The sequence below is a fragment of the Methylosinus sp. Sm6 genome (assembly GCF_019802345.1).
Lineage (GTDB): Bacteria > Pseudomonadota > Alphaproteobacteria > Rhizobiales > Beijerinckiaceae > Methylosinus.
Genome location: NZ_JAINDZ010000010.1, coordinates 1 through 56046 on the forward strand (window position 1 = coordinate 1; position 56046 = coordinate 56046).

Consider the following 56046-nt stretch of genomic DNA (forward strand, 5'->3'; position numbering starts at 1 on the left):
CTCGGCCATCGTCCCCGCCTCGACCATCGATTCGCCCGACGGACCGCTGCCCGGAAGCATCGAGCAGCCGCACAGGAGCAGAAATGAAGATAAGGCCGTAAACGTTAGAAAGCGCTGTGAGTTCACCTCTACCTCGACCTTGCCGGCCGAGGCCCCCAAAGGGCCAGCGGCCAAAACGGCGAGATCGGGGAGCGCCCGTAAGGGCCCGCCGACGCGTCGCCGCGTCGGCGGGTTATGCCCCAAATATGACCCACGTGCTACAGGCGAAGCTCGATTGTTTCGGGCGGCGGCCCGATCAGCCCTTGCCGCGGGGATGATCGACGCTCGCCGCCGAGGCGGCGAGCGACATCCGCACCAGCTCGGAGAGGCTGCCGGCGTTCATTTTCAACATCACATTGGCGCGATGGACCTCGACCGTGCGGACGCTGATGCCGAGTTCGCGGCCGATGGTCTTGTTCGGCAGGCCGTCGAGCAGGCGCGCCAGCACTTCGCTCTCGCGCGCGGTCAGCGTCTGCATCCGCGCCTGTATGGTCTGCGTCTCGGCGGCGCGGAACTGCTCCTCCCGCTCGAAGGCGAGAGCGAGCCGCACGCAGGCGATCAACGCCTCATTGTCGAAGGGCTTCTCGAGAAAATCGAACGCGCCCTGCTTCATCGCCTGCACCGCCAGATCGACATCGGCGTAAGCGGTGATGACGACCACCGGCAACACCAATTGCCGGCTCTTCATTTCCTCGAGCAGCTCGATGCCGGTCATCTCCGGCATGCGCGCGTCGGTGACGACGCAACCCGGCGCGCCCGGCTGAACATGCGCGAGAAAGGCGCTGGCGCTCTCATGCGCCTCGACGCGCAGCCCTTCGGTCGAAAGCAGCAGCGCCAGCGAATCCCGCACGGCGTCGTCGTCGTCGATGACATGGACGACGGCATGGTCGCTCGTCGTTCCGGGCGCGGGAGCGAAAGTCGGTCGAGCGGATACGTCGGCGAGCGCGTTCGCCTGCTGCGGAATGTGAGCCATGGAGCCGTTGTCTCTTCAGCAGAATGACGAGGCGCGGAGCGCGCCGGCGACGATCTCGCCGCTGCGCCGACGAGGCGTGGCGAGTCGAGCCGTTGTTCGCGGCGCGCGCGCATCCGGCGGCGTCATGGCCGCAAAGCTTGCGCGCACGTCGCCGATAACCGCGCACGCGTCGCCAAAAATTGCGCGCGCATCGCCTCGTGTCGAAATGATCATCGCAAAGAGCCTCAATTGTCCGACTGCCCCGAAGAACATCTGCGCATCGCCGCTGTCGGACCGCTCGTCGCGTCGCAGCGCTTGCGGCGAAACCCGCGCTATAGGCATTATTCTGGGGGCGACGGTGATTGACAAACTGGGGAATACACGTAGCTCGAAAGCGATACACGAATCACCCATGATGTGTTCGATGATTATTCGCTGTGTGATTGTGTCGACGCTCGCTGCGCTCGTCGCCGCCGCGACGAACGACGCCTTCGCGCAGCAGGACGAGCACGACGAATGGTTGCGGCGCGTCGTCGCCGCGCGCGAACGTTACGACGCTTTCGCCGCACAGGCCGCCGCCTCCTTTCGCGACGCGCTCGCCGCGCGTCGCAACGCGGTTCCGGCGGAGGCGCCGCATCTCGACGATCCGACTCTGCGGCCGGGAGACATCATCGTCACGACGACGAGCCTGCTGCTGTTCAAGGGCGCGCAGAGCAATGTCTGCCAAGCCGATTTTGAGCGGATCGACGAGCTGCATACGCGCGGCCTGCCGCATGCGGGCGCTTTGCGCGCCATTTTGCGCGCCGGCTTTGCTCCGGAGCCGATGAGACGTTTACTTCACGCCTTCGCGCGCTGCGAGGCCGGCGCCCGCGCCGAGAGCGACGGAGGGAACGGAAGCCGCGCCCGGGCCGGGCTGCCGGAGCGGCGCCGCGCGCGCCGGTAGAGAGAGCGTGACGCGCAACCCCGGCCGGTTGTCCTCGATGCGCAGCGCGCCCCCATGCAAGCGCGCGACCGCCGCCGCCAATGACAGGCCCAATCCGGAGCCGGGCCGGGAGCGCGAATTCTCGAGCCGAACAAAACGGCCGATCACTCGATCGCGATCCTTCTCCGCAATTCCGGGACCGCGATCGGCCACCGCGATCTCGATCCGCTCGCCCGCGCGCCGCGCCTGCACGCAAAGGGCCGAACCCGGCGCGGGCGCGCCATATTTCAGCGCATTATCGACGAGATTGACCAGCGCCTGGCCGAGCAGCTCGCGATTGCCGAGCAGAGTCAACCCCTCCTCCGCTTCGAGCAGGAGATGCGCGCCGCGCTCCTCGGCGACCGGCTCGTACATCTCGACAATGTCGGCGGTGACCCGGCTCGCATCGAATTCGTTGAGGAAGTCGCTGCAATAGCCGGCCTCGGCGCGCGCGATCATCAGCAGGGCGTCGAAGATGCGGATGAGGCCGTCCGACTCGTCGATGAGGCCGGCGAGCGCCTCGCGATATTGCTCCTTCGTCAGATCGGCGCGCATCGCCTCGTCGGCGCGGTTGCGCAGCCGTGTGAGCGGAGTTTTCAGGTCATGCGCGATATTGTCGGAAACCTCGCGCAAGCCGGTCATCAATTCGTCGATGCGCTCCAGCATCGCATTGAGATTGCCGGCGAGACGGTCGAGCTCGTCGTCGGCGCCCATCAGCGGCAGGCGCTGCTTGAGATCGCCGCCCATGATGCGCTGCGCGGAGGCCGAGAGCTTGTCGAGCCGCGCCAATATGCGCCGCGCGACGACGATGCCGCCGAGCGTGCCGATGGCGACGAGCCAGAACAAGGAGGTGACGAGCGCCTTGCCGAGAATGACGTGCAGCATCTTGCGGTCGTGCAGATCATATCCGACCAGCAGGCGGAAGCCGTCCGGCAGCACGAACAGGCGCATCAAGGCGCGATGGCGCGGCGCCGTCTCGCCGCGACGCTGATAAACCGATTCGACGAGTTCCGAACGTTCGGGCAGATCGGACGGCATGGCGGCGATATTGCCGACGACGTGCTCGCCGGCGAAGGTCGTCACCAGATAGAGAGAGGCGCCGGGCGCGCGCACGCGCCTCTCCACCACCTCGACCAATTGGCGGATGCCGCCTTCGGAATATTGCTCGGCGAGGCCGCGGATATCGGCGTCGATCGTCTGCGCGGTCTGTTCGTCGAACAAATCCTCGACATGGATCTTCACGCGCGTCAGCACGACGGCCGCGCCGAAGGCGAACAGCACGAGATAGGCGAGCGACAGCCGGAACGCCGTCGTGCGGAAGAGTCTAACGAGCGCCTTCACGGATCATATATCCGGCGCCGCGAATCGTGTGCAGGAGCGGCGTCTCGCGGCCCTTGTCGATCTTGGCGCGCAGCCTCGAGATGTGGACGTCGATCACATTGGTCTGCGGGTCGAAATGATAATCCCAGACATTTTCGAGCAGCATCGTGCGCGTCACCACCTGGCCCGCATGCTTCATCAGATATTCGAGCAGGCGGAACTCGCGCGGCTGCAGCACGATCTCCTGTCCCGCCGAGGTGACCTTGTGGGCGAGGCGATCGAGTTCGAGGTCGCCGACCCGATAGGCGGTCTCCTCCTGCTTGGCCCCGCCGCGCCGTCGCGCCAGCGCCTCGACGCGGGCGAGCAATTCGGAGAAGGCGTAGGGCTTGGCCACATAATCGTCGCCGCCGGCGCGCAAGCCCTTCACGCGGTCGTCCACCTGGCCGAGCGCCGAGAGGATCAGCGCCGGCGTCTCGATCTTCTGCTCGCGCAGTCCCGAGATGAGCGAGAGACCGTCGAGCCGCGGCAGCATGCGGTCGACGATGAGCACGTCGTAATGCCCTTCCGAGGCGGCGGCATAGCCGGCGAGGCCGTCGACCTCATGGTCGGCGACATGGCCCTGCTCCCGGAACGCCTTGACCAGATAGGCGCCGGCTTCCGAATCGTCCTCGACGACCAATATGCGCATTTGTCTCATATAGCGCGCCTTTGGCAAAAACGGCAGACCGGCGGGGGCGCGCCGGTCTGCCGGGAAACGCCGGGAGAGGAGACGGACATGTCTCCCGGCGCCCTTCATTGCGCGGGTCCGCTTCGCGCGGGGGGGGTGGGGGCTTCAGACGGACCCGCGCAAGAAGTCGTCAGGAAGCCGGATTGACGGAGAGCGCGACGAAGCGCGTGCCGCCCGCCGACTTCACCCGCAGCAGCACGGATTTGCGGCCCTCCTTCTTCACAGCGTCGATCGCATCGGCGAGATCGCCCGGCCGCTTCAACGCCTGGCCATTGGCCTCGAGGATCACATCGCCCTGTTGCAGTCCCTTCTGCGCGGCCGGACCGCTCGGGTCGACGCCGACGACGATCAGTCCGTCGCCGCCGCCGCGGCCGCGCAGCTCGGAGGCCGGCGCCACTTCGAGGCCATAGGCGGCGAGAGCGGAGCCTTGCTCCACGCCGTCATCCTCGGGCTCGGCGGCCGCCTCCTTTTCCGAGGGCAGCTTGCCGAGCTTCAACTTGGTGGCTTTCTCGGAGCCGTTGCGCAGATAGGAGATCTCGGCGGTCTTGCCGGGGCCGAGCGCCGCGATGCGGCGCGCGAGCTCGCGCGGATTGTCGATCTTCTGCCCGTCCACCGCGGTGATCACATCCCCGGACTTCAGCCCCGCCGCCTCCGCCGGCCCGCCGCGCTGCGGCTGCGCGACCAGCGCGCCCTTGGTCGACTTGAGCCCGAGACCTTCGGCGATCTCCTGCGTCACCGGCTGAATCTGCACGCCGATCCAGCCGCGCGCCACCGAGCCCTTCTCCTTGAGCGCGGCGATCACGTCCTTGGCGACCTCGGTCGGAATGGCGAAGCCGATGCCGACCGAGCCGCCGGAGGGCGAATAGATCGCCGTGTTGACGCCGACCACCTGCCCGCGCTCGTCGAAGGAAGGCCCGCCGGAATTGCCGCGGTTCACCGGCGCGTCGATCTGCAGAAAATCGTCATAGGGCCCGGCGCCGATGTCGCGTCCGCGCGCCGAGACAATGCCGGCCGTGACCGTGCCGCCGAGGCCGAAGGGATTGCCGACCGCGATCACCCAATCGCCGACCCGGGGGCTCGTGCTCGACCAGTCGACATGCGGCAGATTATTGCCGTCATTGATCTTCAGCAGAGCGAGATCGGTGCGCTTGTCGGTCCCGATGATCTTCGCCGGCAGCGTGCGGCCGTCGTCGAAGGTCACCTCCACCTGGGTCGCATGCTCGACGACGTGATTATTGGTCACTACATAGCCGTCCGCGGTGATGACGAAGCCCGAGCCCTGCGCCTGGGTGACGTGCTTTTGCCGGCGGCCGCCCGCGGGCGGGCCGAAATGACGAAAGAAGCGGTAGAGCGGATCGTCCGGCGACAGCTCGGGCGGCATTCCCGGAAAGCCCTCCTCCGGACCGCCGACTTCCAGCGCTTTGGTCTTGATCGCGACCACGGCCGGCTTCACGCGCTCGACCACATCGGCGAAGGATTGCGGCCCGACGGCGGCCGGAGCGTTCTGGCTCGGAACCGGCGGCGCCTCGGCCATGGCGAAGCCCGCGAGCGGCGTCGCCAGCGTGACGCCGAGCGCGAGAGCGGCGGCGCCGGAAAGAAGCGCCATGCGGAAGGGGCGATGCTCGGGCCGGCGCCAACGCGCGGTCCGGCCCATGGCGAGAGCTCGACGAAAAAGCACCGGCAAGGTCATCAAACCGTCTCCATCGATCGTGCGCGCCCGTCACGGGCGCGGGGCGGATCGTCCGCCGTTGGAGACGAAGATGGGGCCGGCCGGCTTACGCTGCAGTGGCGGCCGCATGAAACTTTCGTAAGGGGACCGCGGCCACGGCCGTCCTGCCGCGTCGTTAGGCAAATTCCACGGCCGCGCCCGGGCGCTCGTCGCAGGACGGCCGCTTCCCGTCTCGACACACTCTCCTCGGGCTCCGCAACGGGAAGGAGAGGACAATGCCCGACTTCGCCTTCGACGACCGCAACATCGAATGGAAGCGTCTCGCCGGCGCCGATCATCTCTGGCTCTCGGTGCTCGACATCGACGACGAGATCGGCGTCATTCACGTGCTCTATAAATTCGCCGCTCGCGAGAAGATCCTGCTGCACCGTCACAAGACGGTGAACAAGACCTTCGTGATCCAGGGCGAGCACAGGCTTTATCACCCGAACGGCGAGATCAAGGAGATCCGCCCGGTCGGCAGCCTCAAGGTGAGCCCGCCCTCGCCCGACCCGCATCGCGAAGGCGGCGGCGACGAGGATGTGATCGTGCACTTCACCATTTATGGAGGCAGGGAGACGCTCTACGAGATTCTCGACGACGATCTGAACGTGGTCGCGCCGCTGACGGTCGAGGATTTCCGCGCATTGATGTGAAGCGCGACCGGCCGAGGACGCCGGTGCGCCCGTCTTCGCCGGCGAACATTGCCGCAAGGCGAAGGCGGGCGAAGCCGCCGCGACGTTCAGCCGATGTCGAGGCGCACGCCGCACATTCCGAGCATGATGGCGAGCGCGAGGAGAAACGCCGCCGTCGCGACGCCGATCATCGCTCTATTCGCCCATCGCTCCGGCAGACCATGGCCGATCATCGCCATCCTCAGGCCGGCGCCCATATGCGCCACTACAAAGAAGACTCCGAACGCATAATGGGGAATGAGGCGGTTGCTCCAGCCGCTCCTGATCAGGCCGCCCCACGCCTCGCTGGTCGCGAACGACCAATCGGTGACGATCGGCGGATTGGACCAGCTGCGCGCGTAGACGAACACGGAATTCATGTGGCCGAGGATGAAGACGGCGAGATAGACGCCCGAAGCGATCTGGAAAAACCGGAACGGATCGGCGCTCGCCCGCAAATGACGCGAGGCGAGAAACGACCCGCTCGCGACTTGAAACAGCAGCACGGCGACGAGCAGCGGCTCGACGACGGCGGATCCATAGATGGCGTGAACGCTCTTCATCAGGCTGCGATGCGCGTCCGGCCCGATCAGGCCGGCAAGATGATTGACGAGATGAAAGCCCAGGAACACGGCGAGGATGGCGATCGCGGCGACGCCGTGAGCGACGCGCAGCGCCGCCGGCGCCACGGCGGCGGAGGCGATCGGACATGGCCTGTCAGGGCTCACGGCCACGGCGATGATGAGAACGGCCCAAAGCAGAGCAAAGGCCCATTCGTCGGGAAGCGGGCTGTTCGTCATATAGTCGACGACGCCGAGGAAAGTATAGATCGCCGGCGCGGCGACGACGATCAAGGCGACGAGCTCGGCGCGCCTTTCCGCCGCCGTCGGCCCCGCGATGCGCGCCAAGCGCAATGACGCGAGCAGGCCGACCAATGGGATGGCGAAGGCCAGAGCCAGGAAGAGCGCAGCGCCGAGCCAGAGAGCCAAATGCGCTGGTCGCGACGGCTCGAGACTCTCGACAGCGGCGACATTGAACGCCCGAAGCGTCCAGGGATAGGCGATCGCCGCCAAAGGCGCGGCGATCAAGCCGAACTTGCGCGAGACGCCGACACGCTCCCGCGTCAGGCCTTGCAAGTCTGTCGTCATGATTTTTCTGGCCTCCTAATGAATTCCGCCCCGCATCGGCGGCTCATAGAACTTCAATATTCGTGGCTTCGGCGAAGCTGCGTCGACATTCGTCTGCGCTCAGCCTATCCAGCCTCGGCGCGGCTGTCACCCTCCATCGCCGCGCAGCCCGCGCGTGGAGACGGGAAAGCGCCGCGGCGCCGCCTTATCTTTTCGTTCACTTGTTCGGCTTTTCGTCTGCTCGTCAGCGCAGCCCGCGCTCACGCCGGAACGAGAACATGAACGACACGTCGCAGAGGGCCGGGCGCGAGCCCGGCGTGGTGGCCGCCGCCGTCTATGCAGGCGGCAGGCGATTGCAGGACATCGAGATCGACGCCGCCGGCGCCTTCGCGGCGCGGCCCGGACATGTCGTGTGGATCGGGCTGCACGAGCCTTCGCTCGAGCTGCTCGCGCGGCTGCAGCGGCAGTTCGACCTGCATCCGCTCGCCATCGAGGACGCCGGCAAGGCGCATCAATATCCCAAGCTCGAGCAATATGGCGAAGGCCTGTTCATCGTCGCGCGCACGGCGCAGATGGAGAACGGCCGCATCGGCTTCGGCGAGACGCATCTCTTCGTCGGCAAGGGCTATGTGCTGTCGATCCGCCACGGCGCCTCACGCTCCTACGCGCAAGTGCGCGAGCGCTGCGAGGCCGCGCCGCACGGCCTCTCCGAAGGCGAGGATTATATCGTCTACGCCATTCTCGATTTCATCGTCGACGATTACTTCCCGGTGCTCGCGACGATCAATTCGGAGGTCGAGGCGATCGAGGACGATATTCTGGCGCGCGCGCCGGGCCGCGCGCAGATCGACCGCCTCTATACGCTGCGCCGCGACCTGCTGCGGCTCGGCAACGCCGTCTCGCCGCTGGTCGACGTCTGCCAGCGTCTCGAGCATACACAGGTGATGGCGATCGATCCGGCCATGCAGCCGCATTTCCGCGACGTCACCGACCATATCCGCCGCGCGCGCGAATCGATCGAGACCTTGCGCGAGGTGCTGGCCTTCGCCTTCGAGGCCAGCCTGATGAACGGCCAGATGCAGCAGACCGAAGTCGCCCGCCGCCTCGCCGCCTGGGCGGCGATTCTCGCCGTGCCGACGGCGATCGCCGGCATTTACGGGATGAATTTCGAGCATATGCCGGAGCTGAAATGGCGCTTCGGCTATTTTTTCGTGCTCGGCGCGATCGCGGCGATCTGCTCATTTCTCTATTGGCGGTTCCGCCGCAATGGCTGGCTGTGAAGCGCCGACGATAACGGCATCCAAATTCCGACCCCGTCATCCTGAAGCTTTTTTTACGGAACGCAAAAAGCCTCGAAGGACGCTCCCAGCTCGCGCGGCGGCGCACCCTTCGAGACGCCCGCTTACGCGGGCTCCTCAGGGTGAGGGAGCGAAAACGGGTTCAAACGCGCGATCACCCCTTCGGACCGCCGCGCGCGACGCCGACCTTGGCCGGGCGCAGCACGCGCTCGCCGATCAGATAGCCGGGTTCCACGACCTGGGCGACCGTGCCATTGGGCACGCTCTCGTCGGGGATCTCGAACAGAGCTTCATGCTGATTGGGATCGAAGCGCTGGCCTTGCGCCTCGATGCGCTTGACGCCGAAGCGGCCGAGACGGGACAGGAAATCGCGCTCGGTGAGCTCCACGCCCTCGATCAGCGTGACGACGCTCTGGTCCAGCGCCTCGCGCGCCGCCGGCGGCACGCTTTCGACGGCGCGGCGCAGATTATCGGCGAAGGTCAGCATCTCGCGCGCGAAATTGGCGACGCCATAGACCTTGGCGTCGGCGACCTCCTTCTCCGTGCGCCGCCGCATGTTCTCCATGTCGGCGAGGGTGCGCAGCAGCTTGTCCTTGAGACTGGCCGCCTCCGCTCGGAGCGCCTCCAGCTCGGACCCGGCTTCGGCCGCCGTCTCCGCCGGCGCCTCGGCCTCGTCCGCCTGCGGCGGAATCTGGTCTGGCGGCGTGGTCTCGGTCTTCTTATCGTCGCTCATGATCTCTTCCATTGGCGATGAAACGTCCCCGATATCAGGGCGCGGCCCGGCAAAATCAAGTCGGCGCCGGCCCGGCCTCGCGAGAGCGCGCGCGCTTCTCCCGCGCCGGGACGAACACCTCGTGCAATTGCCGCTTGATCGTCGCCTGACGCGAGGCGGACACGATCTTTCCGCCCGTCAGATCGGTGACATAAAAGGAATCGACCGCCCTTTCGCCGAAGGTGACGATATGGGCCGAGCCGATGTTGAGATTGAGGTTGGAGATGGCGTTGGTCAGATCGAACAGCAGGCCGACCCGATCGAGGCCCGACACTTCGATGACCGTCGCCATATTGGAGAAGCTGTTGTCGATGACGACGTCGGGCGCGATGTCGAAGGCGAAGGAGCGATCCTTGGCGCTGCGCGCGGCCACCGCCTCCGAGATGGCGATCTCGCCGCGCAGCGCCTTCTCGATGTAATCGGCGACGCGGCGCGCGCGCCTCAGCTCATCCTCGTCGAGCGGAAAGGCGCGCGAAAAAAAGATGGTGTCGAGCGCCAGCCCGTCGGCCGTGGTGAAGATATGCGCGTCGACGATATTGGCGGCGCTCGCGGCGCAGGCGCCGGCGATGATCGACAAGAGGCGACGATGATCCTGCGCGACGACGGTCAGCTCCACCGCGCCGCTCTTGGTGTCGAGATCGACAGTGGTGGCGAGCGGCGCCCTGGCGTGATTCAGCTCGCGCAGCAGGCGCGCATGGCGGACCTTGCGCGGCAGATCGGCCTTCAGCCAATAGGCCGAATAATGCCGCTGCGAATAGGTCGCGAAATCCTCCTCGCTCCAGTCGGCGAGCGCAGCGCGCAGCTCCTCCTTGGCCTGGGCGACGCGGCTCTTGCGGTCCGCCGCGGAATGGCCGCCGCCGAGCACCACCTCGGTCTCCCAATAGAGCACATTGAGCAGCTGCGCCTTCCAAGCGTCGAGCACGCCGGGGCCGACCGCGTGAATATCGCAGATGGTGAGGACGAGCAGCATTTTGAGCCGCTCCATCGTCTGCACCACGCCGGCGAAATTCTCGATCGTGCGGCGGTCGGAGAGATCGCGGCTCTGCGCGATGCTCGACATCAGCAGATGATGCTGCACGAGCCAGGCGACCGTGTCGGTCTCCGCCGGGGTGAAGCCGAGGCGCGGACACAGCGAATGCGCGACGCGCGCGCCCGCGTGGGAATGATCCTCCTTGCGGCCCTTGGCGATGTCGTGCAGCAGCAGGCCGAGATAGAGCGCCTTGCGATTGGCGATGGTCGGCAGAATGTCGGCGGCGAGCGCCGACTGGGCGGGGCCGCGTCCGGCCTCGAGCGCCGAGAGCGCGCCGACCGCGCGCAGGAGATGCTCGTCGACCGTGTAGTGATGATACATGTTGAACTGCATCATCGCGACGATGCGGCCGAACTCCGGAATGAAGCGCCCGAGCACGCCGGTCTCGTTCATCCGCCTCAGCACCGTCTCGGTCATCTGATGCGAGGTGAGAATGTCGAGGAACAGGCGGTTCGCCTCCTTGTCGGCGCGCAGCCCGGCGTCGACGAGCCGCAAGGCGCGCGTCACCGCGCGCGCGGCGTCCGGATGGATCGCGAGCGCGTGGCGGTCGGCGATCCAGAACAGCCGCAATATATTGACCGGATCACGCTCGAACATGCGTTCGTCGACGACGCGGACGCGGTCGTGATCGACGAGAAAATCGCCCGACGGAAGTTTTTGCGCGCGACGCTTCAAGCGCCCGAGCACGCGGTCGAGCATGGCGCGGGGCTTGGCCTCGCGCTCCTCCAGCGCCGCGCAGACGATGGCGGTCAGATCGCCGACGTCCTTGGCGACGAGGAAATAATGTTTCATGAAGCGCTCGGTGCGCGAGAGGCCGGCGCGATCGTGATAGCCGAACCGCGCCGCCAGCGTCGGCTGCATGTCGAAGGAGAGGCGCTCCTCGGCGCGCTTGGTGAGGAAATGCAGCATGCAGCGCACGCGCCACAAAAACTCCTCGCAGCGCTGGAACAGAGCGAGCTCCGCGCTGGTGAAGAGGCCGGCGGCGACGAGCTCCTCGGGCTCGCGCACGCGATAGACATATTTGGCGATCCAGAACAAAGTGTGCAGATCGCGCAGCCCGCCCTTGCCCTCCTTGACATTGGGCTCGACGAGATAGCGCGAGGAGCCGGCGCGCGAGACGCGCTGGTCGCGCTCGGCCAGCTTGGCGGCGACGAAGGCGCGCGTGTCGCCGCGCATGATCTCGCGCTCGAAGCTCGTCGTGAGCTCGCGATAGAGCTCGACGCTGCCGAGAATGAAGCGCGCTTCCAAAATGGTGGTGCGAATGGTCACGTCGGCGCGCGCTTGGCGCAGGCATTCGGCGACCGAGCGGCTCGAATGGCCGACCTTCTGGCGGAGATCCCATAGGATATAGAGGATCGCCTCGACGACGCTCTCGCCCCAGGGCGTCTGCTTATAGGGCAGCAGGAACAGGAGATCGATGTCGGAGCCGGGCGCGAGCGTGCCGCGTCCATAGCCGCCGACCGCGACGATGGTGAGCCGCTCGGCGAAGGTCGGATTATCGGCCACATAGACGAAGCGCACGACATAATCATAGATCGCGCCGATGATCTCATCCTCGAGATCGGAGAGATAGCGCGCGCAGGCCATGCCCTTGCCGCCGGCGTCGAGATAGCCGCGCGCCTTCGCATGACCGTCCGCGAGCGCGGCGCGCAGCAGCTCGACGACGACCGCGCGCGGCGGCTCGCCGGGCTTCGATTCGGCGCAGGCCGCGGCGATCGCGTCGCCGAGCGCGGCGCGCAGCCCGGCGGCGGGGGGCCGCGGATGCGACGGCGCCGGAGTTGGGTGGCGCTGCTCCTCCAGCGCTCGCGTCGCGTGCATATCAGCCCGTCTTGCGCAGAAAGGCGAGCTTGGCCTCGATCACGTCGAAGATCGGGCCGGCGAGATCGGGGCCGCCGAGCCGCGCGAGCGCGCGCAGGCCGGTCGGCGAGGTGACATTGATCTCGGTGAGATGGCCGTCGATGACGTCGATGCCGACGAACAGCAGGCCGCGCCTCCTCAGTTCCGGGCCGAGCCGCGCGCAAATCTCGCGCTCGCGGTCGGTCAGCGCGGTCGATGCGGCCGCGCCGCCGCGCACCATGTTGGAGCGGATGTCGTTCTCGGCGGGAATGCGGTTGATCGCGCCCAAGGGCTCGCCATCGACGAGCAGGATGCGCTTGTCGCCCTCGGAGACCGCCGGCAGAAAGCGCTGCGACACCCAGGGCTCACGGAACATCGTGTGAAAAAGATCGAACAGCGAGCCGAAATTGGGGTCGCGCGCCGCCACCTTGAACACGCTGGCGCCGCCATGGCCGTAGAGCGGCTTCATGACGATCTCGCCCTGCTCGGCGCGGAACGCCTCGATCGCCGCCCGGTCGCGCGAGATCAGCGTCGGCGGCATCAGATCGGCGAACTCCATGACGAACAGCTTCTCCGGCGCGTTGCGCACGGCGGCCGGATCATTGACGACGAGGACCCGCGACTGGATTTGCTCGAGCAGGTGAGTCGAGGTGATATAGGCGAGGTCGAAGGGCGGGTCCTGGCGCAGCAGCACCACATCGACGCCGGCCAGATCCAGCACGCGCCTCTCGCCGAACTCGAAATAATGTGCGGGCTCGTCGAAGACCGAGAGCGCGCGGGCCGGCGCCGTCAGCCTGCCTCCCTCGAGCGACAAGGCGTCGGGCGTGTAATGCCACAGCGCGAAGCCCCGCCTTTGCGCCTCGAGCATGAGCGCGAAAGTCGAGTCGCCGGCAAAGTTGATGCTCTCCAGGGGGTCCATCTGGACTGCTACATCGATCATGTCTCACGCCTCGTCCTCGGCGGCGCGAAGCCGGCCGACGGGAAGAACAGCAGTTAACGTGTTTCGGCGCGCGGCGAAAGCGTCGCCTCGGCCGCGTTCTTCGGCGAGGAGCCCTTTCAGGCGCTTCGATTTTCGGATCTCGCCGTCGTATCTCCCTCGAATGGGGTAAAAGTCCGCTCCGGCGCGGCGGCGTTAACTCGGCTTGAAGGAAGATCGGCCTAGCGTGCTCTCGAATCGGAACGCGGGAACGAACAGGATACGTGTCCCCAATGCGGTATTCCTCGATCGGCGCCGGGCTCGTTTTTCGGCAGTTCCTCTTTCTCGCCCTGCTGGTGCTCATGGGCGTCACCTGCTTCGTGTCGGTCGCCCATGTGCGTGATCTGACCGACGCCGCCGCCGATCCGGCCAACGCCGCTCGGATGGGCGAGCTCGCCGCGGCCGCGAGCCGGGCGGCCGATTCGCTCTCGATCGAGCTCGCGATCGGCACTGTGGCCTCCGCCCTTCTGGTGGTCGGCGTGTCGATCCCGACCATACATCGCACCGTATCGGCGCCGATCAAGACGATCGCCCGGCAGATGGCCGACCTCGCCGGCGGCGACACGACCATCGACGTGCGGGGGGCCGATCGCGCCGACGAGATCGGAGCGATCGCCAAGGCGCTGATCGTTCTGCGCGACGCGGTGCGCGCCAACAATGAGATGGCCGCCGAGATCAAGGCCCGCGACGACCGCGAGGACCGGCTGCGGCGGGAGGCTGCGATTCGCGACCAAGTCGAGCATTATTCGCACGAATTGTCGACGACGACCGCCAAGCTCGGCGAGATGACCAAGAAAATGGCCGCCGCCTCGGAGGATATGATCGTGCAGGAACGCCGCGCCCGCGAGGATACGGATTTCGCCCGCACCGCCTCGCTGCAGGCGGCGGCCGACGTCTCTTCCGTCGCCACCGCCTCCGAGCAGCTGCTGGAGGCGATCGGCGAGATCAGCCGCCAGGCGGTCGAATCGACCTCGGTGGTGCGGCAGGCGGTGCAGGAAACCAATGGCTCGAGCTCCGAGATGCTCCGCCTCTCCGCCGCCGCCAATCGCGTCGGCGATGTGGTCAATCTCATCTCGCGCATCGCCGCCCAGACCAATCTGCTCGCGCTCAACGCCACCATCGAGGCGGCGCGCGCGGGCGAAGCCGGCCGCGGCTTCGCGGTGGTCGCGCAGGAGGTCAAGAGCCTCGCCACCCAGACCGGCAAGGCGACCCAGGAGATATCCGACCAGATATCCGAGATCCAGGCGGCGACCAACCAGTCGGTGGCTTCGATCGACAAGATCAAGGCCAAGATCGCCGAGGTGGAGCATATTTCGGCGATCATCACCTCCGCCGTCCATGAGCAGGACGCGGCCACCAAGGTGATCGCCCGCAGCGTCCGCTCGGCCGCCGACAGCGCCGCGACCATGTCGCAGCATGTGGGCCATGTGGCCACCGCCATGTCGCAGACCGGCGTCGGCGCCGAGGCGATCGTGACGCTGGCCCGCGAAATCGACCAGATGGCCCGCCGCACGCAGGCGCATACCGACGAGCTGGCGCAGAGCCTCGCGAGCTGAGCGAAGCGCTGCTGATGGAGGCGCCCGGCCAATGGCTGCAGGCCGCGACGCCCGAGCCGGCTTCGGCCTTCGCGGCCCATTACCGCCTGACGGCCATCCATCCGTTCAGCGACGGCAATGGCCGCACGGCGCGCCGGTTGATGAATCTGCTGCTGATCCGGGGCGGCTATCCGCCGGTCGCCGTGCGCCCCGAGGACCGCAAGGCCTATCTCGACAGTCTGGAACGAGCGTCTCTGGCCGGCGATCTCGTCCCATATCAGACGCTCATGCCGAGCGTCTCGACGCGACCTTGACGGAGTATCTGCTCATGCTCGGCGAAGCTCTGCCCTGACGGAGCGTCGCATCGCGAGCGAAGCGACGCGCGGGCGAATTTATGCTATCGCCGCCGGAACATGACCGAGCCCGTCCCCGCCCGTCTCAACCTCGCCCGCTATTGCCTCGCCGAGCAGGCGCGCGCCCATCCAGACAAGGTCGCCGTCACCATCGTCGGCGACGAGAATGAGCGCAGCTGGACCTATGGCGCGCTCGACCGCGACGTCCGCGCGCTCGCGGCCGGCTTTCACGCGCTCGGCCTTCCGCCCGGCGCGCGGGTGATGATCCGCATGGGCAATGAGGCGGGCGCCGTCCTCTCCTATTTCGCGGCGATCGCCGCCGGCTATGTGGCGCTGCTCGCCTCGGCGCAGCTGACCCAGGAGGAAGCCGGCTTCCTCCTCGCCGATTGCGGCGCGGACGCGCTCGTTCTCGGCCGCGACTTCGAGGCCGAAGCGCATGTCGGCGACCTCGCCGCGCTGCGCGGCGACGATCTCGCGCGCCTGCTGGCGCATGATCCGATCGACTATGCCGACACGGCCGCGGACGATCCGGCCTATCTCGTCTACACGTCCGGCACGACGAGCCGGCCGAAGGGCGTGCTGCACGCCCATCGCGCCGCCTGGGGCCGCCGGCCGATGTACGCCCATTGGCAGGGCCTTCGCCCCGCCGATGTGATGCTGCATGCCGGCGCGATGAACTGGACCTATACGCTCGGCGTCGGCGTCGTCGATCCGCTGGCCAATGGCGCCACGGCCGTGCTCTACAATGGCCGGCCCGACCCTGCCGTCTGGCCGCGCCTCATCGAGCGCCATCGCGCGACGATCTTCGCCGCCGTGCCGGGCGTCTATCGACAAATTCTCAAATATGCGGCGCTCGGGACGCATGATCTCTCCAGCCTGCGGCATGGGCTCACGGCCGGCGCGGCGCTCTCGCCGAGCTTGCTCGAGGACTGGCGCGCGCGCGTCGGAACCGAGCTCTTCGAAGCCTTCGGCATGAGCGAGATCTCGACCTTCATCTCGAGCGGGCCGACCGCGCCCGTGCGTCCGGGCTCGCCCGGCCGCGCGCAGCCGGGCCGGACGGTGGCGGTCCTGCCGCGCGAGGGCGGGACGGAGCCGCTCGGCGCCGGCGAGACCGGCGTGCTGGCCGTGCGTCGCGGCGAGCCCGGGCTGATGCTGCGTTACTGGAACCGGCCCGAGGAGGAGGCGGAAGCGTTCCGCGGCGACTGGTTCGTGTCCGGAGATCTCGTCGAGATCGACGCCGACGGCTATGTCTGGCACCACGGCCGCGCCGACGAGGTGATGAACGCGCTGGGCTATCGCGTCTCGCCTGCCGAGGTGGAAAAATGTCTGCTCGCCCATCCGCAGGTCGCCGACGCCGCCGTGGCCGAACGGCCGGGCCGCGACGATCAGACGATCATCAAGGCCTATGTGGTGGCGCGCGACGGCGAGGCGGTGAGCGAGGAGGCGATCCTCGCTCATTGCTCCGCACATCTCGCGGCCTATAAGCGACCGCGCGTCATCGTCTTCGTCGAGGCGCTGCCGCGCAACCGCAACGGCAAGCTGATGCGCGTGGCGCTTCCTTGACCTTCACAGCTTTCGGCGCTCGCGCATTGCGCGCGAGGAGATGCCGGCGACCGGAGTGTTGCTCGCCGCGCCCTCGTCGTTCGAAGCGACGAGGGCCGGCTTGTCGAACGTCTTGATGGATGAAGGCTTCTCGTCCTTTGTGGGCTTGCGCTCGGAGCGAATTTCGGTGGACTCGGCCGTGCCGAACAGCACACCGCCCTTCTCCACCTCGATCTCCCCATAAATCCACTTGCCCTCGACCCGTCCAGTCGAACGGACGACGAGCAGCTGCTTGATCGAGATGTCGGTCCCGATCCGGCCATAGATGTCGGCGTCGGAAACGGAGATCACGCCATTGACGACGCCCGACGCGCCGACGATCAGCTGACTGCACGTAATTTCGCCGTCGACCATTCCGTCGATGACCACCGTGTCCTGCGCCTTCACCGCGCCAGTGACCGACACGCCTTCGCCAATGTAGACGACGTTCTTTTCTTCCGGTCGGAAATCCTTCATCGCAATGCTCTCCTCTTGTCGGCGCCGTCAGCCGGACGCCACGAGTTGTTGTTTTTGTCCGAGCGGAGCCAGGAAGCTGCGTAAGCCCGCAGTCTCGAAATTGGTCCAGGATCGCTCGAGCCAGGTCCGCACATAACCGCGCAGAACGAAAGAACGCGGGCGCGTTTCAGGGCCCCGCGCCGGCTCGTCGAAAACGAAGGACGAAAACGGCAGGCCCGTCAGCTCCACCGCCTCATAGGCGAGCCGATCGAGACGAGGAACGACGATCTCCTTCCACGCGTCGCTGCGACGCAGATAAGCTTCGGAGAAGTCGGCGTTGTCGTCGAAGAAGCTCGATCCGTTGACGAAATTCTTGACGATCCGATATTCGCACTTGTTCTTATACGGCGCGACGGCTTCGAGTTCGGCGAGCGAGGCCACCGACGCTCCGATGAGATGCAAGACGAGGATGCGCGCGTCGCTACGGGCGGAGGCGTCGAGCAGGCCGACATCCTCCATGAAGCGCAGCGTGTGGAGGAGCTGCCCGGACTTGAGGTCGACCACCGTCACCGCCTGGTGGGAGGCGAGGCTCTCGACGAGCCGGGCCTGATCGCGAATGTCCCTCATGTCCATGAGTTTCGCGATATTCGGATAAAAACGCCGCAAGGTTCCGCTCGGCGCCTGCGCGTCGAAAACGCGCACGTCGAAGTCGGACGCCTGCAAGAAATCGATCAGAAGCCGCGTCACCGTGGTCTTGCCGACTCCGCCCTTATCGGCTCCGACGAGCACTAGCGGCGATGCGAGCATCGATACGTTCCCCCAATAATTTAAGCGCAGTCTCTTGCCTGAAAACGCGGCAGCAGATCAGGATAGGCCAGTGGCTCCCGGCGCGCATCGTCTAAGTCTTGCTACGTATGCTTAATCACACAATTCGAATCCGTCGCCAGTTTGTCAACCAAATTTGCCCGGGTTTCGAAATAAGGTGGGGACAACTTGGACGCGAAACCATTCAGCAATATTTGTCCTGTGCGGCGCAGCAGTGCGCCACAACGCACAATTCAGGAAAATTCGTAATATCCAGAATGATTTATACTGCCACCGAGTGCCGCGCCGCCTTGGCCTCGAGATAAGCGTCGAAGGCGGAGGCCGCGAGCCGCGCGAAGGGCCGGCCGCGGCGCGTGATCGCGAGCCGGCGGCCGCTCAGTTCCGCCAGACCATCGTGCAGCAAGGTCTCGAGACGCGGGACGGCGGCGTCGAAAGCGTCCTCGGCGAAGCCGTGGGCCGCGGCGACCCGGCCGAAATCCACCGAGAAATCGCACATCAGCCGCTCGATGACGGCGCCCCGCGCGCGATCCTCGCCCGAGAAGGCGAGGCCGCGTGAGACGGGCAGACGCTCCGCCTCGACGGCGCGCCGCCAATTGCCGGTGTCGCCGATATTGCCGACATAGCCCTGCGGCAGCTTGCCGATCGAGGAGACGCCGAGCCCGAGCAGCGCGTCGGCGTCGTCGGTGGTGTAGCCCTGGAAATTGCGATGGAGCGTTCCGCCGCGCGCCGCCACGGCCATCGCGTCGTCGGGCCGGGCGAAATGGTCGAGGCCGATCGCCTCATAGCCCGCCGCCTCGAGCGTCTCGCGCACCGCTTCGGCCTGGGCGAGGCGCTCATTGGCGCCGGCGAGCGCGGCCTGATCGATCAAGCGCTGATGCACGGCGAACCAGGGCACATGAGCGTAGCCGAACACCGCGAAACGGTTCGGCGAAAGCCCGGCGGCGAGCTTCGCCGTGCGGATCACATCCTCGACGCTCTGCTCGGGCAGGCCATACATCAGATCGAAATTGATCGCCTGGAGCCCGGCCGCGCGCAGCAGCGCGACGCAGCGCTCGACGACTTCATAGGGCTGCTCGCGGCCGGCGGCCTTCTGCACATGCGGATTGAAATCCTGCACGCCCAGCGAGACCCGGTTGACGCCCGACTCGACCAGGGCGTCGGCGAGGGCCGCGTCGACGAGCCGTGGATCGAGCTCGATCGCATGCTCGATCGCCGCGTCCATCCGGAAATGCTCGGAGAGGACGCGCGCCACCTCGCGGAAGCGCGAGGGCCCGAGCATGCTGGGCGTGCCGCCGCCCCAATGGATCGAGCGCACATTGCGCGCCGGCGTCGAGGCGGCGAGGAGCTCGATCTCGCGCAGCAGCGTCTCCTTGTAGGAGGTGAGCGGCGCGTCCTGGCGCAGCGCCTTGGTGTGGCAGCCGCAATAGGTGCAGATCGCCGGGCAGAAGGGCACATGCAGATAGAGCGAGAGATTGGCGCCCGGCGAGAGCTCGGCGAGCCAGCGCGCGGCCGTCTCCGCCCCGACCTCGGCCGAGAAATGCGGGGCGGTCGGATAGCTCGTGTAGCGCGGCGCCGAACGTTCGGCGAGGGCGAGGGATGCGCTGGACATTCTGCCGGCTCCTGAGGGCGCGATGCGGTTCTCTCATCCAATTTAGACCCTCGCGGGCCGTCGAGCAAAATCCCGGCGCGGCCCCTGCACGGCTTCCGGCTCCCGGCGGGAGCGAGAGGGCTTGCGTCGATGGAAACAAAGGCTGCTCGACGCCCCCTCCCCAGCCCTCCCCCGCTCCGCGGGAGAGGGAGCAGATTCGGCGCTTCATCAATGGTTCGCGAAACGTCGGCAGCCCCCTCTCCCGCGAAGCGGGGGAGGGTGAGGGAGGGAGCGGGCGCCTGGTTCGAGCGATGCGAGCCGGGGCAGCGTCGTCGCGCCGCTCGTTTTTGCATGCGCAGCCCTTGGTCGACCCGCGCCTACAGGGCAATATCTCCCTACCGATTCTACGACTCGATATCCCTGGGGTGCGACATGTCGAAATTCTCCGGACGCGCGATGCTCGCGGCGGGGCTCTGCCTCGCCGTCGAGGCCGGCCTGCCGACGCCGGCCTCTTCCGCCGGCGCCGGGCGCGCGGGCGAGGTGGCCGGCCGCTATGCGATTCTGCGCGCCGGCGACAAGGACACGGGCTGCATGCTGACGCTGTTCGACCACGCCCGCGGGCCGGGCGGATTCCGCGCTCAGCTCGCGCCGGCCTGTCGCGACCAGGGCGTGGTGATTTTCGATCCGGTCGGCTGGTCTTTGGAGCGCGGACGCCTCGCGCTGACGGCCCGCAAGGGTCATCAGGCGCATTTCGAGCAGCAGGCCGACGGCGTCTGGCGGCGCGACGCCCATGAAGGCAAGGCGCTCGGGCTCAAGCGCCTGTGAGCGAGGGCGCCGCGCGCCCTCCTCGGCCTCGCGCCCTCTTCAGATCACAACCACATTGGCGCCGAGCTTGACGCGATTGTAGAGGTCGATCGCGTCGATGTCGCGCATGCGGATGCAGCCCGACGAGACGCTCTGGCCGATCTTGTCCGGCTCATTGGTGCCATGGATGCGGTAGAGCGTGTCCTTGCCGTTCTCGTAGAGATAGAGAGCGCGCGCGCCGAGCGGATTGTCCGGCCCGCCGGGCAGGCCGCCGGCGTCGGCGGTCGGCTGCAGATGCGGCCAGCGCTCCAGCATATCCTTGGGCGGAATCCAGCGCGGCCATTCCTGCATGCCGCCGATGGTCGCGCGCCCTGTCCAGCCATAGGCCTCCTGCCCGGTGGCGACGCCATAGCGGATCGCCTTGCCGCCACCCTCGACGAAGTAGAGAAACTTGTTCCTGGTGTCGACGACGATCGAGCCCGGCGGCTCGCTGGTCTTGAAGTCGACCAGATAGCGCTCATAAACCGCGCCGACGTCCGCCGTCGGCACCAGGGCCATAAATTGCGCGTCCCTTCCGCTGAGCTGCGGGTCCGGCAGACGCGACCCGGCGACGTTGCAGCCGGCGACAGACAATCCGAACCCCACCGCGACGACAACCAGCCTCGCATTCATGAACGCGCCCTCTTTCCAACGCCCGAGCAATCCTATTAGGATTTTGCTTACCATAATCTTACTGCCCGGAAACATTCGGTTTGGAAGAATCCCCCGCGCTGTTGCATGCGGGAGACAGGCGCCCGGGCCGCGCCCTCGCCGCGGAAATTTTCCTGGAGAGGTTTCGCCGATGCATCGCCGGAACGTGCTATAGCCGCGGATAATCCCCTGATCCGAAATCGATGGCGCGCTGTGGTGAGAACCCTATTCGTCACACATGAGAGCGGCCTCGCCCATCAAATGGGCGCGGGCCATCCCGAACAGCCGGATCGGCTGCGCGCGATCGAGCGGAGCCTCGAGCATGAGCGCTTCCAGAGCCTCGCGCGCGTCCAGGCGCCCGCGGCGGCGCGCGACGTCTTGTTGCGCGTGCACCCCGAGAGCTATGTCCGCAGAATCGAGAGCGCGCAGCCGCGCGAAGGGCTGACGGCGCTCGACCCCGACACTCTGATGTGCCCGCATACTCTCGAGGCGGCGATGCACGCCGTCGGCGGCGCCGTCGCGGCGGTCGACGAGGTGATGAGCGGCGCGGCCGACACGGCCTTCGTCGCCGTGCGTCCGCCCGGCCATCACGCCGGGCCGTCCACGCCGATGGGCTTCTGCTTCTTCAACAATATCGCGGCGGCGGCGCGCCATGCGCTGGCCGCCCATGGGGCGGAGCGCGTCGCCATCGTCGATTTCGACGTGCATCACGGCAATGGCACGCAGGACATCTTCTGGTCCGACGCGCAGGTGCTGTTCTGCTCGACCCACCAGGCCCCCTATTACCCGGGGACCGGCGCGACCAGCGAGACGGGCGAGCACGACACCATCGTCAATGCGCCGCTGTGGGCGGGCTCGACCGGCGATGATTTTCTGGAGGCGCTGAAGACGCGCATTCTGCCGCGCGTGCGGAACTTCGCGCCGGACCTGCTGCTGATCTCGGCGGGCTTCGACGCGCATCGCGACGACCCGCTCGGCGGATTGCGCTTCACGGAGCGCGATTACAGCGAGGCGACCAAGCGGCTGATGGACGTCGCGGACCGCAGCGCGGGCGGCCGCATCGTGTCCCTGCTGGAAGGCGGATATGATCTCGACGCGCTGGGCCGCTCGGCGGCGGCCCATGTGCTGGCGCTGATGGGGGCGTGAGAGCGCCCCGCGTCCTCAGCCCTGGCGGGCCTTGTAGCGCTTCTGCTGCTTGTTGATGACGTAGACGCGGCCCTTGCGGCGCACGATCTGGTTGCCGCGGTGGCGCGCGCGCAGCGACTTGAGCGAATTGCGGACTTTCATCGGTCTTTTCCCGGCAGAATGATCCAAGGCCGGGATGAACGCCCAGCTTCTCGTGGCCGCAGCCTATGCCCGATTTTCGTCCGCCGATCAAGTCCGCCGTCGCGTCGGGTTGGATCGGGTGAACGAGGGCAATCGGCTGAAGGATAAAAATCCCTAACCCTCGTCCTGAGGAGCCGCCGCAGGCGGCGTCTCGAAGGACGGCAGCGCGAAAAAGGGTTCTCCTCATTGCCGTCCTTCGAGACGCCCGCTTCGCGGGCTCAGGACGAGGGCGGTGGGGCTGTAGTCCTTCACCCGATTGCCCCGCGTTTTACCCTCCCCTCGAGGGGGAGGGTCGGCCGGCGAAGCCGCCGCAGATTCTTTGCCGTCGTCCGCCATCTGCCGCCGATGCTGTTCAATCAGCGGAATATTTGATGCGGGCCTCGCCATCGGTCAAAAGACGAAATCGACGAACAGCCGCGCATTGGCGCCGGGAAGCGGAACCTCGTCCTTCTTATAGGATACGCTGTTGCGAATATCGGCGTTCAGAAGATTGTCGCCGACGACGCCGGCGCGGATTTCCCGTGCGAACGCGCCTTTGGGCAGCTCGGCGCGATAGCTGATCTCGGCCCTCAGCAGATCATAATCTTTCGTGCGCGTCTCGGCGATCGGCGCGACATGGTTCTGCGCGAAGGCGTGCAGCACATTGATCCGCGCGAGCCAATTGGAATCGCGCCAGAAGGCGCCGCCGCCCAATCGCACCGGCGGAATGCGCGGAACATTGGCCCCGTCCGCGAATGTCGCGCGCACCACATCGAGCCGATTGTCGACGCCGATCACGCCGCCCGCGAGCGGCGCGATCTCCCATTGGCTCTGGAACTCGCCGCCGAGAAAATCCGCGTCGCGCTGCGAATAGATCGCCTGATCGAGGCCGCCGCCTTCGCCGGACGGCGTGCAGCTGCCGATATCGCCCTCGCAGCTCTCGCCGGTGAGGCGGCGATAGATGAAGCCGTGGAAATGCGTGTAGAAAAACGTCGCCTCGAAACGGAGAGGACCCTGCGCGCGGCGCAGCCCCGCCTCGACCGTCTCCGCCGATTCGAGCGAGAGGCGCGGATTGCCGATGTCGAATGTTCCGGTTGCCTCATGGACGCCGTGCGAGAACAATTCCGGCCCGCGCGGCGCGCGCTCCACATGGCTCGCGGTGAGGCTCGCCGTCAGGCCGAGGGGAAGGTCCTGCAGCACGCCGAACGACAGGCTCTTCGGCGCGAAATTGCGCCGATAGCCGAAAGAGAGCGCGGGATCGACGAAGAGGTCGGGCGTCTGGCCGATCGTCTCCACCTGCTCGATGCGGCCGGCGAGCTGCAGGCGCGTCTGCGCGGACAGCGACAGCTCGTTGAACGAATAGAAGGCGATGCTGCGCTGGTCGATCGGATCGAACAGCGAGCCTTCGGCGCCCGGCGCGATGAGCCGCTGATGCGATCCCTGCACGCCGACGGCGTTGACAAGGGAGCCGAAGCCGAGCTCGAAAGGCCTGAGCTGAACCTCGATGCGCCCCTCCTGCTCCTTATTGGCGAAGGTCTGCTGTATGCCGTCGAAGCCGCCTTCATCGGCGAGCTCGTGATGCTTGTAGTCGGTGACGCCGCCATAGAGCCGGATCGTCTCGATGAAGGAGGAGAGCGGCCGATATTCGCCCCGGCCCGTCACCTTGGTCTGGCGCATGTTTATGCGCGTGCGCGTCTCGGAGGCTTCGATCCCGGGAATGCGATAGACGCTCTCGAATCGCGTCACCGCGACGCCGAAGAAGCCGCGATCGAAAAAATAGGAGCCGCCCGCCGACCAGCCGCCCGAGCGCAGCCAGGAATTGGGCTGGCGCCCGCCGACGATCGGCGCGCCGTCCTCGGGCGGCGACAGATAAGGATAGGCGGGAATGGCGTAATTGCTCGTGCGCCGGCCATGCGCATCGGCGTGAAAGGCGAAATCGCCCTGCCCCACATCGACGAGCGCCGCCTGCTCGAGGCCGGCGTCGACAGTCGAGACGGCGCTGCGCGTCTCGACCCGCATGCAGGGCGCGAGCGGCGAGACCTCGCCCTCGCGGCAGGGAAGCGCGAGGGGAATGCGGTCATTGCCGGCGTCGACGACGCCGCCGATCGCCTGCGAGCCCCAGCGCAGAGTGGCGGGGCCGCGCACCACCTCCACACGGCCGATTGCGAGCGGATCGAGCGGAACGCCATGGTCCTCGCCGAGCTCGGACACGCCGCCGGCTCCGATCCCGTTCTCCTGCACGCGCACGCGATAATTATCGAGGCCGCGCAGGATCGGCCGATTGGCGCCCGGCGCGAAGCTGGAGCCGGAGATCCCCGGCTGCGACATCAGCACATCGCCGAGCGTGGCGCCGGGAGAGCGGCGGATATCGTCGGTCGAGAGCCGCGTCGTCGTCGCGAATTGATCGGTGACGATGGAAAGGACGCCGGGCGCGGCCTCCTTGCGCGCCGGCGCGCGCCGCCCGATCGGATTGGCGGCGGCGATCTCGATGTCGGGAAGAGCCTCTTGGGCGAGCGCGCGGTCCGCCCCCAGCGGCGCGGCCGCGATCGTGCAGCAGCTCAGCAGAACGCCGCGAAATGTCCGTCTCGTCATCGAGCCCCCCGGATCAACTGATGTTATAACATAACATTTTATGCGCCGGCTGGCCGCGGCTTGTCAACGCAACCTCGAGCGGGCCGGCGTGGCCCGCGCGCGCCTGCATCCCCGCCGCCGTTCCCGGCGCGGGAGATGGGAGGTCCGGAACGCCGCGGCGCCGTTTCGGCCGCGGAAAGAGGAAGGTTGGTCGGAGCCGGGACGTTCCGGACCACGGCCGCCTTTTCTGTTCGCCGCCTGCGGGCTCAGGGTCCTTGCTCCCTTTCGGGTAATCGGTCCCCGTGCGAGCCTCGCATATTCGGCCCGGCTCTCGCCTCGCTGTCGCGAGGCCCTCCGCACGAAGGAGGAGCCGGAACCGGCGGCGTGGCGTCGCGAGGTTTCGAGAGAGGGTCGCCTCCCGTCCCCGCGAACCGCGCCCCGCCGACGCCGCCCGACCCTTCGGGCCGCGTCCCATGCGGCGGAAGCAGGGGAGAGAACAGGAATAAAATCCGATATTGTCAAGTAGCGCGCGCCCTTCTCCCACTTGTGGGAGAAGGTGGCCCGGCGAAGCCGGGTCGGATGAGGGTCCTTCGGAGCAGCGCGAGACGCTGGCGGCCCCTCATCAGCGCGCGTTCTGAGGCGCCCTCAACCGACCTCGCTTCGCGAGGCCACCTTCTCCCGCCCTGCGGGAGAAGGAGTCGCGCGTCACGAATCGGAGAGTAGCCGACCGTCGCGGCGCTCGAAGCAACGAGCCGCGCGCTCCGTCAATCGAAATCCTGCGCCAATTCCGCGCGCACCGCTTCCGGCATCACGGCGATATGGCCGTAGTTTTGATGCGTGAAGCCGATCAGCGCGCGCGCGCCCGGCGCGCGGAAGGCGGCGACCTGCGCGTCGGTGAAGGGGAAATGCACGAATTGCACGGCGCTCGCCTTGCCTTCGGCGCTGGTGCGGTCCTGATCGGTCTCGGCGGCGCCGGCGATGCGCTCGCCGTTCAGCTCGATAAAGGCGGTCGCCTCGATCGCGCCGAGCGTCGCCAGCACGCGCTTCCTGCGCAGCGGATCGTCGATCTCGATCATGAAGGTCGCGACCAATTCGCGGCCCTTGGGGATCAGCGGATCATAGGCGGCGATCTCGCTCGGCGCCTGCTCGAGCCCGCCCTTCTCGATATGGATCATCTCCTGAATCTGCAGCCAGATCGTCTCGAAGTTTTCGAAGTGGAAGGTGACGAACGGCCCGACTTCGACGCGGCGGTTGCGCTTCCTCGCGGCGATGCGCTTGCGGCTCTCCACGCGAACCTTCGCATAGTCTTCGGGCGGCAGGAGATCGGCGACGATGATGTCGTGCTTTGGCGCCATGTCGATCGCTCCCGTTCTTCGTTGGTCGGCCGGCGTCATTGCGACCAAGCGACAAAGGCGCCGCCCCACGACTCTGGATTGCTTCGCTTCGCTCGCAATGACGGCCGGCGACGCGGCGCGAGCTTACACGAGCCCATAGGCGCGGGCGAGCAGCTCGATCGGATGCGTCAGCAGCTCCGGCTTTTGCTCCTCGCCGCCGAGCCGCTCCATCCCTTGCGCGATATGCGGGCCCGACAGCGGGCATTCGGAGACGAGATAGCGCTTGCCCGAGCCCGCCGCCTGGCGCGCCACCGGCTTACCGACCTTCAGCGCCGTCTCGAAATTCTGCGTCTTGTAGCCCCAGGCGCCGCCATGACCCGAGCAGCGCTCGATCACCTGCACATCCGCCTGTGGAACGAGGCGCAGCAACTCGGCGCCCTTCTGGCCGATGTTCTGCGCGCGCGAATGGCAGGAGACATGGAAGGCGACGCCGCCGTCGATCGGCGCGAGGCCGTCCGCCAGCCCCTCCTTGCGGGCAATGCCGACGACATATTCGCTGAGATCGAACGTCGATTGCGCGAGCTTCTTCACCTTGGCGTCGTCGGTCACGATCAAAGGCCATTCGAATTTCAGCATCAAGGCGCAGGACGGGACCAGCGCGATCACGTCATAGCCCTTGTCGATCCAGGGCTCGAGAGCGGCGGCGACTTTTTTCGCCGCGGCGGCGACCTCGCCGATCAGCCCTTGCTCGAGCAACGGCATGCCGCAACAATGCGGATGCGCGATGTCCGTCTCGACGCCGTTCTTCGCCAGCACCGCGCGCGCGGCGAGGCCGACGGACGGATCATTATATTCGCCGAAGCAGGTGGCGTAGATCACCGCCTTGCGGCCGAAGCCGGGCGCCGCGCGATTCGGCTCGGCCGGCTTCTCCTTCGCAGCCGCCTCCAGCGTCTTGCTCGAATATTTCGGCAGCGCCGCTTCATGGTGGAGACCGGCGACCTTCTCCAGCACATTGCGCGCGGAAGACTGCGCGCGATCGGTCGCCCAATTGGCGAGCGGCGCAAGCCTCGTCGCCACGGCGCCGTTGCGGTCCGTCTGCGCCAATTCGCGATCGGCGCGCGCGACGCCGTTCTTCCTCGCCTCGACGGCACGATAGCGCAGCATCAGATGCGGGAAGTCGAGATCGAACTCGTGCGGCGGCACATAGGGGCACTTCGTCAGGAAGCACATGTCGCAGAGCGTGCAGGCGTCGACGATTTGCTTGAAATCCTTGCTGGCGACGGTCTCCAGCTCGCCCTTGGGCGACTCGTCGACGAGATCGAACAGGCGCGGGAAGGAATCGCACAGATTGAAGCAGCGCCGGCAGCCATGACAGATGTCGAGCACGCGGCGCATTTCCGCGTCGAGCTTCTCCTCGTCGGTGAAGTCCGGATTTTCCCAATCCAGCGGACGCCTGAAGGGCGCCTCAAGCCCGCCTTCCCTCATGTCGCTTCCACCCTCGTCGGATTGACCTGGCCGCATCATCGAGCGATCCAGGGGCCGCCCCGCAGGGCGATGGGCCGAAGGAACATATCCCTGTCCCCCTCGTCCGGAGGAGCCCGCGAAGCGGGCGTCTCGAAGGACGGCCACGGGCGAGATCCCGGTGAGTCCGTCCCATGGCCGTCCTTCGAGACGCCGCCTGCGGCGGCTCCTCAGGACGAGGGTCGGGGAATTCATCCTTCACGGCAGAGCCGGTTCCGGCGGCCAGTTGCGGCCGCCGGAGACGTTTTCGTCTTACTTCAGCTCGTCGAGCGCCTTCTGGAAGCGGCCGGCGTGGCTGCGCTCGGCCTTGGCCAGCGTCTCGAACCAATCGGCGATCTCTTCAAAACCCTCCTCGCGGGCGGAGCGCGCGAAGCCCGGATACATATCCGTATATTCGTGCGTCTCGCCGGCGACGGCGGCCTTCAGATTGTCCTCGGTCTTGCCGATCGGCAGGCCGGTGGCCGGATCGCCGACGACCTCGAGGAACTCGAGGTGGCCATGCGCATGGCCGGTCTCGCCTTCCGCCGTGGAGCGGAACACGGTCGCAACGTCATTGTGGCCTTCGACATCCGCCTTTTGGGCGAAATACAGATAGCGACGATTCGCCTGGCTCTCGCCGGCGAAAGCGTCCTTCAGATTCTGCTCGGTCTTGCTGCCCTTGAGCGTAGCCATGACTCAATCTCCCTGGATGAATCGCATCTGGGGGCGATCGACGCCGGCGCCGCGGGGGCCGGCCGCAGCGCCCTTGTTTAGAATAATTCGAAATTTTAGATTGCCAAGCGAGAATTGGAATGATTTGAAACAAGGATGCGCGTCGTCACCCGAGGCGGTCGCCGAACAAAAATTCCATCGCCCGGTCGAGCCTTATGTGCGGCAGTGGCAGCGGTTCCATGTCGCGGCCGAGCGCGGCGACCGGCGGGCGGAATTTCAGGAAGCGGAAATCGGCGTCGTCCTCCGGCAGAGCGAGCGCGTCGCCGCGGAACACATGGCGCGGATCGGCAGGCAGCTCGCCGGGAAAGATCGCGCCTTCCGCGATCCCGTCGAATATGTCGTCGCCGATGCGCTCGCCCTCGATCGGCGTGCCGACGATGGCGGCGAGCGCTTCGCCGTCGTGCTTCACAATGGCTTCGCGCGTCGCGCGCACGGCGGCGAGCGCGATGACGTCGATGGTCGCGCCGACGCCCTCGGCCCGCTCGATGGCGCGCGAGGTGAGATGGCGCAGCACGCCCTCGAGCCGGTCGTGGCTGGTGTGGTGCAGATGATCGGCCTTGGTGGCGGCGAACAGGATGCGGTCGATCTTCGGGCGGAAGATGGTCGAGAGCAGATTGGAGCGGCCGGTGCGGAAGGCGGTCAGCACATCGGCGAGAGCGGTCTCGAGATCGCGCACGGCGGCGGGCCCCGAGTTCAGCGCCGCGAGCGCGTCGACCAGCACGATCTGCCGGTCGAGCCGGGCGAAATGATCGCGGAAGAAGGGCCGCACGACATGCGTCTTATAGGCCTCGTAGCGCCGCTCCATCATCGCCGCGAGGCTGCCCGCGGGCGGAACGCTCTCCTCCTGCACGGGCAGAGGCGCGAAGGTCAGAGCCGGCGAACCCTCGAGATCGCCGGGCATCAGGAAGCGCCCGGGCGGCAGGGTGGAGAGGGCGTAGCGGTCGGTCTTGGCGGCGCGGAGATAATTGGTGAACAGCGCGGCGAGGCGGCGCGCCGCGTCCTCGCTCGCGCTCGCCAGCGGATCGGTCAGCGCCGTGGCGCCGCGCCAATCGGCGGCGATGGCGGCGCGGGCGGCGGCGGAGGCGGCCTCCAGCGTCTCGCGCGACCATTGCGCGTAAGTCTTGCCGAGCAGCGGCAGATCGAGCAGCCATTCGCCGGGATAATCGACGATGTCGATGTCGAGCCGCGCCGGGCCCTGCCGAAAGCTCGACATCAGGCCGGCGGCCTTGCGGTCGTATTGCAGCGTCACGCGCAGCTCGGAGATGCGCCGCGTCGACTGCGGCCAATGGCGGTCGACGCCGGTGAGCGCCGAGAGATGCTCCTCATAGGCGAAGCGGGGAACGGCGTCGTCCGGCTGCGGATCGAGATGGGCGGAAACGAGACGGTTCTCGGCCGCGACGCGAAACACCGGCAGCAGCGATTTGCGCCCGGGGCCGGCCGTCCTGGCGGCGACGGCGCGGGTGAGCTGATGCACGAGCGCGGTGATGAACACCGTCTTGCCCGAGCGCGACAGGCCGGTGACGCCGAGCCGCAGCCGCGCGCCCGAAAGATAATCCTTCAGGCTGGAGGCGGCGACGCTGGTCTCGAAGAGGAGGTCGGAGAGCTGCGACACGGGCGGAATCGGCTGCGAGAAGCGGGGAGCCTGATGTAGCCTGCGGCCGCGGTTTTGGGTAGGGCGGCGAGAGCTGGGACTCGACACCGAATTTCGACCCCGAGGCCGGGCGGAAGCTCGGTCGGTCGCGCGCTGGTTCGATGCCGGTCGGCGCGGCTTCGCCATGGGAATCCAGCACCCGACGACCCTGACAACGGCGGCGTTTTCTATTGACGCGGCGGAAGCTTCAACGCGGCTTCGAGCGCGATCAACGTCGGCACGATCGCAGATTTTTCGCGCTCGAATTCATCGACGAGGAGCGCGCCGCCGGCCGTCTCCAGGGCCTGGATGACCTCGAGACGGCGCTCCAGCGCCTCGATGAGATTTGCAGCGACAGCGCGCTCCAGCTCGATTCGGATCATCGTGTCTCCGCGGGCGGGAGGAGAGATCGCGACGAGTATTACCGGCAGCGGCGGTCATTGGGAACGGCAAAATGCGGCTCGGCTCGAGGCGTTCGCCGGCGGCGGCGAAGAGCGACCTCGGCCCCGGCGCTTCCCTCGCCGTCGGCAGGGCCGCGCTCCGCCGATACAATCACCAGCTGAAGCGCACGCCGGCCTTGCCGCCGCCGCCGATGAGGCCGGAGCCGCCACGAACCTCGCCCTGCACGTAAGAGGCGATGCCGTCGCCATGATCGAAATTCAAGGCGATGATTCCGCGGCCGCGCGGCTTGCCTTCGTTGGATTGGGCGAGAAAATTGCCGCCGTTGAACGCCAGCACGCTCACGAAGCCGCCGGCGATGAGCACATCGTCATAGGCGAGGCCGGTGACGGTGAAGGTCGTCGGCATGGAGCCGACGAGAAAATTCGTCCCGACGCGCCCGCCGCCCTGCACGCGCACCTGCTCGCCGTCGGCGAGGCCGAGAAGCTTCGCGGAATTGTCGTAGAGCGTGGTCGTATATTGCGCCCCCACCGTCGGCTCGAGCCACAGATTCGTCGTGAGCGGCAAGCGATAGTTCAAATTCGCGGCGAGGCTGACATTCTTGACATTGGTGGATTGCGACGCCGAGTAGGGAACGATGCGCGCCGCCGCGCCATAGTAGATATTGCCCTCGCCGTCGATATAGTTGGGCGCGAAGGCGATGTTGTCGGTGAAGCTGGCGTTCAGATGGAAGATATCCGCCTTGGCGAGAAAATCCGCCGAGAAGGGACCGTCGAAATAGGTCGCATAGACGCCCGCCGATCCGCCGTTGAAGCGCGCCCGCAGGCGGCTCGAGCCATTGTCGACCAGCGCGAGATTCGAGGAGACGGTCGCCGTCGACAGCGCGAGGTCGGAATGGGCTGCGCCGAGCAGCACGCCGGCGATGAGGCCGTCGTTCGGCTCGAGGACGCCGCGCGACGTCAGATCGAATCCCATCTGAAAGCCATAGCTCGTCGTCTCGCTCTTGGCGCTGACGCGAATGGGAATCTGGGTCATGCCGACATTGAGTCCCGGCAGCACATAGGCGTCGCCGCCGCCGGTACGGCGTTCGAAATCCCCATAGCCTTCGATCCAGGAGCCGAAGCGAGCGTCGGGCGAGAGCGGGATCGGCGTTCCGTACAGCATCCAGCGCGACGCCGCTGCGCCTCCTGCGCCAATGGGCTCGATCGACGTTCCGGCGGGCGTGGGCGCATATCTGCGCCCGCCTTCGAGGCCGGCGGGGCGGCTCGCGAGGCGCGGGCCGAGGCGGCCCTCGTCACGCGCGGCGACACGCTTGCCTTTCTCGGCGCGCGCGGGCTTCGCCTGCGCGGTTTTCGTCTTGGCCTGCTCGACCGGGCGCTGCTGGGCCTCGCGCCGCTGCGGCTCGTTGGGGCGGCACTCGCCGCCGACGCGGGAAAATCCGGCGGCGCAGGACGCCGCCTCCTGTTCGCGCCGCTCCCGGAGCTTGCCGAGCGCGCTGTTGTTGCCGCTCTGCGTCGTCGACTGTGAGAGCGAGCTCAGCGCCTGGCTGGCGAGGGCGGCGCCCGAAAAGCCGGACGCGTCATAGCATTGGCCGTTGATGAGCGGAGCCGTGCTCGGGCAGAGGACGTTGTGGGTGCGCGCGGCGAAAGCTTCGAGCTCGGGATTATTGCCTCCGCCCAGGGCTCCGACGGAGCCGTCGCCGGCCCCGCCTCCGACGAAGTCGCCTCCGCCTCCAAATTCCTGGGCTCGCGCCGTTACGACCGCGAGCGAGCTTGCCAAGGCGGCGGACGCCACGAGAATGTGAATCAGCGTCATCCGTTTCGTCATCTCAGGTCGTCCTTGACAAGTTGTTGAGGCCTATAACAATTCTACTGCTGGCAAAATTCCGATCCTGGTCAGACTAGCTTATTCGCCGTCCATGCGTAGGACTCCTTAAGGTAAAAATGGTAAAGAAGTCACTAATGTTGCAAATCTGCCACAGAATCCTCGGCGCGCTGGCGCTTTCATGTGCGCTGGTCGCGCAAGCGCGAGCGGACGACCTCGATCTGTGCATCGACTCCGCCGCGAATCCGGACGCCTCGATTCCCGCCTGCACGCGGCTGCTCGACAAGGGCGGCTCGGTCGAGGAGGCATCGGAGCTCTACAACCAGCGCGGCGTCGCAAAAGAGGGCAAGGGCGATCTCGATGGGGCGTCGCGAGACTTCACCGCGGCGCTCGACCGCAATCCCAATCTGACCGTCGCGCTCAAGAACCGCGGCTTCGTGCGCAAGAAGCTCGGCGAAGCCGATCTCGCCGTCGCCGATTTCAGCCGCGCGCTGCGCCTGGCGCAGAACGGGCCGCTGGCCGCCGATCTCTACAATCTCAGAGGCGCGACGCTCATCGACAAGGACGAATACGACGCCGCCATCGCCGACTTCAACCGGTCGATCATGGTCGATCGCAAATATGTGAAGGCCTATGTCAACCGCGGCCAAGCCTATTACTTCAAGCGCGACTTCGACAAGGCGATCGCCGATTTCGACCAGGCCGTGCGGCTGCTGCCCGACGACCCGTTCGGCTACTCGAACCGCGCCATGGCGCGAATGGAGAAGGCCGATTTCAAGGGCGCGATCGCCGATTACGACCGCGCCATCCGGCTCGACCCCAGGAATCCGACCTGGCATAGCCGTCGCGGCGAGGCCTGGCGGCTGCAGGGCGACCTCGACCGCTCGCTCGCCGATCACGACCGCGCGCTCTCCCTGAAGCCGAACGAAGAAGCCTATAACAATCGCGCCCTGACCTTGAAGGACATGGGCAAGCTCTCGGACGCTCAGAACGATTGCAGCGAGGCCATATTGCTCAATCCGAGCTATGATCTCGCTTATGCCAACCGCGGCCTCGTCCGCCGCCTCGCCGGCGATCTGCGCGGCGCCCTGCGCGATCTCGACAAGGCGATCGGCCTCGCGCAGCGTTCGACGGCCGCGCTGACCTATCGCGGCGACGCCTATCGCGAGCTCGGCGACATCGGGCGGGCGCTCCAGGACTATGACGAGGCGATCCGCATCCTCCCCGACTATATCGCCGCCCATGCCGGTAGAGGCCTCGCTCTCGAGAAGAAGGGCGACCGCGCCGGGGCCAAGGCGGCGTTTCAGAGGGCGGCGAGCCTCTCCTCCGACGCCGACGCGGGAGTCGCCAAGCCGGCCCAGAAGATCGCGAAGGAGCGGCTCGCGGCGATCAGGGTCGAGGAAGGCGAGGCCGATCCCGGCGTTCGCGTCGCTCTCGTCGTCGGCAATTCGGCCTATCGCGCCGTTCCCGCCCTGCCCAATCCCCAGAAGGACGCCGACGCCGTGGCCAAGGCGCTGGAAGGGCTCGGCTTCAAGACGGTGATCAAGGTCTACAATGCGAGCAACGTCGATTTTCTCGCCGCCCTGAAGACTTTCGAGGAGAAGGCGGCGCAGGCCGACTGGGGCGTGATCTTCTATGCCGGCCACGGCTTCCAGATCGCGGGCGGCAATTATCTCATTCCGGTCGACGCGCAGCTGCGCACCGATCAGGACGTGCAGAAGGAGGCCGTCCCGCTGGAGCGCGTGCTGCAGGCCGCCAATAAGGCGAAGAAGCTGCGTCTCGTTCTGCTCGACGCCTGCCGCGACAATCCCTTCGAGCCGAAGATGAAGCGCGTGATCACGACGCATGTGGTGACGCAGGGGCTCTCCAGCATCGAGCCGCGCGGCGGCACGCTCGTCGCTTATGCGACCCGCGATGGACACACCGCCGAGGATGGCGACGGCGACCACAGCCCCTTCACCCAGGCCCTGCTCGACAACATGGCCAAGCATGGCGTGGAGATCAACATGCTGTTTCGCCAGGTCCGCGATCAGGTGCTGAAGCTGACGCAGGGCCGCCAGGACCCGTTCACCTATGGTTCGCTGACCAGCGAGCGCTTCTACTTCGTCGCCAGATGAGCCGCGCGGCTCAATCGAGGCCGTATTCCCGGTAATCGCTCTCGATCGTCGGATTGATGCTCCTGGCCTTCGCCATGTCCTCGTCGGCCTTGTCGGCCTGTCCGAGCCTGAGGCGCGAGAGGCCGCGACCATAGAGCGAGGAGGCGTGTCGGGCGTTGTGTTTCAGCGCCTCATTGTAATCCTCGATCGCGCCGTTGAGATCGCCTTGCTTGAAGCGAACGAGCCCGCGGCTGTCGAGCGCATCGGCGAAATTCGGCCGGCGTCGCAGCGCCTCGTTGCAATCCTGCAGCGCGCGCGGGAGATCATTGACGATGGCGCGGATCCAGCATCGATTGTTCCAGGAGTCGATATTGTCGGGATTGAGCCGTGTCGACCGCTCGAAATCGGCGAGCGCGGCCGGGTAGTCGCGATGCAGCGCCAGCAATTGCCCGCGCCGGCTGATCGAGCTCTCGTCGCTCGGATTGCGCGCGATGCGCGCGTCGAGATCGGTTTTCAGCTCCAGTTCCGACGGTAAATACGCCTTCACTTCGAGAGGCTTGTGCTCGGCGATGGGGGCGGAGGGGCTCGCCGGCCCGAGCTTCGGCCGGTCGGGCGTCAGGCGCAGCTCCGAGATTTTCGGCGTCTCCGGCGTCTTGACCGGCTCGAGCGCTTTCACGGGCTCCGAGTTCTTCGCGGGTTCGGGAGTCTTCAGCGCAGCCTTGGACAGCGACTTCGGCGCTTCGGCGACGGAAGTCCGGCGATTGCCGTCGAGCCAGACGGGCGCCTCGAGGCCATTGTCGAGCAGCGGCGCGGGCTGCCCTTTCGACTGGCGCGCGATCTCGTCCCGCGCGGCGGCGAGCGCCTGCGCCACATTGCGCTCGGCGTCGCCGATCTGGCGGACGATCTCGTTCACGAACAGGCTGTTCCTGGCCGAAGGCGAAGGATCATTGGCGATGGCGCCGATGGCCGAATAGAAGCCCAGCGTTCCCGCGCTGGACGTCGGGGCGGCAAGGCCCGGCGGCACGCTGCGGAAGCGCGCATCGAATGGGTTGCGCCGCGAGGCGTCGACGAGGACGATGCGCGTCTTGACGCCGCGCGCCGCAATTTTCGCCAGCACGCCGTCGAGCGAGACGCCCTGGCTCGCAGCGTCGTCCTCGCTCCAGATATGCGCGTCGATCGGAATGAGGTAGTTCTTGCCGCCGGCCTGGACGCCGAATCCGGCGAAGAACAGCACCGCCGTGGAGCCGGCGTCGAGACGCTGCAGGAAGCGCTCGATCGCATTGTTCAGGTCCTTCTTGCCGAGGTTCTTCTCGACCTCGGTCTCGAAGCCGAGCCGCTGCAGCGTGTCGGACAGCTTGTCGGCGTCATTGGCCGGCGTCGACAGCTCCGCGTCTCCGTCCGGATAGGCGGCGTTGCCGATCAGCAGCGCCTGGCGCGGGGAGCCGGAGGGCGCCGCGCCGACGGCGGAAAACGAGGCGCACGCCGCCAAGAGCGTCGAAATCACGGCGAGAAGCCGAACGAGCCTCATGTATCACCCGCGCTGAGATGCCAATGTTCGGACGACGAGCGGATGTCCGCGCGCTCGCCGCCGGATTAGCATATTTCCGTCGCGGCTCGATAGCGGTTCGTAAGCAGGCTTCGAACTCGGGTTAACGCGCCGCGTTGCAAGTCGTCGTGTTGCAAGTCGCCGTGTTGCAAGTCGTCGCGTTGCAAGTCGTCGTTGCCGGCGCCCGCCGTTTCGCCTAGAGACGGCAGGGCGATCCTCCCGCGGCCGGAGCGAACCGATTGTTGCAAGTCATTTCCGAGGCCGAGCGGCAGCGTTCCACCGCTTGTTTCGTGCGCGCAGCCGTCACGCGCGCAGCTGTCGCCGCGGCGCTCTGGGCCGCATTCGCGCCGCCGCCCGCCGCGCTCGCCGCCTGTCGCGGCCGCGACCTCTTTCCAATTCTCAAGACTCTCTCGCCGCTGGCCTTCGCCCGCATGGCGGCCGAGGTGGAGGCGACTCCCTTCGCCGAGGGACGCTTGTTCCGCCTGACCGGAGCCGGCGGCGAGAGCTCCTATCTCTTCGGCTCGCTGCATCTCGCCGATCCGCGCGCGACGAATTTCTCGCCCGCCCTGCGCGAGGCGCTGGCCAGATCCGACACGATCGTCCTCGAAATGGCGGAGACCGCCGCGGATCTCGACCGCATCGTCAAGGACGATCCCGCCCGGATGCGGGCGACGCTCGTCGCCGAAAAGGACCGCCGCGCCGAGCGACTGCTGTCCCGCGACGAGCTCGGCCGGCTCGAGGCTCTCCTGCGCAACCGGCGCGTCGGCGCTCTGCCGCTGCTCGACCTCAAGGCCCCGGCGCTGGCGCTGCTGCTCGATCTTCCGCCTTGCGCGGACGCCGCCGCCGATCGGCAGACCTCTGCCGACGCCCTGCTCGCCGAGGCCGGACGGCGCAATGGCGCGGCGGTGGTCGGGCTCGAGACGTTCTTCGAGCAGATCGACAGTCTCGACGGATTGACGCGCGCCGAGGAGCGCGACCTGCTGGCCGCGACCTTGAAGCAGGCCGATCAGGCCGAGGACGCCGTCGAGACGACGCTCCAGCGCTATAGCGAAAAAAATCTGGGGTGGCTGCTCGCCTGGATGCGCTCGGCCGATCCGCTGCCCTTCGTCGCCGGCGCGCAGGTTCCGGCGCCTTTTCTCGACCGGCTGATCACGAGGCGCAATTATCGGATGCGCGACCGCGCTCTGCCGATCGTCGCGCGCGGCGGCGCCTTCATCGCGGTCGGCGCGGCCCATCTGCCGGGGACGGAAGGATTGCTGTCCCTGTTCCGGCAGGCGGGCTACGAGATCGAGCGGATCGAGTAAGCGGCGACGGACGCGCGAGAGGCGAGCCTTAGAGGCTCGCAGCGCGTCAGCGACTCTCGCCGCGCGAAACGCGATCGCGTCCCGCATCTGCGGTCGGGGTCTCGTCGACGCGGATCGGCACGACCAGATCGCCGTCGCGCAGGAATGGGCCGGAGCGGATGACGACGAGATCGTCCGCCGTGACGCCCGAGCGGATCTCCACATCGGTCCCCGACAGCAGGCCGACCTCGACCCGGCGCGCGACGACGCGATTGTCGGCCACCACATGCACGATCGTGCCGTCCGGCTGATACATGATCGAGGAATAGGGCACGCCCGTTCCGCATCGCTCGGCGACGAGGATGACGCCGCGGGCGAAGACGCCGGCCTGCAGCGAGCGGCCGGAGTCGATCGCGATCTTGACGCGGCCGAGCTGGCTCGCGGGATCGACCGATGGCGCGATGAACTGCACTTTCGCCGGCGCCGGCGGAGCGCCGAGCGGGGTGACGACCACTTTCTGTCCGACGGAGAGCTTCTTCAAATCGTCGATCGGCGCTTCGGCGCGCAGATCCATCTCGCCATTGGCGACGATGCGGAACAGCCCGCCCTGCCGCGGCGACGCCGGCATGCCGGCCACGGCGGCGTTGCGGCTGACGACGCCGGCCACCGGGCTGCGCAGCGCGATGGTCCCGGCGCCGCCGGGCGCGCCCTCGACGGGCGCGAGCTGGGCGAGAGCCTGACCGGCCGACACGCTCTCGAGCGGCTCGACCAGAACCTGGGAGACCACATAGCCGTCCCGGGTCGGCCCGACGTCCACCTCGCGGCGGGCGCTGATCGTCCCGGTCACCTCCACCTGGTCCTTGAAGCACATTTCGCGCGCGCGCTTCACCGAGACGGACAGGGCGCCGGCCGGAGCCTCGGCCGCCTTGTCGGAGGCCTGCGCCGCGGCCGCCGCGAGCAGCGCCAGGACGGAGAGCGGGAGGCGCCGGCGCGCGATCCGAAAGACGCGAGCGGACGCGCCGCCTGCTGCGCCGCGCGTCGCGGCTCCATCCCCCTGCGTCATGACGCCTGTCATCTCCCCGTCCGTTTGCGGCCGCCGCCCGAAAAAAGCGAATCGAGCACGCCGCCGATGTCGCCGTCATCCTTGCCCAGCCCCCCGAGCGCGTCGATCGAGGCGCCGATCGCGCCGGCGAGATCGGCGTCGACCGACGGATCGCGCCATGGGCCATGGACGCGGATCGGCGTCTCGACACGCTTGCCGGCGAGCGACAGGCGCGCCTTGAAAGTGAAGTCGATCGCGCCTCTGACGAGATCGGCGCGGCCGGCGCCGGCGGCGTCGACGAGCTTCGATTCGAATTTCAGATCATTCGACGCCGCGGCTCCGTTCTTGATCGCGAAGGAGCCGCCGAATTTGCGAAAGCGCGTGAGCGAGCCGTCGTCCACCGCGCCGAGCAGCTCGGAGGCGAAGGGAATGTCGATCGCCTTGCCGAGGCCGCCGCCGTTGACCCGGCCATCGGAGAGCGAGATTTCGGCGCGGCCTTCCGCCGCCCGCAGCGCCTCGGCGAACGAGTCGCCGGCCGTCTGCAGATCGACGCGCGAGGACGCGAGGCCGTCGACGAGGCGTCCCGCGCCGGCGTCGGCCATCAAGGGGCCGATCCGGGCGGCGCTCATCGACAGGCTGAGCTGATGCAAGAGCCCTTTCTCGCCGCGCGCCGCGAGCGTGTAGCGTCCGCGCAGGCCGCCGTCATAAAAGCTCTTGGCGTCGAGCGCGACGTCGACCAGCCGATCGGCGGCCGTCGTGCGCGTCGTGACGCCGCCGAGCCGGATTTGGCCGATGCGCAGATCGTCGATCGCGATCATCGCCGCGAGCCGCAGCTGATCGAGCGCGCGCAGATCGATGCGCTCTAGATCCTGCGTCGTGACGACATGGGCGCCCTGCCGCGCCTCGGGAGAGGCGCGCAGCGACGAGCCGGCGGAGTCGTCCGTCAGGACCATTCGGCTCACGCGAACCTCGGCGGCGAGGCTCGGCTGCGACGAGAGATCGAGAGAGGCGTCCGCCGTGAAGGGCGCGTCGCCGACCGTTCCGCCGACTTGGGCGATCCGCAGGCGCGACCCGTCGACAGAGAGCGTTCCCGTCGCCTCGATGCGCTGGCCGTCCGGCCCGCGCGGCGCGACGGCGAGCTTCGCCGCTCCGTCGCTCAGCGGCCAGGAGAAGCCGATCGAAAGTTTTTGAGCCTGCGTCTCCAGAGCGAGATCGACCGCGGCCTTGCGAGCCTCGGGCGCGAGCCGGCCCGACAGATCGAGCCCGTCCGCGCGTGCGGTGAGAATATCGGCCTCGCCGTCGTCGAGCCGGACGCCGCGCGCTTCCGCCGTCAGCGCGGCGAGCCGCGGCAGCGGCCGCGACATCGCCGCCGCGACGGCGTTCAGCGGATCGGCGGCCGTCCGCGGGCGCGGAACGTCGAGGGCGACGCCGCCGAGCGCGGCGCGCCAGGCGCCCGCCTCGCCGAGAAGCGCCGAGAGGTCGCCGGAGAGCCTGGCCTCGCGAATGCTGAGCAGCGGCCGGCGCGCCGCGTCGCTGTTCGCGTCGCGCGCCGTCACCTCGCGCAGCGACAGTCCGGGCGAAAGATCGATGTCGACCGCGCCGATCGTCCAGACGAGGCCGGTCTCGGCGCCGAGCCGCTGCTCGACCTTGCGCAGCAGCCGGTCGGAGACGCCCGGCCACAGCGCGACGCCGGCCGCGGCGACGGCGGCCACAGCGATCGGCCCGGCGAGAACACGGATCAGCTTCACCGCGTCGCGACCTTTCCGTTGGCGGCCGGCCGCTCAGCGCGCCGATCCGGCCGCGCGCGGCCGAGCAGAGTCAACTCGGGCCCCGTCGAGAGCGTTCCCATGCGTCACTCGACGCGCGCTTTGTCCCGGCACCAGCTGCGCCACACCTCGTCGGTGGCGGCGGCGTCCTTGTCGAACAGGCACCAATCGGCGTCCGAGCGAATGGAACGGGTGGCGAGGCGCTTCTCGTCGCCCGCGATGACGCTGCGGCAGCCGCTGCTGAGCTGCGTCTTTTCGCGTTTGAGGCAGGCGACGATGCCGTCGACATTGGGAATTTCGGACATGCACAGACGGAACACGTCGGGCGTGCAGGCGGCGCGCTGGTCGGCGGTGCCGCGCTCGGCCGCCACGGCCGGACCGGCGAGCAGCAGCGCGCCGAGGACGAAGATTGCGACCTTCATGATTTATCCCTCTTCCACTCGGCCGGGACGCATGGGAGGCGTTCCGATACGTAACGCGAACCCTTGTCGGTCTCGAGCCGCGCGGACCGAGGAGCAAATCGGCTTTCGCCCTGAAACTATCGAACGCCGACGGCGCTGATCGTCGGCAAGCTAGCACAGCGGACGCGCCGCCCGCAAGGAAGCGGGGCCGATGCGATCGAATGCGCCGTCATCGAGCCGAGCCTCCCTCGTCTTCAGGCGGCGCCGGCGAATTGCTCGAGCAGCGCGTCGCGCGCTTCGGCGATGCGGCGATAGAGCTCGTCGCTGCCGCCGGCGTCGGGATGGGCGGTCTTGGCCTCGCGCCGGAAGGCGGCCCGGATCTCGGCCGGGTCGAGATCGCCTTCGAGCGGCAGATTCAGCGCCTTGCGATGCTCCTCATCGTCATCCTGGTCGAAATCGAAGCGCATTTGGAAGGCCCGGCGCTGGGCGCGTCCTTGGAGGCGCAGCTCGACCTGATCTTCCTTCCATCGCCGGCTCGACATCACGAAGCAGGCGCCGAAGGCGATCCGCCCCTCTTTCTCCAGCTCGTCGAGGCTGAACGGACCGACGACGCTGTAGGGGTCCGCGAGATAGGCGAGCCGGCCGGTCTCGCTCTGCTCGACGCGGCCGATCGCCACCTTGTCGAGAACTCCGAGCGAGCCGTTCCAGACGACCCATTCCTCATTGTCCGCCATGGGCGCGCTCTCATGCATAGGCGAGCGTCCGCGCGCGCCGCTTTTGTGCGAAAGCGTCCGCGACCGCCGTCCCTGCGGCGGCGCATGCATGTTCGGAGCCAGCCGGCGGGCGCCGTCACGCCGGGGCGAGCGGCTCGGCGAGGAACGGCTCGGCGAGGAACGATTTGGCGAGGAAGACGCGGCTGTGGCCGGGCGGAAAGCCCGCGATCTCGCCGCGGCGGGAAAAACCGCGCTTCTCGTAGAAGGCGACGGCGCGCGGGTCGAAGCTGTCGAGATAGACGCCGACGCAGCCGCGCGTCCGCGCCGCCGCCTCGGCCCGCGCGAGGAGGCGCGCGCCGAGGCCGAGGCTTCGGCATTGCGGCGCGACCCACAGATGCCGGATATAGAGCCAGCGCCAATGGATCACGCCATTGAGGCCGCCGAGCAGAGCGCCATTCTCTTCGTCATGGGCGAGAATGGAGAAAGGCGTCTCGTCGCGCGGGGCGAAGCGCGCCGCGATCTCGGCGCCGAGCGCCGAGGCGACGGCCGGGCTCTCACGCTCGAGATCGTGGAAGACGACGCGAACGAGCGCCGTCTCGGGAGTTTTTTCGGTCATGGTCCGACCCTGGCAAATATGCCGCCCGGCGCTGTTATTCTGTGTCCTCGCAGGGCTCGCCGCAATGGCGGCCGCCGCGGACGTCCGCGCGGCGTCCCGCCGGGTCGATGATTACCGGCCCGTCTTCCTCGCCTGTCGCGACGCCGCCGGCGCGTCGCGCCTCGCCATCCGGCGGATGCGGCTCGACGGCGGCGACGCTCTCTTGACCGTCGACGCGGAAACGCTCGCGACCGTCGTCGAGCCGGCGGCGAACTGGCGCTGCGCGGAAACGACTGACGCGGAACAGGGGGAGTCGCGCTTTTCTCGCGCCCTGCGTCTGCCGGGACGCGACGAGGGCTTCGTCGATGGGCGCAGCGTCTCGACCAACGCCGGGCTCGCTCATGGCGCGGGCGGCGGCTCCTTCCTCACCGGCGACCTCTGCCCGAGCCACAGGCCGCTGGATCGGGCCTTTCTCGAGCGTCTCGCCGCTGCGGCGCCCGGCGCGCCGATCGCCCTCTCGGTCTCGGGACGCTGGCTGCTCGGCCATGGCGAGGATTTCGACTGGCTGATGGAGAGGGCGAGGAGCGGCGCGCTGGCCATCTCCTGGGTCGATCATTCCTTCAACCATCCTTATGTTCCCGGCCTCGCCGACGCGCGCAATTATCTGCTGCGGCCGGGCGCCGACCTCGACGCCGAGATATTCGCGACCGAGCGCCTGCTGATCGAGAAGGGCGCGACGCCCTCCGTCTTCTTCCGCTTTCCCGGCCTCGTCGCCGACACGCGCCTCGTCGAGATGCTGCGCCGGCGTCATCTGATCGCCCTCGGCGCCGACGCTTGGCTGGTGCTGTCGCCCGCTCCGCGTCCGGGCTCCATTGTGCTCATCCATCCCAACGGCAATGAGCCCGCCGGCCTGCGGCTGTTCGAGCGCCTGCTCGTGGCGGGGCGGCTGCAGCGGCCGTTCCGACCGATCGAGCAGGCGCCGGAATAAGAAAATGAAACGCGCTCGACCTCCAAGTGACGCGAGCCGCTCGCGAGCCTTCAGGTCCGCGTCTCCTCCGCGCCGCCGCGAAACCTCCGCCAGCCGGCGGCGCGCAGACGGCAGGCGGGGCATTCGCCGCAGCCATAACCCCAGTCGAAGCGCTTGCCGCGCTCGCCCAGATAGCAGGTGTGGCTCTCCTCGACGATGAGCGAGACCAGCGGCTCGCCGCCCAATTCGGCGGCGAGCCGCCAGGTCGCCGCCTTGTCGATCCACATCAGCGGCGTATGGATGGCGAGCGTCCGGTCCATGCCGAGCGAGAGCGCGGTTTCGACGGCCCGGATCGTGTCGTTGCGGCAATCGGGATAGCCGGAATAATCCGTCTCGCACATGCCGCCCACGAGATCGCCGATCCCGCGGCGATAGGCGAGGGCGGCCGCGAAGGTGAGGAAGAGAATATTGCGGCCGGGAACAAAGGTGTTGGGCAGGCCCGAGGAGTCGAAGGCGATGGCGGCGTCGCGCGTGAGCGCGGTCTCGGAGATGGCCCCGAGCGCCTCGATCGAGACCGTGTGATCCTCGCCGAGCCGCTCCGCCCACAGCGGCGACAGCCGCGCCAGTCCGGCGCGCAACGCCTCGCGCTGCCCGAGCTCGATGCGATGGCGCTGGCCGTAATCGAAGCCGATGGTCTCGACGCGGGAAAAGCGCGCCAGCGCCCAGGCGAGGCAAGTGGCCGAATCCTGTCCGCCGGAGAACAGGACGAGGGCTGCGGCGGGCGCGGGTGGGTCGGCGATGGTCATGACATCCTCGTCTCTCTGCGGCCCTCGATGGGCGGCGAGCCGGCGTCCGGCCGCCTTCGTCTCGTCCCTCGTCCTCGCGCAATCGTGGCGCTTCATGCAATATGGTTTCGCTCGCAGGCGGCGCCCAGATAGAGCAGGCCGGGCGGCGGCGCGAAGCAAGGAGCGAGGGCTCGACGCATGGCGGAAATGGAGCGGCGCCCGGACCCCGACGCGCTGCTGGCTCTGGCGGAACAGGAAAAGCGCGGCAAGCTGCGCGTGTTCCTCGGCGCCGCGCCCGGCGTCGGCAAGACTTATGCGATGCTGGCGCGCGCGCAGGCGGCCAAGGCCGACGGCTGCGACATCGTCGTCGGACTCGCCGAGACGCATGGCCGCACGGAGACGCAGGCGCTGCTCGACGGGCTCGAGCGCCTGCCGCGGCGCAGCGTCGACTATCATGGCCGCAAGCTCGAGGAGTTCGACGTGGATGCGGCGCTCGCCCGCAAGCCGCAGATCATCCTCGTCGACGAGCTCGCCCACACCAATGCGCCGGACTGCCGCCATCCCAAGCGTTGGCAGGACGTCGAGGAGCTGCTCGACGCAGACATCGACGTCTGGACGACGCTCAACATCCAGCATCTCGAAGGTCTCGCCGACGTCGTCTCGCGCGTCACCGGCGTCGCGGTGCGCGAGACCGTGCCCGATCTCGTGCTGCAGAACGCCGACGACGTCATCCTCGTCGACATCACGCCGGACGAGCTGCTGCAGCGGCTCGGAGAGGGCAAGGTCTATGTTCCGCAGATGGCGGAGCGCGCGATCCGCAATTTCTTCACGCCGCGCAATCTGACCGCCCTGCGCGAATTGGCGCTGCGCCGCACGGCCGACCGCGTCGACGACCAGATGGTCGATTTTCTGCGCCAGAGCGCGATCGAGGGCCCCTGGGCCACATCCGAGCGCCTGCTCGTCTGCGTCGGCGCCGATCGTCTTTCCGAGCGCGTCGTGCGCGCCGGCGCGCGCGCGGCGACCGCGCTCAATGCGTCCTGGCTGGCGCTGCATGTGGAGCGCGCCGGCGAAGAGGAGGAGGACCCGCGCAAAGGGCGCCGCGTCGACGAGGCGCTGCGGCTCGCGGAGCGTCTCGGCGGCGAGGCGCGCCGCGTCTCGGGCTATGATATCGCCGCGGAGACGCTGCGCGTCGCGCGGCGCGAGAACATCACGCAAATCATCGTCGGCCGCTCGCGCGCCGGGCTTGTCGCACGCTTCCTGCGCAAATCGCTGACCGAGGAGCTGGTGCGGCGGTCCACCGACATCGCCGTGCAGATCATCACCGACGGCGCCGCCGCGCCCCCCGAGCCGCCGCGGCGCGGCGCGCGTCCGCATGCGCGGCTCTGGCTGGGCGTCGGAGCGGCGCTTCTCTCCTCCGCGATCGCGGCGGGCGTCGCCGCGCTGGCGGAACGATGGCTGGCGCTGCCCGATCCGTCGCTGATCTTTCTCGCCTCCGTGGTCTCCTGCGCGCTCGGCTTCGGCATCGCCTCGGCGACGGCGGCGTCGATCTTTTCCTTTCTGGCCCTCGACCTCTTCTTCATCGAGCCGCGCTTCGATATTTCGATCAGCGAGCCGCGCGAATTCCTGTCGCTGCTCGTCTTCCTCTCGATCGCGATGGTGACGGGCACGCTCGCCGGACGGGCGCGGGCGCGCTCCGAGGCGATGCGCACGCGCGCCGAGGCGGCGCAATCGCTGTTCGATCTCTCGCGCAAGCTGGCGAGCGCCGCCAATCTCGACGACGTGCTATGGGCCGCGGCCAATCATGCGCAACGGGCGCTCGAGGCGAAATGCGTCGTGCTGCTCGTGCCCGACGACGCCGATCTGCGCGTCGCCGCCGCTTGGCCGCCGGTGGACGAGCTCGATGCGGGCGAGGCGGGCGCGGCGCGCTGGGCGCGCGACAAGGCCGAGCCGGCCGGATGGCGCACCGACACTCTGCCCAAGGTGCGCTTTCAGTTCCATCCGCTGACGACGACGCGCGGAGTCGTCGCCGTCGCGGGCGTCGAGCCGCGCGATCCGGACGCGCCGCTTTCCGCAGAGACCGAGCGCATGCTGACCGCCATTCTCGAGCAGACGGCGGTGGCCGTCGACCGCTCGCTGCTCGTCGGCGAATCGGTGCGCGCCGCGGCGCTCGAGGAGAATGAGCGGCTGCGCATGACGCTGCTGTCCTCGCTCTCGCATGATCTGCGCACGCCGCTCGCCGCGATCACCGGGGCCGTCACCGGCCTGCGGCAGCTCGGCGACAAGATGACCCAGCCGCAGCGCGCCGATCTTCTGGCCTCGATCGAGGAGGAGGCGGGACGGCTCTCGCGCTTCGTCGCCAATCTGCTCGACATGTCGCGCATCGAGTCCGGCGCGGTCGCGCCGCGCCGCGAGCTCGTCGATATCGGCGATGTCGTGCGCAGCGCCGTGGCGCGGGCTCGCAAGGAGCTTCCCGACCTCACAGTGTCGGCGAGCCTCGCGCGCGATCTTCCGCCGCTTCGCGGCGACGCCCATCTCTTGGGCCAGATTCTGTTCAATCTGCTCGACAATGCGCATAAATACGGCGGCGGCTCGGCGGCGATCTATGCGCGGCGCGAGGGCGGCGAGGTGGCGCTCTCGGTGACCGACGAGGGACCAGGCGTGAAGGCGCAGGATTTAGAGCGCATTTTCGAGAAATTCTATCGCGGCGGCCGCGTCGACGGCCGCAAGGCGGGCACGGGCCTCGGCCTCTCGATCTGTCGCGGCCTGGTCGAGGCGATGGGCGGCACCATCGTCGCGCAGAGCCCGGCGGCGCGCCGGCGCGGCACGCGCATGCTGATGCGCTTTCCCGCCGTCGAGCCGCAGCGTCGCGGCGCGGCGGCGTGAGCAATGTGTGAATGTCGAGCTGCTCCAGCCGCTCGACCACCTCGGGGCCGACGCCATCGACGGCAAGCAGCAGAGCGCGCGCGGCGGCGTCGAACATTTTCTCGTTCATTACGGGCGTCTCAATCCGGCTCGTCGCCTCCTTCGCGCAAATCCGCGGGCGTGACGAAGCGCTCGAGCCGCGCGCCGCCGGCGCCCACCTCCGCCCAGTCCTCGGCGGAAAAATCCAGGACCGCGAAGGCCGCCGTCGGATATTTGGCGCGAAGGCGCGACAAATCGTCCGGCGCGCCATCGGCGGCGAGCGCGCAGGCGAGGTCGGCGAAGCCCGGATTATGGCCGATGGCGAGCAACGTCGACGCTCCCGCGGGCGTCTCCCGCAGCACGTCGAGCAGGCGGTCGGGATCGGCGAGATAGATGGCGTCGTCGAGCCGATGCTCGACCTCGCGCGGAAACGCCTCGAGGGCGAGGTCCAGCGTGCGCTTGGCGCGGCGGGCGACCGAGGAGACGGCGAGGTCGGGCACGAGCCCCTCGTCGGCGAGGTAGCGGCCGACGCGGCGCGCATCCTCCTCTCCGCGCTTGGTCAGCGGCCGTTGGCGGTCGCCGCCCGCCGAATGGGCGTCGGCCTTGGCGTGGCGCAGGAGAATGAGGCGTCGCATCTTCAAATCGTCCATCTCGCGGGAGTTTCGCTCGCAGGAGTTCCGCCGGCCGGCGGAGGCCGTCGCCGCAGAGCTCCGATCGATCGCTCCAAGGCCTCGATCATAGCCAAATTCTCACGTCTCGGCGCGCCCATATCCGCGCCAAAAGCGGAGGCAGGAGCGCCGGCACGGGGCGCAGAAGGCGCCGAGGGCGTTCTGCAGGTTTTCGAAGCGTCGCGGTTGCGCTATAGGACCTCGGCCGATTTCGAGAGCGAAGCCGATGGGCCGCTCGGCGATCTCGACCGCGACGCGGCGGGGCCGTGACATGAACGAGAAGCAGGAACCAGAGGGAACGCACGCATGATCCGCGAATTCCGATATCGTGGCGAAACTTTCAGAGTCAACGCGCACGGCATCGCCGGCCATGAGGAGGTGTTCATCATGCACCTCGTCGATGGCGAGGAAGAGGGCGAAATCTCCATCGATCGCATGACGGAAGAGAACGACACCAGCGCGCCGATCTCCGCGATCTGCGAGATGCTGTGCGACAAGCTCATCGTCGAGAACAGCATCGACGTCGCCGATCCGGACGGCGCGTTCGAATGGGTCGAGGCCGAGACCCTGCGCAGCGTGCTGCCGACCCGCAGCGACTCGGCGGCGCATTGATCCTGCCGAGGCTTCGGCGTCGCCCACGCCGAAGCCGCCCGCGGCGGCTCGCACCATCCCGATTCGATCTGTCCTCGAGGAGCGAGCCGGAAGGCTCGCGGTCCAGAGGACGGGTTTGGACCGCGAGCCTTCAGGCTCGCTCTGCGAGATCGGCGGCTCCTTCAGGACGAGGGTTGGGGATTTTGTCCTTCGCCCCATCGCCCAGGCGGCGCGAAGACCGCTCTTTTCACCCCGGGCTCGGCGTGATAAGCGGCAGGCTTCACATCTCGTCTTGTCCCGCATGGGTCGGGCGCGCGACTTGTCGCCCCCGAATCGCCATGCCGAAAGCGACTGTTCGGTTCTCCCGCCGGGGACGCGGGAGAATCCTGCGCCAAGCCCTGCGATTTGCTCGCCACCAGAGGTAACCATGAGCCAGACCAGCTTCTTCTCTACCCCGCTCGCCGAATCCGATCCCGAGCTCGCCAAGGCCGTCGCCCTGGAGCTCGGCCGGCAGCGCGACGAGATCGAGCTGATCGCCTCCGAGAACATCGTCTCCAAGGCGGTGCTCGAGGCGCAGGGCTCGGTTCTGACCAACAAATATGCCGAGGGCTATCCGGGCAAGCGCTATTATGGCGGCTGCCAGTTCGTCGACATCGCCGAAAATCTGGCGATCGAGCGCGCCAAGCAGCTCTTTGGCTGCGGCTTCGCCAATGTGCAGCCGAACTCCGGCAGCCAGGCCAATCAGTCGGTGTTCCTCGCTCTGGCGACGCCGGGCGACGTGTTCTTGGGCCTCGACCTCGCCGCGGGCGGCCATTTGACGCATGGCTCGCCGGTCAATCTTTCCGGCAAATGGTTCAAGCCGGTCCCCTATACGGTGCGCAAGGACGATCAGCGCATCGACATGGAGCAGGTCGCGGCGCTGGCCGCCGAGCACAAGCCGAAGCTGATCATCGCCGGCGGCTCGGGCTATTCGCGCATCTGGGACTTCGAGGCCTTCCGCAAGATCGCCGACAGCGTCGGCGCCTATTTCATGGTCGACATGGCGCATTTCGCCGGCCTCGTGGCCGCTGGCCTGCATCCCTCGCCCTTCCCGCACGCGCATGTCGTCACCACCACGACACATAAGACGCTGCGCGGCCCGCGCGGCGGCATGGTGCTGACCAATGACGAAGAGATCGCCAAGAAGATCAATTCGGCGGTGTTCCCCGGCCTGCAGGGCGGCCCGCTGATGCATGTCATCGCCGGCAAGGCCGCCGCCTTCGGCGAGGCGCTGAAGCCGGAGTTCAAGACCTATCAGAGCCAAGTGAAGGACAACGCCCAGACGCTCGCGCAGACGCTGGTCGACGCCGGCCTCGCCATCGTCTCCGGCGGCACCGACAACCATCTGATGCTGGTCGATCTGCGCCCGAAGAAGCTGACCGGCAAGGCGGCGGAGGCGGCGCTCGGCCGCTCGCACATCACCTGCAACAAGAACGGCATCCCCTTCGATCCCGAAAAACCCTTCGTCACCTCCGGCATTCGCCTCGGCTCGCCGGCCGCCACCTCGCGCGGCTTCGGCACGGCGGAGTTCAAGACCGTCGGCGGCTATATCGTCGAGGTGCTGGACGGGCTCGCCGCCAAGGGCGAGGCGGACAATTCCGCGACCGAGGCGGCGGTGAAGGAGAAGGTCCACGCGCTGACGGCGAAGTTCCCGATCTATTGATCGGCACAGAGCGCCCCTTCCTCTTGGTTATAAGGAAGGGGCGCGTATGTTAAGAGCGCATCCATTCAATGCTAGGCTGGCATCGGAGTCATCACGTGCCCTCGTTTTCAGAACGGCACGGCTTCAAAAAGCCGAAACAAATACAGATAACCAGTCTCGATGCGGAGACACGACACAGCCTGTGGAATGTGTGCGCACAATTTATATTTATCAACAGATACACATTCTTAAACGATGACACGAGATTGCAGAGATTTGCTCGTGATTTGTACGCAGGCTTTTACAAACTGCCTATAAATGATATTCCAAGCACAACGAGCACCTATATCGCTAATGAGTTAAAATTTTTTCAGAACGCAGAGTGGTTTGATGTGTTCGACATGATAGAGTTCATTTGCTGCCAACTCGAAGAAGAATACAAAGCAGATTTTATTAACGTTGTGAATTTTGTTCTTGAGCGCGAAAAATCCGCCTTCCGATTTGTTGGCGGTGCCCTTGCTCCATTATCGAGCGAAACTGACGTTGATGAAATAGAGCTTGCAATCAATCAAAATGACAAATTCAAACCAGTTAGCGCGCATATTGCGGCCGCCTTATCTCTTTTTGCTACCAAACCAACTGCTGATTATCGAAACTCCATCAAAGAATCTATTTCTGCGGTCGAATCTGCCGCAAGGTTAATTACTCAGTCGCCGACTGCGACGCTCGGAGATGCGATAAAGAAGATCGACGCCAAACACTCTTTGCACAACGCTTTCAAGGACGGAATCTTGAAAATATATGGCTACACCAATGACAAGGGCGGCATTCGGCATAGCCTTACAGAAGAAACGAATGTGGATGAAGCCGATGCGCGATTCATGCTGGTTTTTTGCAGCGCCTTCGCAAATTATTTGATTAGTCGATTTGACGAGGTCGTCGACTAGTGGCCCGCGTCATCGAAATTCATGGGCCTCGAGAGCGAGCCTGAAGGCTCGCTCTTAACGCCCTACCGTTATCGCGAGCGTGCTTGCGTTTACCGCGCAGCTTCGCCCCCGCCGCCATCAGACCCAAAACGGCCGCCCGGCCCTATCGCCTCCATCAGCCATTCTGCGGGAATGTCGTAAATCTTCGCGAGCGCGCGCACGGTGGCGACGGCGGTGCGGTGGCGGCCGTTCTCTATGTCGCTGAGCGTGCCCTGCGCCATGCCGAGTTTGGCCGCCACATCCTGCTGGGTCAGCGCGCGCCATTTGCGGATTGCAGTCGCGAGGCGCTCGCCGCGCAACAGAAATGCCGAAACTTCCGCCGGCAGCAGTCCGTTCGGGTCGTTCGCGAGCGCGGCCTTGCAGGCGTCATACATGGCCGCGTCGGCGGTCTCTTCCTCCGACTCGGAAGCGGCTGCGACGAGCGCTTCGTAGTCCGCGCGCGGCAGAATCGCCAGCTCCTCGCCGTTCGGCGTCGTGATGAATTGCGCTTTCAGCGTTTTCATGCACCGACTATGCCGATAATATCGGGAAAGGCCAACCGATATTATCGGAGATGAGAGAGCGGCGGAAGCGCGCGGGCATCGGCGCAAACTGAAAAAGCAACCCTCGACCTTGCGGCGACCGCGAGGAACGGGCTAAGCAGGCGGCTCGTCTTACAAAGAGCGGCCAATGCGCTGTCCCTATTGCGGCTCGCCCGACACGCAGGTGAAAGACTCCCGGCCGGCCGAGGATTCCTCCTCGATCCGGCGTCGGCGCGTCTGTCCGGGCTGCGGCGGCCGCTTCACCACTTTCGAGCGCGTGCAGCTGCGCGAATTGGTGGTGATCAAGAAATCGGGACGGCGCGAGCCGTTCGAGCGCGACAAGCTGATGCGCTCGCTGGAGATCGCGCTGCGCAAGCGCCCGATCGATCCGGAGCGCGTCGAGCGCATGGTCAATGGCGTCGTGCGCCAGCTCGAGAGCTCGGGCGACGCCGAGATCGAGAGCGCGCGCATCGGCGAATTGGTGATCCAGGGCCTGAAGTCGCTCGACGACGTCGCCTATGTGCGCTTCGCCTCGGTCTATCGCGACTTCCGCGAGATTGCCGATTTCCACGCGCTGATCGACGAATTATCTCAGGGTGAGAGCGAGCGGGAGGCGCGGCCGCAGGACGCGGACGCGCCGGTCGGGAGATGACCGCGACGACCGGAACCTTCGACGAGACGGACGACGCCTTCATGGCGGCGGCGCTGGCGCTCGGCCGGCGCAACTTGGGCCGCACGGGCCCCAACCCCGCCGTCGGCGCGCTGATCGTCAAGGACGGCGTGGTGATCGCGCGCGGCTATACGGCCGTGGGCGGGCGGCCGCACGCCGAGGCGATCGCCGCCGCCGTCGCGGGCGAGGCGGCGCGCGGCGCGACGCTCTACGCCACGCTCGAGCCCTGCTCCCACCACGGCGCGACGCCGCCCTGCGTCGACACGATCATCGCCGCCGGCATCAGCCGCGTCGTCTCGGCGATCGAGGACCCGGACCCGCGCGTCGCCGGCCGCGGCCACGCCCGTCTGCGCGAGGCCGGAATCGAGGTGACCGTGGGCGTGCGCGCGCGCGAGGCGCGCGCCGACCATCTCGGCCACATCCTGCGGGTGACGCAGGGCCGGCCGATGGTGACGCTGAAGCTCGCGCAGACGGCGGATGGCTACGCCGCCGGGGCCGAGCATGATCCGCGCCTCTTCATCACCGGCGCGCTCGCCGACACGGTGACCCATATCGAGCGCGCGCTGCACAGCGCGATCATGATCGGCGCGGGCACGGCCTTCGTCGACGATCCGCTGCTCACCGTGCGCCTGCCCGGGCTCGACGCCGTCAAGCCGCTGCGCGTCGTGCTCGACGCGCAGCTGCGCCTGTCGCGCCGCTCACGCCTCGCCGCCACGGCGCGCGAGACGCCGACGCTCGTCATCGCCGGCGACAGCGTCTCCGACGCCGCCGCCGCGGAATTTTCCGCCGCAACGGCGATCGAGGTCGCCCGCATCCGGCAGGAGGCCTCGGGCCGCCTCGCGCTGCCGGCGGCGCTGGCCGAGCTCGCGACGCGAGGGGTGACGCGCGTGTTCAGCGAGGGCGGGCCGCGCATTGCCGAGAGCCTCGTGCTCGGCGCGCTCGCCGACGACGTGGTGCTGCACACCGGGCTGAGGCCGCTCGGCCGGCCGGGCCGCCTCGCCCTCTCGCCCGCGGCGCGCGCGCGGCTCGAGGACGCGAGCGCCTATCGCCTCGTCGACGAGGCGCAGTTCGGCGCCGACCGCATGACCCGCTACGAGAGGATCGGATAGATGTTCACGGGCCTCGTCACCGACATCGGCGAAATCGTCTCGGTGGAGCCGCGCGGCGAATTGCGCCGCATCGCCATTGCCTGCCATTACCCGCCGGAGACGATCGCGCTCGGCGCCTCGATCGCCTGCTCCGGCCCCTGCCTCACCGCCGTAGGCTTTCGCCGCGAGGGCGAACGCATGATCTTCGAGGTCGACGCCGCCGCCGAGACTCTGGCGCGCACCACGGCCGGCGAATGGGCGGCCGGGCGGCGCATAAATCTCGAGCGCTCGCTGAAGATCGGCGACGAATTGGGCGGCCATATCGTGACCGGCCATGTCGACGGCGTCGCGACGATTTTTTCCCGCGACGACTTCGATGGAATGTCGCGCTTCTGGATCGACGCGCCGCATGACTACGCCCGCTTCATCGCCGAGAAGGGATCTGTCGCGCTGGACGGAACCTCGCTCACCGTCAATGCGGTCGAAGGCGACCGTTTCTCGGTGCTGATCATCCCGCACACGCTCGCCGTGACGACCTGGGGCTTCTATCGCGCCGGCGACCGGCTGAACCTCGAGGTCGATCTGATGGCGAGATACGCCGCGCGGCTGGCGGAGGCGTCGAAATAGGGCGCATCCACCCTCCCCTTCAGGGGGAGGGTCGGCCGGCGCAGCCGGACGGGGTGGGGTCATCCCCGAGACTCGGAGAGCAACCCCCTCCCGAGCGCCTTCGGCGCAGGGCCTCCCCCCTCGAGGGGGAGGCGGGCGCGGCGCTTGAACAAAGCCGCCGCATAAGACGCATGCGCTCCGCCGAAAAAATGTGTATCGATCGCCACTTCGCTTCAAAGAGCGTCGTGCGCCCCCGCCCCGGCCCTCCCCCTTTCGCGGGAGAGGGAGAAGGTTGCGCCCTTCATCGAGGGGTCGCGCAACGCCGATCACCCCTCTCCCGCGAAGGGGGAGGGTCGGGGCCTGTCCGCCCCGTCCCGTTCCGGAGTTTTCGCCAATGGCTGGGTCCTATCGCGCCGACGACGACGATCTCGCGCCCGTGAACGGCGCGCGCATTCTCGTCGTCGAGTCGCGCTTCAACGAAGATATCGTCGAGCTGCTGCACGAGGGCGCCGTCCGCGCGCTCGAGGAGCTGGGCGCCGATGTCACCACCGTCACCGTTCCGGGCGCGCTCGAGCTCGCGCCCGGGGCCGCGATCGCGCTCGACGCCGCCGAAGAGGCCGGCAAGCCTTATGAGGCCGTCGTCGCTCTCGGCTGCGTCATTCGCGGCGACACTTATCATTTCGAGATCGTCGCCAATGAGAGCGCGCGGGCGCTCACCGATCTTTCCGTCTCGCGCCGGCTGCCGCTCGGCAATGGAGTGCTCACCGTGGACAATGAAGAGCAGGCCGTGCTGCGCGCCGATCCGAAGCAGGGCGGCGCCGACAAAGGCGGCGACGCGGCCCTCGCCGCGCTGGCGCTGGTGCGCCTGAAGCGCAAGCTCGGAGGCGCCGCATGAGCGTCGAGGAGCGGTCGGCGGCGCGCCTCGCCATCGTACAGGCGCTCTATCAAATGGAGGTCGCCGGCAAGGGCCTCAACGAGATCTATGCGGAGTTCGAGGTCCACTGGATCGGCCGCGAGATCGAGGGCGTGCAATACAGGCCCGCCGAGCTGCAGTTCTTCCGCGACATCGTCAAGGGCGTGCTCGACAATCAGACGACGATCGACCGGGCCTTGGATCAGGCGCTGCAGGGCGGCTGGCCGCTGCAGCGCATCGAGGCGGTGATGCGCGCCATATTGCGCGCCGGCGCCTATGAGCTCGGCTTTCGCCGCGACGTGCCTGTCAAAGTCGTCATCAAGGAATATGTGGATGTGGCCGGCGCCTTCTTCGGGCCGACCGAATCCGGCATGATCAACGCCGTGCTCGACCGGCTCGCCCGGCAGGCGCGGCCGGACCATTTCGGCGAGAAGTGAGGGCGCGCGGCGGCCCATCCTTCGAGACGCCCGCTGCGCGGGCTCCTCAGGATGAGGGTTGGTTTTCGAGACGCGCCTAGGAGAGGCTCGCTTTTCCGAGGGGAGGCCGGCATGGCGGAGCGCCGCTTCAGCGAGGACGAGCTGATCGCGCAAATCTTCGCGCCGCTCGCGGCCGAAGGCGGCTTCGGCCTCGCCGATGACGCCGCCGTCCTGCCCTCTGGCGCGGGCGATCTCGTCGTGACCACCGACGCCGTGATCGCCGGCGTGCATTTCTTTCCCGACGATCCTCCCGGTCTCGTCGCGAAGAAGGCGCTCAGGGTCAATCTCTCCGATCTCGCCGCCAAGGGCGCCGAGCCGGTCGGCTTTCTGCTGACCCTCGCCCTCCCCCCCGACTGGACCAATGGCTGGCTGCGCGATTTCGCCGCCGGCCTCGCCGAGGATGCGCGCGATTTCGCCTGCCCGCTCCATGGCGGCGACACGACGGCGACGCCCGGCCCGCTGACCATCTCCATCACCGCCTTCGGCCGCTCCGCGCGCTTCGTGTCGCGCTCGGGCGCGCGGCCGGGCGATCTGATCTTCGTCTCCGGCGCCATCGGCGACGCCGCCCTCGGCCTCGGCGTCGCGCGCGGCGAGCCTTTCACCGGCAGGCTCGGCGAAGCGGCGCGGGCCCATCTGCTCGAGCGCTATCGGCTGCCGCAGCCGCGTCTCGCGCTGGCCCAGACGCTACGCGATCATGCGAGCGCGGCCATGGATGTGTCCGACGGCCTCGTCGGCGATCTCGCCAAGCTGTTGCGGGCGAGCGGAGCGAGCGCGCGCGTGGAGCTTTCGAAAATTCCGCTCTCGGCGGCGGCGCGGGAGGCGATCGCGGCGGAGCCAGGGCTGTTCGATCGTGTCGTGACCGGAGGCGACGATTACGAGATTGTCTTATGTGCGGCGTCCGAGGCCGCGGCGGCGCTCGCTCGAGAGGCGCGACAAGCGGGCGTCGCCTTGACCGAAATCGGCGTGGCGACGAGCGGTCGCGACGCGCCCGTCTTCGCGACTGCCGACGACCGGCAAATCGTGTTTTCCAATTCCTCCTATCGTCATTTTTGAGTTCGGCCCTGCGTCCTTCGCGCTATGAATGAGGTTTCTACTGAATTGACCCGCCAGCGCCCGGCTGGTAGTTTAAAGTAATTTTAGACATAAAATATTTTGGCTGGTAAATTAATGAAGTATAGATACGAAATAGACGGACTCCGGGCGG

At 67.4% G+C, this 56046-nt stretch carries 52 protein-coding genes (1 of these 52 only partly in view); 22 read left to right on the top strand and 30 right to left on the bottom strand.

Annotated elements, in window-relative coordinates:
- Positions 1 to 295 precede the first annotated feature (295 nt).
- On the bottom strand, positions 296 to 1012 hold the full coding sequence (gene fixJ, locus K3F48_RS08640) for a response regulator FixJ (protein ID WP_222575028.1): 717 nt from the start codon (positions 1010 to 1012) through the stop codon (positions 296 to 298).
- A 15-nt stretch (positions 1013 to 1027) separates the two neighbouring features.
- A complete protein-coding gene (locus K3F48_RS08645; protein ID WP_222575029.1) occupies positions 1028 to 1405 on the bottom strand; it encodes a hypothetical protein in 378 nt (125 codons plus the stop codon).
- A 10-nt stretch (positions 1406 to 1415) separates the two neighbouring features.
- Here K3F48_RS08645 and K3F48_RS08650 point away from each other — a divergent pair, with 10 nt between their 5' ends.
- Positions 1416 to 1934 (top strand): hypothetical protein, encoded by a 519-nt coding sequence (locus K3F48_RS08650; RefSeq protein ID WP_222575030.1) that lies wholly within the window; start codon positions 1416 to 1418, stop codon positions 1932 to 1934.
- Here the strand turns inward: K3F48_RS08650 and K3F48_RS08655 are convergent.
- The 3 genes from K3F48_RS08655 to K3F48_RS08665 form a co-directional block, all read right to left on the bottom strand.
- Entirely contained in the window at positions 1824 to 3293 is a 1470-nt protein-coding gene (locus K3F48_RS08655) for a HAMP domain-containing sensor histidine kinase (RefSeq protein ID WP_222575031.1), read from the bottom strand. The genes K3F48_RS08650 and K3F48_RS08655 overlap by 111 nt on opposite strands.
- On the bottom strand, positions 3277 to 3960 hold the full coding sequence (locus tag K3F48_RS08660; RefSeq protein ID WP_222575142.1) for a response regulator transcription factor: 684 nt from the start codon (positions 3958 to 3960) through the stop codon (positions 3277 to 3279). Before K3F48_RS08660 ends, K3F48_RS08655 begins: the two co-directional genes overlap by 17 nt.
- A gap of 169 nt (positions 3961 to 4129) precedes the next feature.
- Positions 4130 to 5653, bottom strand: coding sequence for a Do family serine endopeptidase (locus tag K3F48_RS08665; RefSeq protein WP_222575032.1), 1524 nt, complete (start codon positions 5651 to 5653; stop codon positions 4130 to 4132).
- Positions 5654 to 5943: 290 nt separating this feature from the next.
- Between K3F48_RS08665 and K3F48_RS08670 the strand changes: the two genes are divergently transcribed.
- A complete protein-coding gene (locus K3F48_RS08670; RefSeq protein WP_222575033.1) occupies positions 5944 to 6363 on the top strand; it encodes a regulator in 420 nt (139 codons plus the stop codon).
- 86 nt (positions 6364 to 6449) lie between these two features.
- Here K3F48_RS08670 and K3F48_RS08675 read toward each other — a convergent pair whose 3' ends face one another.
- Positions 6450 to 7529, bottom strand: coding sequence for a hypothetical protein (locus K3F48_RS08675; RefSeq protein ID WP_222575034.1), 1080 nt, complete (start codon positions 7527 to 7529; stop codon positions 6450 to 6452).
- A 257-nt stretch (positions 7530 to 7786) separates the two neighbouring features.
- Between K3F48_RS08675 and corA the strand changes: the two genes are divergently transcribed.
- Positions 7787 to 8788 carry a magnesium/cobalt transporter CorA gene (gene corA, locus K3F48_RS08680; RefSeq protein WP_222575035.1) on the top strand — a complete coding sequence of 334 codons (1002 nt, stop codon included), beginning with the start codon at positions 7787 to 7789 and terminating at the stop codon, positions 8786 to 8788.
- A 172-nt stretch (positions 8789 to 8960) separates the two neighbouring features.
- On the opposite strand, the gene grpE is transcribed toward corA, so the two are convergent.
- From grpE to gshB, 3 genes are read right to left on the bottom strand one after another with little or no spacing between them, the layout of a single operon-like run.
- A complete protein-coding gene (gene grpE, locus K3F48_RS08685) occupies positions 8961 to 9539 on the bottom strand; it encodes a nucleotide exchange factor GrpE (protein WP_222575036.1) in 579 nt (192 codons plus the stop codon).
- A gap of 55 nt (positions 9540 to 9594) precedes the next feature.
- On the bottom strand, positions 9595 to 12426 hold the full coding sequence (locus K3F48_RS08690; RefSeq protein WP_222575037.1) for a [protein-PII] uridylyltransferase: 2832 nt from the start codon (positions 12424 to 12426) through the stop codon (positions 9595 to 9597).
- 1 nt (position 12427) lies between these two features.
- Positions 12428 to 13384 (bottom strand): glutathione synthase, encoded by a 957-nt coding sequence (gene gshB, locus K3F48_RS08695; RefSeq protein ID WP_222575038.1) that lies wholly within the window; start codon positions 13382 to 13384, stop codon positions 12428 to 12430.
- Between the two features lie 269 nt (positions 13385 to 13653).
- Between gshB and K3F48_RS08700 the strand changes: the two genes are divergently transcribed.
- From K3F48_RS08700 to K3F48_RS08710, 3 genes are all read left to right on the top strand, one after another.
- Positions 13654 to 14976 (top strand): methyl-accepting chemotaxis protein, encoded by a 1323-nt coding sequence (locus tag K3F48_RS08700; RefSeq protein WP_222575039.1) that lies wholly within the window; start codon positions 13654 to 13656, stop codon positions 14974 to 14976.
- The gene (locus K3F48_RS24720) at positions 14973 to 15269 is read left to right on the top strand and encodes a Fic family protein (RefSeq protein ID WP_370631387.1); all 297 of its coding nucleotides are present in this window, start codon (positions 14973 to 14975) and stop codon (positions 15267 to 15269) included. The genes K3F48_RS08700 and K3F48_RS24720 overlap by 4 nt, the downstream gene beginning before the upstream one ends.
- A gap of 99 nt (positions 15270 to 15368) precedes the next feature.
- A complete protein-coding gene (locus K3F48_RS08710; RefSeq protein ID WP_222575040.1) occupies positions 15369 to 16871 on the top strand; it encodes an acyl-CoA synthetase in 1503 nt (500 codons plus the stop codon).
- A 3-nt stretch (positions 16872 to 16874) separates the two neighbouring features.
- On the opposite strand, the gene K3F48_RS08715 is transcribed toward K3F48_RS08710, so the two are convergent.
- From K3F48_RS08715 to hemN, 3 genes are all read right to left on the bottom strand, one after another.
- Positions 16875 to 17366: a polymer-forming cytoskeletal protein gene (locus K3F48_RS08715; RefSeq protein WP_222575041.1), complete on the bottom strand. Its 492-nt coding sequence runs from the start codon at positions 17364 to 17366 to the stop codon at positions 16875 to 16877.
- A gap of 27 nt (positions 17367 to 17393) precedes the next feature.
- On the bottom strand, positions 17394 to 18152 hold the full coding sequence (locus K3F48_RS08720; RefSeq protein WP_222575042.1) for an ATP-binding protein: 759 nt from the start codon (positions 18150 to 18152) through the stop codon (positions 17394 to 17396).
- A 280-nt stretch (positions 18153 to 18432) separates the two neighbouring features.
- The gene (gene hemN / locus K3F48_RS08725; RefSeq protein ID WP_222575043.1) at positions 18433 to 19779 is read right to left on the bottom strand and encodes an oxygen-independent coproporphyrinogen III oxidase; all 1347 of its coding nucleotides are present in this window, start codon (positions 19777 to 19779) and stop codon (positions 18433 to 18435) included.
- Positions 19780 to 20190: 411 nt separating this feature from the next.
- Here hemN and K3F48_RS08730 point away from each other — a divergent pair, with 411 nt between their 5' ends.
- On the top strand, positions 20191 to 20583 hold the full coding sequence (locus K3F48_RS08730; RefSeq protein WP_222575044.1) for an AprI/Inh family metalloprotease inhibitor: 393 nt from the start codon (positions 20191 to 20193) through the stop codon (positions 20581 to 20583).
- A gap of 39 nt (positions 20584 to 20622) precedes the next feature.
- Here K3F48_RS08730 and K3F48_RS08735 read toward each other — a convergent pair whose 3' ends face one another.
- On the bottom strand, positions 20623 to 21234 hold the full coding sequence (locus K3F48_RS08735) for a L,D-transpeptidase (protein ID WP_222575045.1): 612 nt from the start codon (positions 21232 to 21234) through the stop codon (positions 20623 to 20625).
- Positions 21235 to 21465: 231 nt separating this feature from the next.
- On the opposite strand from K3F48_RS08735, the gene K3F48_RS08740 reads away from it, so the two are divergent.
- Positions 21466 to 22398, top strand: coding sequence for a histone deacetylase family protein (locus K3F48_RS08740; RefSeq protein WP_370631384.1), 933 nt, complete (start codon positions 21466 to 21468; stop codon positions 22396 to 22398).
- A gap of 15 nt (positions 22399 to 22413) precedes the next feature.
- Here K3F48_RS08740 and ykgO read toward each other — a convergent pair whose 3' ends face one another.
- From ykgO to K3F48_RS08780, 8 genes are all read right to left on the bottom strand, one after another.
- Entirely contained in the window at positions 22414 to 22539 is a 126-nt protein-coding gene (gene ykgO, locus K3F48_RS08745) for a type B 50S ribosomal protein L36 (RefSeq protein WP_003614129.1), read from the bottom strand.
- A 429-nt stretch (positions 22540 to 22968) separates the two neighbouring features.
- Positions 22969 to 25149, bottom strand: a complete 2181-nt coding sequence (locus K3F48_RS08750; protein WP_222575046.1) for a TonB-dependent receptor — start codon at positions 25147 to 25149, stop codon at positions 22969 to 22971.
- 743 nt (positions 25150 to 25892) lie between these two features.
- Positions 25893 to 26483, bottom strand: a complete 591-nt coding sequence (locus K3F48_RS08755) for a DUF3501 family protein (protein WP_222575047.1) — start codon at positions 26481 to 26483, stop codon at positions 25893 to 25895.
- Positions 26484 to 26606: 123 nt separating this feature from the next.
- Positions 26607 to 27947: a heterodisulfide reductase-related iron-sulfur binding cluster gene (locus K3F48_RS08760; protein ID WP_222575048.1), complete on the bottom strand. Its 1341-nt coding sequence runs from the start codon at positions 27945 to 27947 to the stop codon at positions 26607 to 26609.
- A 288-nt stretch (positions 27948 to 28235) separates the two neighbouring features.
- Complete coding sequence (locus K3F48_RS08765; protein ID WP_222575049.1) at positions 28236 to 28655, bottom strand: rubrerythrin family protein; 420 nt, start codon at positions 28653 to 28655, stop codon at positions 28236 to 28238.
- 145 nt (positions 28656 to 28800) lie between these two features.
- Positions 28801 to 30306: a YcjX family protein gene (locus tag K3F48_RS08770; protein ID WP_222575050.1), complete on the bottom strand. Its 1506-nt coding sequence runs from the start codon at positions 30304 to 30306 to the stop codon at positions 28801 to 28803.
- Positions 30307 to 30512: 206 nt separating this feature from the next.
- On the bottom strand, positions 30513 to 30707 hold the full coding sequence (locus K3F48_RS08775) for a hypothetical protein (RefSeq protein WP_222575051.1): 195 nt from the start codon (positions 30705 to 30707) through the stop codon (positions 30513 to 30515).
- A 169-nt stretch (positions 30708 to 30876) separates the two neighbouring features.
- Complete coding sequence (locus tag K3F48_RS08780) at positions 30877 to 32550, bottom strand: autotransporter outer membrane beta-barrel domain-containing protein (RefSeq protein WP_222575052.1); 1674 nt, start codon at positions 32548 to 32550, stop codon at positions 30877 to 30879.
- 134 nt (positions 32551 to 32684) lie between these two features.
- On the opposite strand from K3F48_RS08780, the gene K3F48_RS08785 reads away from it, so the two are divergent.
- Complete coding sequence (locus K3F48_RS08785) at positions 32685 to 34664, top strand: tetratricopeptide repeat protein (protein ID WP_255608751.1); 1980 nt, start codon at positions 32685 to 32687, stop codon at positions 34662 to 34664.
- A gap of 10 nt (positions 34665 to 34674) precedes the next feature.
- Here K3F48_RS08785 and K3F48_RS08790 read toward each other — a convergent pair whose 3' ends face one another.
- Positions 34675 to 36147: a caspase family protein gene (locus tag K3F48_RS08790; RefSeq protein ID WP_222575054.1), complete on the bottom strand. Its 1473-nt coding sequence runs from the start codon at positions 36145 to 36147 to the stop codon at positions 34675 to 34677.
- A 281-nt stretch (positions 36148 to 36428) separates the two neighbouring features.
- Here K3F48_RS08790 and K3F48_RS08795 point away from each other — a divergent pair, with 281 nt between their 5' ends.
- Positions 36429 to 37493, top strand: coding sequence for a TraB/GumN family protein (locus K3F48_RS08795; protein WP_222575055.1), 1065 nt, complete (start codon positions 36429 to 36431; stop codon positions 37491 to 37493).
- Positions 37494 to 37539: 46 nt separating this feature from the next.
- Here K3F48_RS08795 and K3F48_RS08800 read toward each other — a convergent pair whose 3' ends face one another.
- The 5 genes from K3F48_RS08800 to K3F48_RS08820 form a co-directional block, all read right to left on the bottom strand.
- Positions 37540 to 38547, bottom strand: a complete 1008-nt coding sequence (locus K3F48_RS08800) for an efflux RND transporter periplasmic adaptor subunit (protein WP_222575056.1) — start codon at positions 38545 to 38547, stop codon at positions 37540 to 37542.
- Complete coding sequence (locus K3F48_RS08805) at positions 38544 to 40262, bottom strand: AsmA-like C-terminal region-containing protein (protein WP_222575057.1); 1719 nt, start codon at positions 40260 to 40262, stop codon at positions 38544 to 38546. The genes K3F48_RS08800 and K3F48_RS08805 overlap by 4 nt, the downstream gene beginning before the upstream one ends.
- Positions 40263 to 40366: 104 nt before the next feature.
- Complete coding sequence (locus K3F48_RS24840) at positions 40367 to 40702, bottom strand: hypothetical protein (RefSeq protein WP_370631385.1); 336 nt, start codon at positions 40700 to 40702, stop codon at positions 40367 to 40369.
- Between the two features lie 233 nt (positions 40703 to 40935).
- A complete protein-coding gene (locus tag K3F48_RS08815; protein WP_222575058.1) occupies positions 40936 to 41415 on the bottom strand; it encodes a J domain-containing protein in 480 nt (159 codons plus the stop codon).
- A 115-nt stretch (positions 41416 to 41530) separates the two neighbouring features.
- On the bottom strand, positions 41531 to 42010 hold the full coding sequence (locus tag K3F48_RS08820; protein ID WP_222575059.1) for a GNAT family N-acetyltransferase: 480 nt from the start codon (positions 42008 to 42010) through the stop codon (positions 41531 to 41533).
- Positions 42011 to 42074: 64 nt separating this feature from the next.
- Here K3F48_RS08820 and K3F48_RS08825 point away from each other — a divergent pair, with 64 nt between their 5' ends.
- Positions 42075 to 42977 carry a polysaccharide deacetylase gene (locus K3F48_RS08825; protein ID WP_255608754.1) on the top strand — a complete coding sequence of 301 codons (903 nt, stop codon included), beginning with the start codon at positions 42075 to 42077 and terminating at the stop codon, positions 42975 to 42977.
- 50 nt (positions 42978 to 43027) lie between these two features.
- On the opposite strand, the gene queC is transcribed toward K3F48_RS08825, so the two are convergent.
- Complete coding sequence (queC, locus tag K3F48_RS08830; protein ID WP_222575061.1) at positions 43028 to 43762, bottom strand: 7-cyano-7-deazaguanine synthase QueC; 735 nt, start codon at positions 43760 to 43762, stop codon at positions 43028 to 43030.
- Between the two features lie 177 nt (positions 43763 to 43939).
- On the opposite strand from queC, the gene K3F48_RS08835 reads away from it, so the two are divergent.
- Entirely contained in the window at positions 43940 to 46624 is a 2685-nt protein-coding gene (locus tag K3F48_RS08835; RefSeq protein WP_222575062.1) for a sensor histidine kinase KdpD, read from the top strand.
- Between the two features lie 119 nt (positions 46625 to 46743).
- Here K3F48_RS08835 and K3F48_RS08840 read toward each other — a convergent pair whose 3' ends face one another.
- Entirely contained in the window at positions 46744 to 47277 is a 534-nt protein-coding gene (locus tag K3F48_RS08840) for a histidine phosphatase family protein (RefSeq protein WP_222575063.1), read from the bottom strand.
- Between the two features lie 339 nt (positions 47278 to 47616).
- Between K3F48_RS08840 and K3F48_RS08845 the strand changes: the two genes are divergently transcribed.
- From K3F48_RS08845 to K3F48_RS08855, 3 genes are all read left to right on the top strand, one after another.
- Positions 47617 to 47922: a hypothetical protein gene (locus tag K3F48_RS08845; protein ID WP_222575064.1), complete on the top strand. Its 306-nt coding sequence runs from the start codon at positions 47617 to 47619 to the stop codon at positions 47920 to 47922.
- Between the two features lie 406 nt (positions 47923 to 48328).
- The gene (glyA, locus tag K3F48_RS08850) at positions 48329 to 49603 is read left to right on the top strand and encodes a serine hydroxymethyltransferase (protein WP_222575065.1); all 1275 of its coding nucleotides are present in this window, start codon (positions 48329 to 48331) and stop codon (positions 49601 to 49603) included.
- A 95-nt stretch (positions 49604 to 49698) separates the two neighbouring features.
- Positions 49699 to 50529, top strand: a complete 831-nt coding sequence (locus K3F48_RS08855; protein ID WP_222575066.1) for an AbiJ-NTD4 domain-containing protein — start codon at positions 49699 to 49701, stop codon at positions 50527 to 50529.
- A gap of 89 nt (positions 50530 to 50618) precedes the next feature.
- Here the strand turns inward: K3F48_RS08855 and K3F48_RS08860 are convergent, their stop codons facing one another.
- Positions 50619 to 51071: a helix-turn-helix domain-containing protein gene (locus K3F48_RS08860; protein WP_222575067.1), complete on the bottom strand. Its 453-nt coding sequence runs from the start codon at positions 51069 to 51071 to the stop codon at positions 50619 to 50621.
- A gap of 166 nt (positions 51072 to 51237) precedes the next feature.
- On the opposite strand from K3F48_RS08860, the gene nrdR reads away from it, so the two are divergent.
- The 7 genes from nrdR to K3F48_RS08895 form a co-directional block, all read left to right on the top strand.
- Positions 51238 to 51741, top strand: coding sequence for a transcriptional regulator NrdR (gene nrdR, locus K3F48_RS08865; protein WP_222575068.1), 504 nt, complete (start codon positions 51238 to 51240; stop codon positions 51739 to 51741).
- On the top strand, positions 51738 to 52868 hold the full coding sequence (ribD, locus tag K3F48_RS08870) for a bifunctional diaminohydroxyphosphoribosylaminopyrimidine deaminase/5-amino-6-(5-phosphoribosylamino)uracil reductase RibD (protein WP_255608756.1): 1131 nt from the start codon (positions 51738 to 51740) through the stop codon (positions 52866 to 52868). Before nrdR ends, ribD begins: the two co-directional genes overlap by 4 nt.
- Positions 52869 to 53474 carry a riboflavin synthase gene (locus K3F48_RS08875; RefSeq protein WP_222575069.1) on the top strand — a complete coding sequence of 202 codons (606 nt, stop codon included), beginning with the start codon at positions 52869 to 52871 and terminating at the stop codon, positions 53472 to 53474. It begins immediately after the preceding gene.
- A gap of 373 nt (positions 53475 to 53847) precedes the next feature.
- The gene (gene ribH / locus K3F48_RS08880; RefSeq protein WP_222575070.1) at positions 53848 to 54348 is read left to right on the top strand and encodes a 6,7-dimethyl-8-ribityllumazine synthase; all 501 of its coding nucleotides are present in this window, start codon (positions 53848 to 53850) and stop codon (positions 54346 to 54348) included.
- A complete protein-coding gene (gene nusB, locus K3F48_RS08885) occupies positions 54345 to 54803 on the top strand; it encodes a transcription antitermination factor NusB (RefSeq protein ID WP_222575071.1) in 459 nt (152 codons plus the stop codon). The genes ribH and nusB overlap by 4 nt, the downstream gene beginning before the upstream one ends.
- A 111-nt stretch (positions 54804 to 54914) precedes the next feature.
- The gene (gene thiL, locus K3F48_RS08890) at positions 54915 to 55895 is read left to right on the top strand and encodes a thiamine-phosphate kinase (protein ID WP_222575072.1); all 981 of its coding nucleotides are present in this window, start codon (positions 54915 to 54917) and stop codon (positions 55893 to 55895) included.
- Positions 55896 to 56009: 114 nt separating this feature from the next.
- Positions 56010 to 56046, top strand: the 5' end (the start) of a protein-coding gene (locus K3F48_RS08895) for an acyltransferase family protein (protein WP_222575073.1). The gene runs 1970 nt beyond the window's last position; the window shows 37 of its 2007 coding nt (coding positions 1-37); it begins with the start codon at positions 56010 to 56012; its stop codon lies beyond the right edge, outside the window.

What these genes read in the sequence shown, in the direction of transcription:
- K3F48_RS08750 (WP_222575046.1), bottom strand. Translation starts at nt 25,149, where the DNA reads ATGACGAGACGGACATTTCGCGGCGTTCTGCTGAGCTGCTGCACGATC.
- K3F48_RS08700 (WP_222575039.1), top strand. Translation starts at nt 13,654, where the DNA reads ATGCGGTATTCCTCGATCGGCGCCGGGCTCGTTTTTCGGCAGTTCCTC.
- nrdR (WP_222575068.1), top strand. Translation starts at nt 51,238, where the DNA reads ATGCGCTGTCCCTATTGCGGCTCGCCCGACACGCAGGTGAAAGACTCC.
- K3F48_RS08715 (WP_222575041.1), bottom strand. Translation starts at nt 17,366, where the DNA reads ATGAAGGATTTCCGACCGGAAGAAAAGAACGTCGTCTACATTGGCGAA.
- grpE (WP_222575036.1), bottom strand. Translation starts at nt 9,539, where the DNA reads ATGAGCGACGATAAGAAGACCGAGACCACGCCGCCAGACCAGATTCCG.
- K3F48_RS08875 (WP_222575069.1), top strand. Translation starts at nt 52,869, where the DNA reads ATGTTCACGGGCCTCGTCACCGACATCGGCGAAATCGTCTCGGTGGAG.
- K3F48_RS08660 (WP_222575142.1), bottom strand. Translation starts at nt 3,960, where the DNA reads ATGCGCATATTGGTCGTCGAGGACGATTCGGAAGCCGGCGCCTATCTG.
- K3F48_RS08775 (WP_222575051.1), bottom strand. Translation starts at nt 30,707, where the DNA reads ATGATCCGAATCGAGCTGGAGCGCGCTGTCGCTGCAAATCTCATCGAG.
- K3F48_RS08780 (WP_222575052.1), bottom strand. Translation starts at nt 32,550, where the DNA reads ATGACGAAACGGATGACGCTGATTCACATTCTCGTGGCGTCCGCCGCC.
- K3F48_RS08785 (WP_255608751.1), top strand. Translation starts at nt 32,685, where the DNA reads ATGTTGCAAATCTGCCACAGAATCCTCGGCGCGCTGGCGCTTTCATGT.
- K3F48_RS08675 (WP_222575034.1), bottom strand. Translation starts at nt 7,529, where the DNA reads ATGACGACAGACTTGCAAGGCCTGACGCGGGAGCGTGTCGGCGTCTCG.
- K3F48_RS08735 (WP_222575045.1), bottom strand. Translation starts at nt 21,234, where the DNA reads ATGAATGCGAGGCTGGTTGTCGTCGCGGTGGGGTTCGGATTGTCTGTC.
- K3F48_RS08845 (WP_222575064.1), top strand. Translation starts at nt 47,617, where the DNA reads ATGATCCGCGAATTCCGATATCGTGGCGAAACTTTCAGAGTCAACGCG.
- ribD (WP_255608756.1), top strand. Translation starts at nt 51,738, where the DNA reads ATGACCGCGACGACCGGAACCTTCGACGAGACGGACGACGCCTTCATG.
- K3F48_RS24840 (WP_370631385.1), bottom strand. Translation starts at nt 40,702, where the DNA reads ATGAAGGTCGCAATCTTCGTCCTCGGCGCGCTGCTGCTCGCCGGTCCG.
- hemN (WP_222575043.1), bottom strand. Translation starts at nt 19,779, where the DNA reads ATGTCCAGCGCATCCCTCGCCCTCGCCGAACGTTCGGCGCCGCGCTAC.
- K3F48_RS08710 (WP_222575040.1), top strand. Translation starts at nt 15,369, where the DNA reads ATGACCGAGCCCGTCCCCGCCCGTCTCAACCTCGCCCGCTATTGCCTC.
- glyA (WP_222575065.1), top strand. Translation starts at nt 48,329, where the DNA reads ATGAGCCAGACCAGCTTCTTCTCTACCCCGCTCGCCGAATCCGATCCC.
- K3F48_RS08840 (WP_222575063.1), bottom strand. Translation starts at nt 47,277, where the DNA reads ATGCGACGCCTCATTCTCCTGCGCCACGCCAAGGCCGACGCCCATTCG.
- fixJ (WP_222575028.1), bottom strand. Translation starts at nt 1,012, where the DNA reads ATGGCTCACATTCCGCAGCAGGCGAACGCGCTCGCCGACGTATCCGCT.
- K3F48_RS08645 (WP_222575029.1), bottom strand. Translation starts at nt 1,405, where the DNA reads ATGGGTGATTCGTGTATCGCTTTCGAGCTACGTGTATTCCCCAGTTTG.
- ribH (WP_222575070.1), top strand. Translation starts at nt 53,848, where the DNA reads ATGGCTGGGTCCTATCGCGCCGACGACGACGATCTCGCGCCCGTGAAC.
- K3F48_RS08720 (WP_222575042.1), bottom strand. Translation starts at nt 18,152, where the DNA reads ATGCTCGCATCGCCGCTAGTGCTCGTCGGAGCCGATAAGGGCGGAGTC.
- K3F48_RS08765 (WP_222575049.1), bottom strand. Translation starts at nt 28,655, where the DNA reads ATGGCTACGCTCAAGGGCAGCAAGACCGAGCAGAATCTGAAGGACGCT.
- thiL (WP_222575072.1), top strand. Translation starts at nt 54,915, where the DNA reads ATGGCGGAGCGCCGCTTCAGCGAGGACGAGCTGATCGCGCAAATCTTC.
- gshB (WP_222575038.1), bottom strand. Translation starts at nt 13,384, where the DNA reads ATGATCGATGTAGCAGTCCAGATGGACCCCCTGGAGAGCATCAACTTT.
- ykgO (WP_003614129.1), bottom strand. Translation starts at nt 22,539, where the DNA reads ATGAAAGTCCGCAATTCGCTCAAGTCGCTGCGCGCGCGCCACCGCGGC.
- K3F48_RS08825 (WP_255608754.1), top strand. Translation starts at nt 42,075, where the DNA reads ATGGCGGCCGCCGCGGACGTCCGCGCGGCGTCCCGCCGGGTCGATGAT.
- K3F48_RS08820 (WP_222575059.1), bottom strand. Translation starts at nt 42,010, where the DNA reads ATGACCGAAAAAACTCCCGAGACGGCGCTCGTTCGCGTCGTCTTCCAC.
- K3F48_RS08670 (WP_222575033.1), top strand. Translation starts at nt 5,944, where the DNA reads ATGCCCGACTTCGCCTTCGACGACCGCAACATCGAATGGAAGCGTCTC.
- K3F48_RS08690 (WP_222575037.1), bottom strand. Translation starts at nt 12,426, where the DNA reads ATGCACGCGACGCGAGCGCTGGAGGAGCAGCGCCACCCAACTCCGGCG.
- K3F48_RS08730 (WP_222575044.1), top strand. Translation starts at nt 20,191, where the DNA reads ATGTCGAAATTCTCCGGACGCGCGATGCTCGCGGCGGGGCTCTGCCTC.
- K3F48_RS08815 (WP_222575058.1), bottom strand. Translation starts at nt 41,415, where the DNA reads ATGGCGGACAATGAGGAATGGGTCGTCTGGAACGGCTCGCTCGGAGTT.
- K3F48_RS08860 (WP_222575067.1), bottom strand. Translation starts at nt 51,071, where the DNA reads ATGAAAACGCTGAAAGCGCAATTCATCACGACGCCGAACGGCGAGGAG.
- K3F48_RS08650 (WP_222575030.1), top strand. Translation starts at nt 1,416, where the DNA reads ATGATTATTCGCTGTGTGATTGTGTCGACGCTCGCTGCGCTCGTCGCC.
- nusB (WP_222575071.1), top strand. Translation starts at nt 54,345, where the DNA reads ATGAGCGTCGAGGAGCGGTCGGCGGCGCGCCTCGCCATCGTACAGGCG.
- queC (WP_222575061.1), bottom strand. Translation starts at nt 43,762, where the DNA reads ATGACCATCGCCGACCCACCCGCGCCCGCCGCAGCCCTCGTCCTGTTC.
- K3F48_RS08800 (WP_222575056.1), bottom strand. Translation starts at nt 38,547, where the DNA reads ATGACAGGCGTCATGACGCAGGGGGATGGAGCCGCGACGCGCGGCGCA.
- K3F48_RS08755 (WP_222575047.1), bottom strand. Translation starts at nt 26,483, where the DNA reads ATGGCGCCAAAGCACGACATCATCGTCGCCGATCTCCTGCCGCCCGAA.
- K3F48_RS08760 (WP_222575048.1), bottom strand. Translation starts at nt 27,947, where the DNA reads ATGAGGGAAGGCGGGCTTGAGGCGCCCTTCAGGCGTCCGCTGGATTGG.
- K3F48_RS08835 (WP_222575062.1), top strand. Translation starts at nt 43,940, where the DNA reads ATGGCGGAAATGGAGCGGCGCCCGGACCCCGACGCGCTGCTGGCTCTG.
- K3F48_RS08665 (WP_222575032.1), bottom strand. Translation starts at nt 5,653, where the DNA reads ATGGGCCGGACCGCGCGTTGGCGCCGGCCCGAGCATCGCCCCTTCCGC.
- corA (WP_222575035.1), top strand. Translation starts at nt 7,787, where the DNA reads ATGAACGACACGTCGCAGAGGGCCGGGCGCGAGCCCGGCGTGGTGGCC.